Raw genomic sequence first — 45,268 nt, 5'->3', positions numbered from 1 at the left:
GAAAGACATGGCCCTGCGGGCCGAAAGGCAAGGGGCGCCGCCCCTGCTTTCAGGGGCGCGGGGAACTGCGCGACCAGCCCCCACACACCCGCACCCGAAAGATCGCCGCGGGGGGAGGGGCACGGCCCCTGGATGCGGGCCCCGCTCGAGCGAAGCCGAGAGTGGGGAGGGACGGGCAGGGGCGAGGGAAAATGATCAGCCACGCAGCCGGGCCCCACAATGCGGCCAAGGGCTCGCCCCCCGCTGCGCGTACAGCTTCTTCGCCCGAAGCGTCTGTTCGGCGGCGGAGGCGTCCTGGGGACGACCACTGCCACCGAGGCTCTGCCAGGTCTGCGTGTCGAACTGATAGAGACCGCCGTACGTCCCGGAGGGATCGACCGCGTCGGGCCGCCCCCCGGACTCACACGCGGCCAACCCCGCCCAGTTCAACCCCTCCGCCCCCGCCACGGACGTCGGCATCGCCTTCGTCCCCACCTTCACGATCTGGTCCTGCGGCTCACTCACGAGTTCCGTGCGGAGCAGCCTGGGCCGCTGCTTGACCCCGTTGACGGTGCGGAACGCGTACGTGGCCCGGCGGGTGCCCGGGTGCCCGGCCCGCTCCACGACCTCGGTGCCCTGGAAGAGGGAAGGGTCCTCGGCGCGGAGCACCCGGAAGGGGATCGGAACCTCGCGCACCTCCTGGGACCTGGTCACCCGCAGCACGGTCACGGTCTGCCCGTCCCGGGGGAAACTCGACCGCTCGACCGAGGTGGTGTCCTCCCCGCGCAGGGTGACCCCGGCCTGCTCCACGGCCTCCCCCACGGTCGCCGAGTTCGTTCGGATCGTCCGCGTCCGCCCGTCCGCCATGATCGTGACGGTGCGCTCGGTACGGACGTCCAGCTCCAGCCCCGCACGCCCGATGCGCTGGGAGCGCGAGGTCGAGACGTACGCGCCCTCCGCACGCACCCTGAGCTGCTGAAGCGCCCCGTCCACCGTGCGGGCGGTCGTCCAGACCTTGCGCCGATGGCCGTCCAGGGTGAGGGCGACGGGCCGCCCGTAGCGCACGGCGACGTCGTCACCGCTGCTCAGGGCGGTACCGGGGGCGGGGGCGATGACATCGTGGGCGCCGAAGGCGACACCTTCGTCGGCGAGGAGCTCGGTGACGTCGTCGGCGAAGGTGTGCAGCGTGCGCGGCCGCCCGTCGACGGTCAGCTCGATCGCCTTGTCCTTCGCCACGAACGCGGAGGTCCCGCCCGCGAGGAACGCCACCACCAGCGCCTGCGGCACCAGCCGCCGCAACGAACCGGGCCGGCCTGCGGCCCGTCTGCGCCGCACGGCCCGCCGGGAGCCACCCCGGCCACCGCCGACCGGCACGGCCGACTCGAGTGTCAGTTCTTCCAGCTCTTCCAGCTCTTCCAGCTCTTCAGGGGCGGGCCGCACCTCATAGGCGGGCCGGTACGTGTCCGCGTAGACCCCGCACGGCACCGTCTCAGCCCCGCACGGCACGGTCTCGGCCTCGTACGGCAGCGTCTCGGCCTCGTACGGCAGCGTCTCCGCCTCGTACGGCAGCGTCTCGGCCTCGTACGCCGTCGGCTGCCAGCTGCTCGTACCGTCCGGGTCATGGCTCTCGTAGGTCTTGTACGACGATGACGACTGCACGTTGCTCACGACGACACGCTCCAGAGGGGATCCGGGTCCGGGTCGGGCGACGTGAACCTAGCGGACTCCGGTCACCCTCCAAAGCAACGTGGTCACGCAGTGTCGCGACACGGGCCGCTGATCATCTTTTTGGATCCCTCGGACGGCTGACGAACGTGACCCCGTCAGTAATCGAACGCCCTCGCCGTGTTCGCCGCGACCGCCGTCGCCAGCGCGTCCTCGTCGATGCCCCGCACCTCGGCCATCGCCCGAACCGTGACCGGAATGAGATACGGCGCGTTGGGCCGTCCGCGGTACGGCGCGGGCGTCAGGAAGGGCGCGTCGGTCTCGACGAGGACGAGTTCGAGAGGCGCGACGGTGAGGGCGTCGCGCAGCGGCTGGGCGTTCTTGAAGGTCATGTTCCCGGCGAATGACATGAAGTAGCCGTGCTCGGCGCACACGGTGGCCATGTCGGCGTCGCCGGAGTAGCAGTGGAAGACGGTGCGCTCGGGCGCGCCCTCCTCCTTCAGGATCCGCAACACGTCGTCGTGGGCGTCGCGGTCGTGGATGACCAGCGCCTTGCCGTGCCGCTTGGCGATCTCGATGTGCGCGCGGAACGACCGCTCCTGGGCGGCCTTGCCCTCCGGCCCGGTCCGGAAGTAGTCGAGCCCCGTCTCCCCGACCCCTTTGACCTGCGGCAACGCGGCCAGCCGGTCGATCTCGGCGAGGGCCTCGTCGAGTGCCGCGTCCCCACCGGGCGTACGCGCGCCCTGCCGGGACCAGCCGTCCGGGTCACCGTGGACGATGCGCGGCGCCTCGTTCGGGTGCAGGGCGACCGTCGCGTGCACGGCCTCGTACCGCGCGGCTGTCTCGGCGGCCCAGCGCGAGCCCTTGATGTCGCAGCCGACCTGGACGACCGTCGTCACCCCCACGGAGGCGGCCTTCGCCAGGCCCTCCTCGACCGTGCCGGACTGCATGTCCAGATGGGTGTGCGAATCCGCGACCGGCACCCGGAGGGGTTCGGGGAGCGGGGGCGCGGCGTTCTTGTCGTTCTTGCCGGACGCGTTGCCGGAGTCGTTCGAAGGCATGCCCCGATCCTACGAATCGCACGATCGGGGCATGCCCTCCAGGCTCGCTGGGGGAGGATCAGCTCGCCTTGCGGTGGAACGGGTGCAGCAGATCGGACAGGTGCCAGTGGTGGTGCTCCTCGGGCTCCGCCGCGTCCGACGTCTCCGCGTCCGACGCGTCCGTCGGCACCGGGCGGGGCTTCGGCACGTGGCGACGCCGCTCGGCGTCCCGCACCGACGACACCTGGCCCGCCCGCATGATCCGTACGACATGACCGTCGCAGTTCTGGCACGCGGGCCTGGACAGCGGGGACGGCACGACCTTGTCGTCGGCCACGTACATCACGAAGTCGCGCCCCTCGGCGTCGTTGTGGTGCTCTATCTCGTACGACTGTTCCCAGCCGTGCCCGCAGCGCATGCAGGCGAACGAATACGACTCGTGAACGACGGCGGTGGCGGTGTCCCGCAGTACGGTCCGCTCTGCGATCTCGGTCATTGCCAGCTCCTCTGGTCCGCTGGACGGTGAGGACGTGTACGTCCTCACCACCCAGTTGACGCCTCGGCGGACCTGGAGTGCACCCCACCTGCCGACTGTTGAAGCGCATTTGGCCTCCCCTTGTGGGAAGGCCGTCGATACAAGAGTCGTGCTTTGCGCGGCTTTACCTGGGCATGGACTTTGAGGCGCCGTACGCGTTCGGGGTGCGCTGTCGGGTGCGTCCGGAAAAGCACGGGGCGCAGCCCCTGCTTTTCGGGGGGGCGGGGAACTGCGCGACCAGCCCCCACCGGACCCGCACCCGACCACGCACTCCAAACCCCTACGGCACCGAACGCTTCGCAGCCACCACCGCGTCAAAAACTTCCCTCTTCGGCAACCCGGCCTCCACAGCCACCGCGGCGATCGCCTCCTTGCGCCGCTCCCCCGCCTCCTCCCGCACCCGAACCCGCCGCACCAACTCCACCGCGTCCAGTTCCTCGGGTCCCTTCTCCGGCGCCCCCTCGACCACGACGGTGATCTCCCCGCGCACACCGGCCGCCGCCCACTCGGCCAACTCCCCGAGAGGCCCGCGCTTGACCTCCTCGTACGTCTTGGTCAGCTCACGACAGACCGCGGCCCGCCGCCCGGCCCCGAAAGCCTCGGCCATCGCGGCGAGCGTCGCGTCCAGGCGGTGGGGCGCCTCGAAGTACACGAGCGTGCGCCGCTCCTCCGCGACCTCGCGCAGCCGCCCCAGCCGCTCCCCGGCCTTGCGCGGCAGGAACCCCTCGAAGCAGAACCGGTCGACGGGCAGCCCGGACAGCGCGAGGGCCGTGAGGACGGCCGAAGGCCCCGGTACGGCCGTGACGCGGATGTCCTTCTCCACGGCCGCGGCGACGAGCCGGTACCCGGGGTCGGAGACCGACGGCATCCCCGCGTCCGTGACCAACAACACCCGGGCGCCGCCCACCAGCGCCTCGACGAGTTCCGGCGTACGCGCGGCCTCGTTGCCCTCGAAGTAGGAGACGATCCGCCCACCCGGCTGGACACCCAGCGCCTGGGTGAGCCGACGGAGCCGCCGCGTGTCCTCGGCGGCCACCACGTCCGCGCCGGTCAACTCCTCGGCGAGCCGGGGCGGCGCGTCCGCGACATCGCCGATGGGGGTGCCTGCCAACACAAGGATTCCTGTCACACCCCCATCCTCCCAGCCCCCACGTCACGGGGACGAAGCCTGGCTGGGGCGGAGCCCCGTCAGGGGCGCGGGACCGTGCCGATGTGCGGCTCCGCCGCGTGGGCGCGACCAACCACGCTCCACCCGCGGTCGCCGTACCGCAGGCGCCCCCGAGCTTTTGGGCGCCCCCACATCCCCGTCCCGCAGGACTCCCACAGCCGTGTTCCCTACGATGGCGCGGTGACCAGTACCGCGTCCTCCACGGACACCCGGCAGGACCAGGCCACCGAAGAGCAGCGGCCGTCGTGGCAGCACCGCCTGCGCCGATTCGGCTACGCGGCGCCGCCGAGAGGCGACGTCCGCACCCGGCTGGTGCCCCCGTACACCCGGCCGAGCCCGCGCGTCTGGGCCGTGCTCGGGCTGCGCGAGGAGGTCGCGTCGCGCCTGGTCCGCTGGTCGGCGTGGGGCGGTCCGCTGCTGGTGACGCTGGTCGCGGGGCTGACGCGGTTCTACAACCTGGGCAGCCCCAAGGCGGTGATATTCGACGAGACGTACTACGCCAAGGACGCGTGGGCGATCGTCCATCGCGGGTACGAGGTCAACTGGGCCAAGAACGCCAACGAGCTGATCCTGCAGAACAACGGGAACGTGCCGATCCCGACGGACCCCGCGTACGTGGTCCACCCACCGGTCGGCAAGTACGTCATCGGGCTGGGCGAGCTGATGTTCGGGTTCAACCCGTTCGGCTGGCGCTTCATGACGGCCCTGCTCGGCACGCTCTCCGTGCTGATGCTCTGCCGGATCGGCCGCCGTATCTTCCGCTCGACGTTCCTCGGCTGCCTCGCGGGCGCGCTGATGGCGGTGGACGGCCTGCACTTCGTGATGAGCCGCACGGCGCTGCTCGACCAGGTGCTGATGTTCTTCGTGCTGGCCGTGTTCGGCTGCCTGGTCATCGACCGCGACAAGGCACGACAACGCCTGGCCGCGGCACTCCCACCGGACGGCGACGGAGTCGTACGCCCCAACTCCCTCATCGCCGAGACGACCCGCCTGGGCTGGCGCCCGTACCGGTGGCTGGCCGGCCTCTGCCTGGGCCTGGCCCTCGGCACCAAGTGGAACGCCCTGTACTTCCTGGTGTTCTTCGGGATCATGACGGTCCTCTGGGACTACGCGGCCCGCAAGGTCGCCGGCGCCCGCCAGCCGCTGATCGCCATGCTCCAGCGCGACCTGGGCCTCGCGTTCCTGTCCACGGTCCCGGTCATGATCGCCACGTATCTGGTCTCCTGGACGGGCTGGATCCTCTCCCCGGACGACGGCACCGGCGGCTACTACCGCAACTGGGCCGCGACCGAGGGCAAGGGCGGCTGGTTCAGCTGGCTGCCGGACTGGCTGCGCAGCCTGTGGCACTACGAGCACGCGGTCTACGAGTTCCACATCGGCCTGTCGTCCCCGCACACGTACCAGTCGAACCCGTGGAGCTGGATCGTCGTCGGCCGCCCGGTCTCGTACTTCTACGAGTCGCCGTCGCCCGGCAACGACGGCTGCGCCACCGACACCGCCGACAAGTGCGCCCGCGAGGTCCTGGCCATCGGCACGCCTCTCCTCTGGTGGGCCGCCGGCTTCGCGGTCCTCTACGTCCTGTGGCGCTGGTTCTTCCGCCGCGACTGGCGCGCCGGCGCGATCGCCTGCGGCATCGCCGCCGGCTACCTCCCCTGGTTCTTCTACCAGGAACGCACGATCTTCTTCTTCTACGCCGTCGTCTTCCTCCCCTTCCTCTGCCTGGCCGTCACGATGATGATCGGCGCCATCCTCGGCCCCCCGGGCGCCCCCGAACGCCGCCGCGTGGCCGGCGCCGCCGGCGCCGGCGTCCTCGTCCTCCTCATCACCTGGAACTTCATCTACTTCTGGCCCATCTACACCGGCCAGCCGATCCCGATCGACAGCTGGCGGTCGCGGATGTGGCTGGATACCTGGGTGTGATGGCCTGAATCCGGTTCGCCGGGCTCCCTGGGCTAACAATCAGGGAACACACAGGAAGCGTTTTCCCCACGCGTTACTCCGGCGTGTTTACAGTGAGCCTCGGCAAGCGGTTTCTGAACGTGTTCAAAAGCAACGGGGAGGGGTCGCGTCATGCGCAGGGGGGTCAAGGTCGCCATAGTCGGCGGGGTGTTCGCGGCGATGGTGGGAGGTGCCGGGTACGGCGGGTACAACTTCGTGACGGCGCTCAACGGGGACGGTGGGAGCCCGGAGAAACGGACCGGGCCGCCGAGTGCGGACGAGGTCCAGGAGGCGTCGGAGAAGTTCTTCGCGGCCTGGGAGAAGGGCGACTCGGCCACGGCGTCGTCGTACACGAACAACGCGGTGGACGCGGGGAAGGTGCTCGGCAGCTTCGTCGGCACCGCGCGGATCGACGACGTGAAGATCGAGCCGGGGAAGCCGACCGGGACCGGCGGCCGGACCGTCCCGTTCTCCGTCGAGGCGACGGTGTCGTACGAGGGGAAGAGCAAGGACCTCGCGTACAAGAGCCGACTGACCGTCGTGCGGGGGAAGACGACCGGACGGGCCCTGGTCGACTGGCAGCCGTCTGTCGTGCACCCCGAGCTGAAGGCCGGCGACACGCTGATCGCCGGCGAGGCGACGGCGCCTCCCATCGAGGCCGTGGACCGGGACGGCAAGGTGCTGACCAAGGAGAAGTACCCCTCCCTCGGGCCGATCCTCGACACCCTGCGCGAACGCTACGGCGCGGACGCGGGCGGCACACCCGGTATCGAGCTGGGTATCCGGCACACCGCCACGGAGGCGGGCGACACCACCCTGCTGACCCTCGCCGAGGGCAAGGCGGGCAAGTTGCAGACCACGATCAGCGCGCGGACGCAGGCGGCGGCCGAGAAGGCGGTCAAGAAGTACGCCGAGTCCTCCGTGGTCGCCCTGCAGCCCAGCACCGGTCAGGTGCTGGCGGTCGCCAACAACCGCGAGGACGGTTTCAACGCGGCCTTCCAGGGTGAACTCCCGCCCGGCTCCACGATGAAGATCGTCACCGCCGCGATGCTCATCGACAACGGTGTGACCTCCATGAACGGCCCCGCCCCCTGCCCCGACACGGCCACCTGGATGAGCCAGACCTTCAAGAACCTGCCGGGCATGAAGGCGAACGAGACGCCGGGCGCCACGCTCGCCAACAGCTTCGAGCGGTCCTGCAACACGGCCTTCATCAAGCTGATCGACGAGAAGCCGCTCACCGACGCGTCGTTGACCGAGGAGGCCCAGCAGCGGTTCGGGATCGGCAGGGACGACTGGAAGACGGGCATCGTCTCCATGGACGGCAAGGTGCCGCCGTCCGGCGGGCCGAACCGGGCCGCCAACGCCATCGGGCAGGGTGACGTCCTGATGAACCCGTTGAACATGGCGTCGGTGACGTCCACGGCGATCACGGGGTCGTTCCGGCAGCCGTATCTGGTGTCGCCGAAGCTGGACGAACGGGAGTTGGCCACGGCGAAGGGGTTGTCGGCCAGTACCTCGTCGCAGTTGAAGCAGATGATGAGGCTGACCGCGACGCAGGGGACGGCCGCGACCGTCATGTCCGGGCTCAGCGGGGACATCGGGGCGAAGACCGGGTCCGCGGAGATCGACGGGCAGGCTGTGGCGGACAGTTGGTTCACCGGGTTCCGGGGAGATGTGGCTGCCGCGGCGATGTCGGAGGGTGGTGGCCGTGGGGGTGAGGCGGCCGGGCCGATCGTGGTGGATGTGCTGGGAGCCAGTGGGTGAGTTTTCGGGTGGCGCCGTAGGGGTGCGGATTCGTTGCGGGGTGCGGGGTGCGGGGTGCGGGTGGTGTGTGGTTGCTCGCGTAGTTCCCCGCGCCCCTGAGCAGACAACGGCCCTGCGGCCGAAAAGCGAAAGCGGGGCGCAGCCCCCTGCTTTCGCTTTTCAGGGGCGCGGGGAACTGCGCGACCAGCCACATACGGCCCGCACATATCCCCGGCCGAACCCACGGAGTGATCCGCGGGACTCTAGTGTGGTGGTTCTCGTTGAGGGACGAGAGGCAGCCGGGGGCAGCGGAAGGTCGGAGCGTGGGTAAGAGAAGGCGTGTCGACGAGCGGAAGACCGCGAAGTCGGGCAGGTCACGGCGGCACCTCGTGCTGGGCGGTGTGGCCATCGTGGCCCTCGGTGGCGGAGCTTTCGCCGTGTACACGGTGTTCGGCGGCGGCGCGGCGGCCAAGGACGGTTCGGCCGACGCCAAGGCCGTGAAGAGCGGGCCCCTGTCCGCCGGCGAGGTCCGTACGGCCACGACCGCGTTCCTCACCGCCTGGCAGAAGGGCACCGTCGCGAAGGCCGCCGCCACCACGGACGACTCGGCGGCCGCGAAGACCGCGTTGACCGGCTTCACCAAGGACGCCCACGTCAAGGACGTCACCCTCACCCGCGGCAAGCGCTCGGGCGACAAGGTGCCGTTCACGGTGAAGGGCACGGTCTCCTACAAGGGCACGGACAAGCCGCTGACCTACGAGTCCGCCCTCACCGTCGTACGGGCGGAGAAGGACGGCGAACCCGTCGTCGACTGGCAGCCGTCCGTCGTCCACCCCGACCTCGACGAGGGCGACCGCCTGGTGACCGGCGAGGCGGGCACACCCCCAGTGAAGGCCCTCGACCGGGACGGCGGCGAGCTGACGACGAAGAAGTACCCGTCGCTTGGCTCGGTGCTGGACGGCCTGCGGGAGAAGTACGGCAAGAAGGCGGGCGGCAAGGCGGGCGTCGAGCTGCGGATCGTCCGGGCGGACCCGGCGGAGAGTGAGTCGGACGAGGAATCCGGGACGTCCGGCACATCCGAGAATTCCACGAATTCTCGGAATTCCACGAAGTCCACGAATTCCACGAAGGAGAAGGCGGCCGACAAGACGCTGCTGGAGCTGAGCGAGGGCACGCCGGGGGAGCTGAAGACGACGCTCAGCCCGTCGCTGCAGGCCGCCGCCGAGGAGAAGGTGGCGGCCACGAAGCGGGCGTCGGTGGTCGTGATGCGTCCCTCGACCGGCGAGATCCTGGCCGCGGCGAACTCGAGCAGCTTCAACGTGGCCTTCCAGGGCTCGCTCGCCCCCGGCTCCACGATGAAGGTCGTGTCGTCGGCGCTGCTCATCGACAAGGGTCTGGCCTCGGCGGACAAGGTCCACCCGTGCCCCAAGTTCTCGTCGTACGGCGGCTGGAAGTTCCAGAACGACGACAAGTTCGAGATCAAGGACGGCACGTTCAAGGCGAGTTTCGCGCGCTCCTGCAACACCGCCTTCATCTCCCAGGCGAAGGAGCTGGACGACAACTCCCTGACCCTGGAGGCCCAGCAGGTCTTCGGCCTCGGCCTGAACAACTGGGCCATCGGCGTGTCCAGCTTCGACGGCGCGGTGCCGGTGCAGAGCGATGCCCCGATGGCGGCCTCGCTGATCGGCCAGGGCGGGGTGCGGATGAACCCGCTGAACATGGCGTCGGTGGTCGCCACGGCCAAGACGGGCGTCTTCAAGCAGCCCTACCTGGTCGCGCCGTCCGTCGACGGCCGCACCCTCGCGACCGCCTCCCGGCCCATGTCCGACACCGTCCGCTCCCAGCTGCGCGAACTCCTCCAGTACACCGCCGCGGCCGGTACGGCGGCCGAGGCGATGTCGGGCCTCGGCCCCGACTACGGTGCCAAGACCGGCTCCGCCGAGGTCGACGGCCAGAAGGAGCCCAACGGCTGGTTCACCGCCTGGAAGGGCGACCTGGCCTCCGCCGGAGTCGTCCAACAGGGCGGCCACGGCAGCGAGTCGGCGGGCCCGATCGTGGCAGCGCTCCTCAAGGCGGGCAGCGGGGGCTGAGCGCCGCGCGCAGGGCCGTCGGCCGGCCTCAGCCGTGTCACGTACGGCCGTGGACGGGCTTCTTCTCGTACGTCTCGGGTGACGGGTCCAGGCACCAGTCGAACATCGACGGCCAGGAACCGTAGCCCGCGTCCAGGTCCAGGTGAGCCTCGCCCGGCAGCACGTCGGCGGGCAGGCCCAGCGGTTCGGCGTACAACGTGGCCGCGCCCCCGGGGCAGTACGGGTCGTTGTCGCTGCCGACGACCCGGGTGTACGAGGCGGTCGCGGCCAGCCGCTCGGGGCTCAGCTCCGGCGGGGCGAACTCGGCGATCTCCGAGTGCTCCAGGGCGACTTCCGGGGCGGGCGGGGCGACGAGAAGTACGCGGTCGACGGGGCCGGACAGGACGTCGTCCCGCGCGACCGCGTGCAGCCACAGCAGGCAGGCCAGGCTGTGGCAGACCACCGTGATCCGCCGGCCTGCCAACTCCGCCAGCAGCGCGTCCAGTTCGGCCAGCCACCGTTCCAGGTCCGGGTCGTCCGCCTCCGGGAGCTGCGGGTACGCCACCTCGTGGCCCAGGTCGGTGAGGCGGTCGGCCAGCCAGTGCTGCCAGTGGGCGGCCGGACGGTGGTTCTGCCAGCCGTGCAGGATCAGGAACGCGCGGCCGTCGTTGCCGGTCGGAGTCGACGGCCCAGGCGAAGCAACCGGAGTAGGCGAAGTAGGCGAAGTAGGCGAAGTAGGCGAAGTCTCTGTCATCCCCCGATCGTCAGCGAAACGGATCAGTCGGTCCAGTGCCGTCTCTGTGACTGGATGGGCTGAACAACCCGGTCGCGTGGCCGGCACACGCACCGCTAGCGTGCCCGACATGACCAACGTCGCGCAGGAAACCGAAGGCTCCGGAGCCCACCCCCGTTTCGCCGAGGCGCTCACCGCGCTGGGTCTGGGCGGACTGCACGCCGAGATCCGCCGGTTCCCGGAGGCCACGAGGACCGCGGCGGAAGCGGCCGCGGCGCTCGGCTGCGAGTTGAGCGAGATCTGCAAGTCACTGATCTTCGCGGCGGACGGCGTCCCGGTGCTGGTGCTCATGGACGGCGCGTCGCGGGTCGACGTGGAGCTGGTCCGGCGGCAACTCGGCGCCACGAAGGTCACCCGGGCCCGCGCCGACCTCGTACGGGAGACGACCGGGTACGCGATCGGCGGGGTCCCGCCCTTCGGGCACCGGACGCGGACCCGCGTCCTCGCGGACCGCTCGCTCCTCGGCCACGCCACGGTGTGGGCCGCGGCCGGCACCCCGTACACCGTTTTCCCCATGGCCCCCGAGACGCTGATCGCGCACGCGGGCGCCACCCTGGTGGACGTCCGCGAGCGGAACGCGTGACGCCGGCCGCGCACGGGGTGCCGGACGGCTGGGCCAAGCGGCTGTATGAGGCACTCCCGTCCGCCCCGGTCTCGTCGCGCGCCATGAGAGCGTGTCGAGATCTGCCGTTTCGCTGGGGTCGGTTGACGACGTTCTCAACCCAGCGTGAGCCATCGGATGCCCTGGCGGCTGACGTTCAATGCTTCCTCCCTGGTGATCGCCTCGCGCCCCGTCGCCTTGCGCAGGAAGCGAAGCTGACCCCACCCCAGCCTCTCCAGTGCCGCTGCTCCATCCGGGCCGAGCAGAAGTTCTTGCACCAAATCTGCGGCCTGGGAAGTCAGCCACGGTTCGCGCCCCAGGGCGTCGGCCAGGTCCAGGCCGTGCACGGCGACTTCAACCACGCGCGTCAGCAGGAACTCCGACAAAAGCATCGGATCGCCGTGCCGGGTGCGAACCACGCGCCCTTCGGGCTCGGCCCGGCACAGTCGGTCCACCTGTTGCCAAGTGGCGTTGAAATCGTCGGCGAGCGCGGCACCGCTGAGCTGTTCGGCCGCATGTTCTTGGGCCAGAGCGATCCGAGCCGCGTTGGTGTCCGGAGCGAAACGGCCGTCGGGCCGGTAGTACTCCACTGCAGAGACCTCGGCAGTGGTCGGCGCCGGCGCGGCCAGCATGCCCGGCAACCAGGCAATCACCACCCGGACATGAGCCAGCAAGTCGCTCACCGTCCACGGCGCACACCGCGTCGGCAGACGCCACTCGGCCGCCGAGACCCCAGTCATCGCCCGCGCGAGTTCTCCGGTCTCGAGACGAAGCGCTTCGCCTACCCGCCCCTGATCCATGCCGATCAAGCTACCGTGGCCGGCGCACGTCGGGGCTGGTCACATCCATAGCCTGTCGTTGGGACATGCCGGGCTCCGGGGCCTGGCACGTATCCGCCTTGCAGCTGCACGCACCAGGCCCCACTCCCCGATTCGGTCAAATCCGAACTACAGGCCCTCTAGCCGTCGACCTCGTACTGGCCGACCTCAAGGAAGTAGCGCAGCGCTTCTGGGGTGTTGTCGTCCAGGGCCGCGTTCGCCGCGGTGCGCAGGGCGTCGCTGATGTCGGGATCGGCCAGCGGGCAGGGCTTGCCTTACTCGAATGACATCGCACGTCAACGGTCAATGAAGCTGGCATTCCCACGGCTCGATGTCCGGCTCCCCCGGGGGCAACTCCCCGGTGCAGTATCGGTAGAGCCAGGCTGCAGCCCGGCGCTCCGCGTGCTTCTCGTTGACCGGTTCTCCCTGCTCATCCAGTTCGAGGACGTTGGCGAAGATTGCGATGCAGATCTCCATCTGGGAGGGCGACTCACGCAACTCCTCCCAGTAGTCGATCCCTTCCAGCATCGGGTGGCCTACCGATCCCCGGGCGAGCCATCCAGCAAAGCGTCGGAGGGCTCCGGAAGCACCATGACTGAGATGCGAAAGCATGCGAAGAATCTAGCCCCAGCCTTGCCAGGTTGATCGTCGACCTCCCGCCGCAGGAGGCGACGAACTCTCAGGGGGTGGTGCCGATGGTTACGGGACACCCCTTAGCCTCGATTGATGCGGCCGACCTGGCGGCCTGCTCGATCTTCGCGCAGTAGGCTGCACGGGCTTCCTCGTCGATCTGCTTCTCGAGTTCGGCGCGCAACCCGGTCCGGCCGTCGAGGCCCTCGCGCAGGATATCGGCGTGCCCGGCATGCCGGATGGACTCGCCGAGGACATGGACCATGATGGCGAACAGGTTCGTGTCGGCATAAGGCTCCGGCCACCACGGCACGTGGCCGGGGGCGTCGAGGGGAAGCTCGTTGATCGTCGCGTCCGAGTGTTCCCACGTGCGCCGGTAGAACCCGATGATCTGATCGCGGGTCTCGTCCTCGGTCGCCCACAGATCGCTGCCGTTGGAGTCCTGCCACCGGGGCAGCGGTTCCGGGGAAGGGCGGTCGAAGACCTCGCCGAAGTACCTGGCCTCGACGGTGGCCACGTGTTTGACCAGGCCGAGGAGGTTGGTCCCGGTCGCTGTCAAAGGTCGGCGGGCGTCGTATTCGGACAAGCCGTCGAGTTTCCAGAGCAGCGCCTTGCTGTCCCTCCGCAGTCTCCCGTGCAGGTTGTCTTTCGCGAATTCATCGATCATGCGGCATGAGCCTGCCATGGGCTGCTCGTGGTCTCAAGATCCCGTACGCGGTCCGCAACGACTGGCAGAGCCGAGGCCTGGCCATGGCCGCCGCTGGCCGGGGCCGGCGTATTGGCAGTAGTTATCTTCGGCATCGTCCAAGCCCACACCGGGACATGACGTTTGGCCGACTGCATAAGTGCTGCGACGACGGCACGAGGGCAGCCGCCGATGGGCGATCATGTGCTCTCGGCAGCCTGAACCGCTCCGCCACCGATCCCGGAGCGGTTCAGGCTGCCGGCCTGGCACCAGGGGGTTCAGCCGTGGTAGTTGACGTAGCCGTTGCCGTCCGGGTCGTCAGCGGACTTGGTGTAGGAGTGGAAGTCGGCCTTCGCACCGGAGGGCTTGTACAGGTAGATGGTGTCCTTGTCGTTGTTCCAGATGAAGTTGCAGTTCTGGCGGTAGACGACATTGCCCGCGTCGAAGTCGGTGCCGCCGCGCAGCTCCCGTAGCCACGGTGCTGTCGCTCGCCCTTTGAGGGTTACGGGACAGCCCTTAGCCGTGCGCGCGGGTTTGATCACCACGGCCGGATGTGCTGCTAGGACCCGTCCGGTGGCAGACTGCTCAGATCCAGGACATCGGCCGCAGGCGGGGGCTGAATGTCCACAGGGTCACCGAAACCGCTGAACCTCGTGATTCGGCGGTAGTGGGAGTCCCTGTAGTCGATCCGCAGAAGGTACGGCTTGCCCTCGGCTGCGACGTAGTAGGTGTGGAAGGTGCCCTCGAACTCGGCGTCCGTCACTTTCACCGGGATGACCGGCTCGCCGTCGACCTCGGTCGGGTTGTCCTTCCTCGCTCTGCCCAACGAGGAGGAGGAGAACGGCCACACGCAGTCGGCCAGGCCGTCAGCCCCCTTCGCCGCGCTCACGGGGCTCCTGAGCCAGGGTTTCTGTCGCATCGCGGGGACCGTCTTCCGGCTCCACATCTCCAGGTAGACGTCGTTGGGATGGATGTAGTCCATCCCACCGATCCGGATCTGCTCCATCTCGGACATCCCGGAGCCATAGGACGAGGTCGCTTTCAAGGTGCATCTGCTCTTGAGATCGGTCGTCAGGCGGCCGGAATAGAGGTTGGCACCGCCCGAGGCCGCGGTGACATCCGTGACGATGGTCACCGACGTGAGCGCCTTCATGGCGCGGTCGGCCTCGCCGAGCAATTGGTCGGCGGAGCGCGTGTCAGCCGCCTCGGCCGTATCACTGCCGTCGGCACAACCGACCGCGATGGCGCACATGAGCAGGCACAGCGCAGCGGTGATCGTCCTCGTTCGCACAATCCCCCTGGTGTGTATGGCGGCACAGAGTACCGGAACGGATCGCTCCGCATCCAAGCGGGTGTGCCACCCGGTCCGGCGGCCACTCACGCTCCTGAACGGGAAGTACGGCAGTCCGTCCGGCAGGGGTCCCGGCGGCTGCCGAGCGGAGCATCCGGTCAAGCAGGCGGGGTGCGTGCCGGGCAGGCCGTGCATCCGCGGGCGCTGAGGAGCACTCTGGAAAGAGCGATTCCGGAGGTGATCGTCATGATGAAAACCGCTGTCGGATGGCACATCGAGCTGGAGTTCCAGGAGGACGAACAGCGCACACGGGCGGCGGCCCTCGTGCGTCTCCCCGACGGGAAGGAAGTACGCGCCAACGGCTACGCCAGCCGCCACCAGACCGACTCCAATCAGCCCCGGGTCGGCGAGGAGATCGCCGGGGCGAGGGCCTTGAACGAGCTCGCCATGAGGCTCCTCACCAAGGCCCACGACGAAATAGACGAGGCATCGGGCCGGACGTCACACCCGATAGCGCTCTGAGCACCCAATAGCGCGCTGAGCACGCGACAGCGCTCGAGTACGCGGTACGACTGCCCGCAGTACGCCTACGCCACCCGGTCGTGGGCAGTCGTGCCGCTGGAGGTTCCCGCGTGCCGGGTGATGGAGAGTGGACGCGTTGGCAAGTGACAGTGGACCGTCAGCCAACGACATTGGCCGGAGTTCCGCGCATCCTGGTGATCGCCGCCGCGGAGAGCGGCCGTCCGGAACTCCGGGATCGGGCCAGGACACCAGCGGGGGAGCCCTGGGCCGGTCCGGCCGCTCGTCCGTGACGGTCGCTCCGCGGTGCGCGCAGCGGTGCGCTCAGCGGGGTGGAGCCGCCGCCTCATAGCTCGGGGTTGGCTCGGGGTCGGTTCGGGGTCGACTGTCGTTCGGCGGCCGCGGGTCGTTCGTGGCTGGCCGCGCGGTTCCCCGCGCCTCTGCAGGGGTTGCGCCCCTTCAGGCCTTCAGCGCTTCCCTCACCGCCCTCACCAGCGCCTGGGCCCTCGGGTCCGCCGTCACCGTTTTGCGGTAGCCGTTCGTGATGTAGCCGAAGGCGATGCCGGAGTCGGGGTCGGCGAAACCGAGGGGGCCGCCTCGGCCGGGGTGGCCGAAGGAACCCGCGGCCAGCAGCGGGGAGGCGGTGCCGTGGAGCATGTAGCCGAGGCCGAAGCGGGTGTTGATGACGAGGACGCGGTCGGGGCCGGAGGATTCCTCGGCGCGGGCCGCTTCCCTGGTCGCCGGGCTGAACAGCCGTACGCCGCCGACCTCGCCGATGAGCGCCGCGTAGAAGCGGGCCAGGCCGTCCGCCGTGGCGATGCCGTTCGTCGCGGGGAGCGCGGACGCGCGGTACGCGGGGTCGTTCTGGTCGGGGAACGGGGTGATCGCGGCGAAGGCGCGGCGGGTGAGGGAGTCCGGGTCGTCGTAGGCCTCGGTGACCGAGCGCTTGGCGCGGACCCGTAGGCCGCCGGAGGGCTCGGGGGACGTTTCGAGGCGGCCCGCGCGGCCCACCCGGCCCGCCACCGACTCCGGCAGTCCCAGCCACAGGTCCGCGTCCAGGCCCAGCGGCGCGGCGATGTCCGACGCGATCCACTCGCCCGTCCCCCGGCCGGTCACACGCCGGACCAGTTCGTCGAGCATCCAGCCGTACGTCAGGGGGTGGTAGCCGTGGTCGGTGCCGGGCTCCCAGGCGGGGGCCTGCGCGGCCACGGCCGCCGGGCCCCGGCGCGGGTCCAGCGCCTCTGCGGGGGTGAGCGGACGGTCCAGGACGGGGAGCCCGGCCCGGTGGTTGAGCACATGCCTCACCAGCACGAGGTCCTTGCCGTGCGCCTTGAACTCCGGCCAGTACCGGCCCAGTGGCGCGTCGAGGTCCAGCTCGCCGCGCTCGGCCAGCATCAGCGGTACGGCGGCGGCGACGCCCTTCGTCGCCGAGCGCATGATCTGGGCGGTGCCGTGCCGCCAAGGCTCGGTGCCGTCGACGTCCCGGGTGCCGGCCCACAGGTCGACGACCTTGCGCCCGTGCCGGTACACGACGACCGCCGCGCCCCGCTCGCCGAGCGCCTCGAAGTTGCGTACGAACGCGGCCCTGACCGGCTCGAAGCCCTCGGCGGCTGTGCCGTTCACGTCCACGTCGGCGCTCCCTGTCCGTTCACTCGCCACGACCACTCGCCACGACGACGGATGCAACGTACAGGCACGGCCCTGGATTCCCCCGCCCGGGGCCGCCTCAGCCCTTCAGCCCCTCAGCCCCTCAGCCCAGCACGATCGTGACGTCGATGTTGTCGCGGGTCGCGTTCGAATACGGGCAGACCTGGTGGGCCGCGTCGACCAGCTTGGCCGCGATGCCCTGGTCGATGACCGGGAGGGAGACGCTGAGGGCGACGGCGAGGCCGTAACCGCGCTGCTTGTTGGGGCCGATGCCGACCTTCGCGGCGACGGTGGAGCCGGTCAGGTCGTAGCCCTCGCGGCGGCCGACGAGGACCAGCGCGTTGTGGAAGCAGGAGCTGTATCCGGCGGCGAACAGCTGCTCGGGGTTGGTGCCGTCACCGTCGCCGCCCATCGCCGGCGGCATCGCGACCTTGAGGTCGATCTGGCCGTCCTGGCTGCTGATGTAGCCGTCCCTGCCGCCGTGCGCGGTGGCCTCGGCGACATACATGATCTTCGTCGGGCGAGTATCCGGACGGGTAGCGGGACTGGTATCGGGATGGGTATCGGGACGGGTCTCCACCGCGGCGTCGTCAGTCATTCCCTTGGCCTCCCCCAGGGCGAGCGCGTGGCCTCCCCAGGACAGGCGCGCACGAATACATCGTGCACAAGGTACCGGCCGGTAGGGCGTGCGCGGTTACCAGGGGGTAGTAACCATGGGTAACACAAGGTCACCGCCGACCCACGAGCGGCCGACCGGAAGCCCTCGCCTTCGCCCTCGCCCTCGCCTTCGCCCTCGCCCTCTCAGCGGCCCGCCGCCTTCGTCGCCCGTGTCGTCAGCTGCCACAGTTCCTCGCGCAGCCGGGCCACCTCGGGGCCGTGGAGTCCGGTGGCGGCAGCCAGGGTGGCGGGTACGGCCGCCGCGCGGTCGCGGAGCTGTTCGCCACGTCCGGTGAGCGCGATCCGCACCGAGCGCTCGTCCCGGATGGACCGCTCCCGGCGCAGCAGCCCGGCCGACTCCAGCCGCTTCAGCAGCGGCGAGACCGTGCCGTAGTCGAGCCGCAGGGCGCCAGCCAGATCCTTGACGGTGCTCTCGCCGCGCTCCCAGAGGGAGAGCATGACCAGGTACTGCGGGTAGGTGAGGCCGAGTTCGTCGAGCAGCGGGCGGTACGCGGCGGTGACCGCACGCTGGGCCGCGTACAGCGCGAAGCACAACTGCTCGTCGAGGAGCAGCGAACCGTGCCGTTCGGCATCCTCTTGATTCGTCACGGGGCCCATTGTCACGGACGTCCGCGAAGCCCTGCCGGGGGACCGTGGTTGTCCGCGGGTGAGTGGGGGTTGCTCGCACAGTTCCCCGCGCCCCTGAAAAGCACGGGGTGCCCCCGAGCCCTTTAGGGGCGCGGGGAACTGCGCGAGCACCCACACACCACCCGCGCCCGGGAACAACCCGCACCCCCGAGCTCTAACCCGCCCTCACCGACCGGGGGTCGAACCCGAACGGCAGTTCAAGCCGGTGGGCCCGCATCAACTCGTCGTCGTCGAGCAGCTCGCCGGTCGGACCGTCCGCCGCGATGACCCCCTCGCTGAGGATCAGCGAGCGAGGGCACAGTTCCAGGGCGTACGGCAGATCGTGCGTGACCATGAGGACGGTGACGTCCAACGACCGCAGGATGTCGGCGAGTTCGCGGCGCGAGGCGGGGTCGAGGTTGGAGGACGGCTCGTCGAGGACGAGGATCTCGGGCTCCATGGCGAGGACGGTGGCGACGGCCACCCGGCGCCGCTGCCCGAAGGAGAGGTGGTGCGGCGGCCGTTCCTTGAACTCCGCCATGCCGACCTGTTCGAGGGCCCGGTCGACGCGGGCCTCCAGCTCGGGGCCGTTCATTCCCGCCGCGGCGGGCCCGAAGGCCACGTCCTCCCGCACGGTCGGCATGAAGAGCTGGTCGTCGGGGTCCTGGAAGACGATCCCGACCTTCCGCCGGATCTCGGCCATGTGCCGCTTGCCGACGGGCATCCCGGCGACGGTCACCGTGCCCGCGCCCCCGGTGAGGATGCCGTTGAGGTGCAGGACGAGGGTGGTCTTGCCGGCCCCGTTCGGCCCGAGCAGCGCGACCCTCTCCCCTTGCCCGACGGTGAAGTCGACGCCGAAGAGGGCCTGATGGCCGTCGGGGTAGGCGAAGGCCAGCCCGGAGACTTCGAGCGAGAAGGTCACAGATCCCTCCGGATTCCACTGCGTGATCGGGTGCCGTCGTCGCCGAACGGTGCATTGCGGGAACCAAGCATGCGCATCCCCTTTGGCGTTCGCATTGTCCGGGCTGGTCTCGACCCGGCTGGTGTTGCTCGCGTGAGACTCGATCATCCGCTGGGTGACCGAGCAGCGTGAGCCAGGAATCCCCCTTGTCCGCAAGAGGGAGGAGTCAAAGGGTCCATCCCAGCAGACACACGACAAGGGCCGCCCCCGGGAGGGCGAAGGCGTACGACCACTGCGCCCGGGACGCGGTCACCTCGTCGATGACGGGCATGGTGCCCGCGTACCCCCGGCTGATCATGGCCAGATGGACCCGCTCGCCACGCTCGTACGAGCGGATGAACAGTGCCCCGGCCGTTTTGGCGAGCACACCCCAGTGCCGTACGCCGCTCGCCTCGAAGCCACGTGACTCGCGCGCGATCCGCATCCGCCGCATTTCATCAGTGATCACATCCCCGTAGCGGATCATGAAGGACGCGATCTGGACGAGCAGCGGGGGCAGTTTGAGGCGCTGGAGTCCGAGGAGGAGTTCGCGGAGTTCGGTGGTGGACGCGAGGAGGACGGAGGCGGCGACGCCCAGCGTCCCCTTGGCGAGGACGTTCCAGGCGCCCCAGAGCCCGCTGACGCTCAGCGACATCCCCAGGACCTCGACACGCTCGCCCTGCGCCACGAACGGCATGAGCACGGCGAACGCGACGAACGGGATCTCGATCAGCAGCCGCCGGAGCAGGAACCCGGCGGGTACGCGGGCCGCGTACCCGACCACGCCGAGCAGCACGGCGTACAGACCGAACGCCCACACCACCTCCCGTGGCGTCGACACCACGACGATCACGAAGGCGAAGACGGCCGCGAGTTTGGTGTGCGGCGGCAGGGCGTGCACGGGTGAGTGCGCGTGCCGGTAGAGCTTGTGGGCGTGGCCGGCGCCCATGTCAGGCGTTCTCGGGCACGGAGGTGGGGGACGCGGCGTCGCCCTCACCGGTACGCCGCTTGCGTACGGCCCAGAAGATCCCCGTCCCGGCGACGACCGTGACGCCGACGCCGATCACGCCCGCGAGACCGCCCGCGATCCGGGCGTTGGTGAGGCCCTCGACGCCGTAGTCGGCGAGCGGGGAGTCGGCGGCGGCGTGGTCCTCGACCTTGGCGTCGATGCCCTTGTCGGCGGCGACCTTCTCCAGACCGTCCGGGTCGGCGGAGGCGTAGAAGCTGACGACACCGGCGAGGAGGAGGGAGGTACCGAGGCCGGCGAGGAGGAGCTTGCGGGTCGAGCGTGCGGCGACGGGTACGGGGATGGGCTCGGCGTTCGGCGCGTCGACGAGTTCGCCGTTGACGCGCAGCTTGAGCGGGGCGGTCAGGCCGCGGGCGCCGTACACGAGGTCTGGGCGTACGGCGATGACGGCGCCGACCGTGGCGGCGGTGATCGCGGCCTCGCCGATGCCGATGAGGGTGTGGACGCCGACCATGGCGGTGAGGACCGAGCCGATCGGCACGTCCGTGGTGCCGCCGATCGCGTAGACGAGAGTGAAGGCTGCGGCCGCGGCGGGCACGGAGATCAGGGCGGCGACGAAGGCGGAGACGGTGATCGAGCGGCGCTTCTTGGGCAGCACCTTCACGAGCCCGCGGAAGACGGCGTACGCGACGACGGACGTGACGACCGCCATGACGGTGATGTTCACGCCGAGGGCGGTGAGGCCGCCGTCGGCGAAGAGGATGCCCTGCATGAGGAGCACCACGGACACGCACAGGACCCCTGTATAGGGGCCCACGAGTATCGCGGCCAGGGCACCGCCGAGCAGATGTCCGCTGGTCCCGGCCGCGACGGGGAAGTTCAGCATCTGCACGGCGAAGATGAACGCGGCGACGAGCCCGGCGAGGGGCGCCGCCCGCTCGTCCAGCTCACGCCGGGCGCCACGCAGGCTCACGGCGACCGCACCGGCGGCGACGACTCCGGCGACCGCCGAGACGGGGGCGTTGATGAATCCGTCGGGGACGTGCATACGAGGGCTCGCTCTCCTGGTACGGGGGCCGGGCCACCGGGTGGGGACGCGCTGGCTGGGGGCTGGGGGCGGTCTGCGGATGGCTGGAGTGGCTGGAACCTTACGATGATAGAGCCCTATTGCGACTCTCTTGCAAGAGCGCTTCAGAGTCGATTAGCGAACGGCTCGCTGAATGCCGGACGGGCCCCCTCGCCGTGCGGGCCTCTTGCAGCGGCCTTCCAGCGCTCTTACAGGGCTTCCGGGGGCGCGGGGCGGAAAATATGCGACATTGGAGAGGCAGTGGACAGCGGATTCACAGCTTCTGCTTGCGTCACTCAGCGTGAGGAGCCGCCCGATGTCTGTCACCGTCGAGCAGTACGCCCGGGCCCACGTCGTCACGGACTCCCCCGAGGACCGGGACACCGTGCCGGTCGTCCTCCACTACGACCCCGACACCGACGCCTCCGCCGTCCGCGTACGCCTTCCCGGCTCCGACGAGTGGACCTTCCCCCGCGACCTCCTCGAACGCGGCCTCCGCACCCCCACCACCTCCGGCCCTGTGAGCATCTGGCCCTGCGGTCGGGTCCAGGCCGTCATGGAGTTCCATTCCGCCCAGGGGGTGGCGGTGATGCAGTTCGACACGAAGGCGCTGATCCGGTTCTTGCGGCGGACGTACACGGCGACGCCGGTGGCGCGCTGAGCGGAGTGTGCGGGGGCCCGGGGGATGCATGACGGCGCAGATGGACGGCACCGCCGCCGCTGACGACAGGGCGACCGAGACCGCGCCCGTACCCGTACCCGTACCCGCGCCCGCGCCCGCTCCCGACGAGGGGCTGGCGCTGCCGTACACGCTCGCCTCGCTGTGGGCGATCCGGCACGGGCAGAGCACCGCGAACGTGGCGTACGCCGAGGCCGAGCGGACCGGTTCGGCCGTGCCGTTGCCGGGCCGGGGCGCGGAAGTTCCGCTGTCCGAGCTGGGCCGTGGGCAGGCCGGGGCGCTGGGTGACTGGCTGGCTGGGATCGCCCGTGGCGGTGATGGTGAGGCCGGTGACAGCGCCCGGTCGGGGCCGGACCTGGTGGTCTGTTCGCCGTACGTACGGGCCCGGCAGACCTGGGAGTTGATGGCCGGGCATCCTCGTGTGGTCCCTCCTCCGCTCCTCGTCGACGAGCGCCTGCGGGACCGGGAGATGGGGATCTTCGAGATGCACCCGCCGGGCGCGCAGCGGGCCCGCGCGCCCGCAGAGACGGCACGGCGGGCCCTGGTCGGCGACTGGTTCTACCGGCCGCCGGGCGGGGAGGCGTTGACCGATGTGGTGCTGCGGGTACGGGACTTCGTCACCGAGCTGGACCGGGCCGCCCCCGGCCGCCGGGTGCTGCTGGTCGCCCATGACGCGATCGCCGTCGCCGTACGCCTCGTGTGCGCGGGGCTCGGCGCGACGTCCCCCGGCCGGCTGCCGCCCGTCCCCAACGCGTCGGTCTCGCAGTGGGAGACCGACGACGAGGGACGGTTGCGGCTGGCGCGGTGGGGGGACACGGCGCACCTCGACCTCGGCTGAGCGAGGGGCAGGCCGGCTCCGCCTGCTGAGCTACACCGGCACGGTGAGGGTGGCCGTGTAGCCCTTGTCGGTGCTGCCCTCGAGGGTGGCCAGCTGCTGGTCGTAGCCGTCGCTGAAGATGTTGTCGGTCTCCAGGGAGAGCTGGCTGAGGGTCTGGACGCTCTGGCTGTACCCGTCCGTCGCGTACACGGTGTCGCAGACGTCCTTGGGGAAGGCCAGCTGCGAGGTGGCGGCGATGTTCTGGGCGGCGGTGGCGTCGTCCAGGCTGCCGTACACCTCGAAGTGGATGTGCGGCCAGCGGCCCGTGTAGCAGGCGGGGAAGATCGACGTGAAGGTGACCTGGCCCTTGTCGTCGGTCTCCTGGACGCCGCGCAAATAGTTCTCCTCGGTGACACCGTCGGAGTAGAGGGAGTACCGGCCCTCCCGGTCGCAGTGCCACAGGTAGACGGCCGCGCCCTCCTTCGGCGTGTCGCAGCCGGAGGACTGGTCGACGACCGTCAGCGTGATCGTCAGCGGGATGCCTTCGGCGACACCGCTGGACGAGCCGAAGCTCTTCGTGATGTCACGCCGGACGACACCGCTCTCCTTGAGGACGTTCGGGCCGTTCGAGCCGTCACCCGGGTACGGACCGGCCGTCTCGCTCGGGATGACCTCGCAGTCCGAGCCTGAGGTGCCGGACGAGGAGGAGCCGGAGGAAGAGCCGGAGGAGGACGAGTCCGACGCGGCGCTGCTGCCGGAGTCGTCCGTGGAACAGGCCGCCACCAGCGGGACCATGCTCGCGCCGGCCAGCAGTCTGATCATGCGGCGGCGGGCGAACACGGGGAGGTCGTAGGAGAGTCCTCTGTCGAACTCGTCGTCGTGGTGGTGGTCGTGCCCGTGGCTGTGCCCGTTGCTGCTGCCGTTGTTGCTGTTGCCTGCTGTGCTCATGATGCCGAACCGCGCTTTCCGGATGTTCCCGTCATGGAATGGTCGGATACTATGAGCGATTGCTGTGTGATTCCCAGGTGTCTGCCATGGACACCTTGTCAGGCTGCGCGGCTTTCGGTCACCGTGCGGCCGACAGCATCACGAGGGCGAAAAGCGCGACGGGCGCCACGATCATCGTGGTCAGGTGGACGACCAGCGTCCGCGTCATCCCCAGCACCGGGAACAGGGCCAGCCCGCCCACGAGCCAGTAACCGTAGATCCGGCCCGCGAGGTGCCAGGCCTCGTTTTCCTGCTCTCGGGTGGTGGGCTCCACGAACAGCGCGCCGACGGCAGCCCCCGCGTCTTTGGCGGCTCCTGTCCAGCGGGTGCCCGACGGCACCCGGACGCTCACGCCCCGACCGTCCCGTCCACACCCTCCCGCAAGAAGTCCGCGTGGCCGTTGTGGCGGCCGTACTCCAGCAGGACGTGGATCATGACCAGCCGGAGCGAGACCTCCTCGTTCCAGCGTGGCTGGTAGCCGGCGAGGTCCAGGGACTCCGCCTCCCGTTCGATACGGCGCGAGGTCTCCACCTCCGCCTCCCACGCCGCGAACGCCTCCGCCCGCGTCGAGGCGCTCGCGTCGTACGCCGCCTGGAAGTCGATCTCCTTCGACCACACCATGGGGGCGTCGTGGTCCTCGAAGGCCCGGCGGAACCATGCGCGTTCCACCTCCGCCATGTGTCGTACGAGGCCCAACAGCGAGAGCGTCGACGGGGGCATCGACCGGCTGCGCAGTTCCTCGTCCGTGAGTCCCTCGCACTTCATGGCGAGGGTCGCGCGGTGGTAGTCGAGAAAGGCGCGGAGCGTGTCGCGTTCGGTGCCGAAGTGGGGCGGACCTATGCGCTTGTCGTCGGTCACGGGTCATGGCCTCACATTCGAAGAATCCGGCGGTCAGAGAATTCTGTCGAAGATGACGCCCAGCCGTCGATCTCGGTCACCCGGGAACGCAGAAGCCGGTGAGGGCGCCCGTCCCCACGGGCCCTCACCGGCGGTCCTGCGCGGCAGCCGATCCAGCCCGGCGGCCGTCCGGCGCGTCAGGCGCGGACCAGCTCCCTGTCCTCGTCGTCCTCGGCCGAGCTCTTCGCGTCGTCGTCGTGCGCCCGCAGGCCCTCACCCTCGACGTCGACGTTCGGCAGCGCGCGGTCGAGCCACTTCGGCAGCCACCAGGCCTTGTCGCCCAGAAGGGCGAGGACGGCCGGGACGATGGCCATGCGGACGACGAACGCGTCGAAGAAGACGGCGATGGCGAGGCCGAAGCCGATCATCTTGATCATCGACTCGCCGGAGCCGATGAAGCCGGCGAAGACGGCCATCATGATCGCCGCGGCGGCCGCGACCACCCGGCCGCTGTACTTGAAGCCGGTCACCACGGCCTGGTTCGGCTTCTCGCCGTGGACGTACGCCTCACGTATGCGGGTCACGAGGAACACCTCGTAGTCCATCGCCAGGCCGAAGACCACACCCACCATGAAGATCGGCATCATCGACATGATCGGGCCGGTCTCCTCGACGCCGATGAGTCCCGCCAGCCAGCCCCACTGGAAGACCGCGACCACGGCGCCGAGCGCGGCCAGCACGCTGAGCAGGAAGCCGAGGGCCGCCTTCAGCGGAACCAGGATCGACCGGAAGATCACGATCAGCAGGAGGAAGGCGAGACCCACCACCAGCGCCAGGTACGGGAGCAGCGCGTCGGTGAGCTTCTGCGAGAAGTCGATGTTCATGGCCGTGGCGCCGGTGACCAGCACCTTCGCGTCCGTGTCCGCCGTCACGCCGGTGCCCGCGTCACGGATGGCGTGCACCAGGTCCTCGGTCTGCGTCGAGGACGGCTTGGAATTCGGGATCACCGTGATCATCGCGGTGTCGCCGGCCTTGTTGAACGTCGCGGGGGTCACCGTCACGACGTCCTTGAGGCCCTTGATCTCGTCGGTCACCGCGGTGGCGGCTTCCTGCGGGGACGCACTGTCCTTGGCGTCGACGACGACCATCAAGGGGCCGTTGAAGCCGGGCCCGAAGCCTTCGGACAGCAGGTCGTACCCCCGGCGCTGCGTGGTGGACGTCGGCTGCGAACCGTCGTCGGGCAGGCCCAGCTCGAGCTGGGTGGCCGGGACGGCGATCACGCCCAGGCCGACCACGCCGAACAGCAGCACGGCGACCGGACGACGGACGACGAAGCTCGCCCAGCGGGTGCCCATGCTGGGCTTGACCACGGCGGATTCCTTGGTGGACTCCTTGGTGGATTCCGTGGAGTCCTTCGCCTTGCCGCGTCCGAGCAGCCTGCCCTTCTCGCCGGCCGGCCGGACCTTACGGCCCGCGTAGCCGAGCAGCGCCGGGACCATGGTGAGGGCGATGAGGACCGCGATGACGACCGTGCCCGCCGCCGCGAGACCCATCTTGGTCAGCATCGGGACGTTGACGACCGCGAGACCGGCCAGCGCGATCACGACCGTGAGCCCCGCGAAGACCACCGCCGAGCCCGCGGTGCCGACGGCCCGGCCGACCGCTTCCTCGCGTTCCCGGCCCTCGGCCAGTTCGGACCGGTAGCGGGAGACGATGAACAGCGCGTAGTCGATACCGACCGCGAGACCGATCATCAGGGCGAGGGTGGAGGTGGTGTCGCCGAGGTCGAGCGCGCTGGCGAGGGCGGTGATGGTGGCGACGCCGATGCCGACGCCGATGATCGCCGTCAGCAGCGGCAGCCCGGCCGCGACGACCGAGCCCAGGGTGACGACGAGAACGACCGCGGCGAGGGCGAGGCCGATGATCTCGCCGGTGGCCGCCGTCTCGGGCTCGGCCTGCAGGGCGTCACCGCCCATCTCGACAGTCAGCCCGCCGCCCTGCGCCTTGTGCGCGGTGGCCTCCAGAGCCTCCTTGGAGGAGTCCTTCAGCTCCATGGCCGGGACCTTGTACGTCACCGAGGCATAGGCGACCGTCCCGTCCTTACTGACCGCGTTGGTGGTGAACGGGTCGCTGACGGAGACGACTTCGGAGCCGTCGCCCAGTTCCTTGACGGTCTTCTCGACGGCCGCCTTGTTGGCGGCGTCGGCCATCTTCTCGCCCTCGGGCGCCTTGAAGACGACCCGGGCGGTGGCGCCGTCGGCGCTCATGCCGGGGTAGCGCTGTTCCAGCAGGTCGAAGGCCTTCTGGGCCTCGGTGCCGGGGATGGAGAAGGAGGACGAGCCCGCAGCGGGCGCGGAGGCGGCGCCGACGCCCGCGAGCGTCAGCAGTGCCACCCAGATCAGGGCTACGAAATGTCGTCGCCGAAAGGCGAGTCGACCCAGTTTGTAAAGGAATGTGGCCACGGGGGTGGTACTCCCGTTCAGGTCGTGGACGTGCGGAGGGCAGGCAGGACGGATCAGCCCGTGCCGCGGGGAGGAAAAAGGCAGGGCGAGGCAAGGCAGGGGTGATCAGCCCGACGACATGAGCGGGTGGCGTCAGGTGGGGCTCAGCCGCGCATCAGGCGGCTGTCGGCACAGGGGTGTCAGTGGTGTCAGTCGATCGGTACACCGAGGGCAGGGAGGACCACGGCGTCGATGTACGAAACGAGAAAGGCCTGAGTCGGCGGCAGCTCTTCGAGCAGCGTCCGGGTGACGAAGGCACCGAGCATCATGTGCATCACGAACTCGAGCGCGGGGTTGTCCGGCCGGACCTCACCGCGGTCGACGGCGCGCTGCAGCACCCGCCGGAACTCCTCCATCTCCGGTTCGACGAGGAACTCCCGGAACGCCCCGAGCAGTTCGGGGTTGGTGTGCACCGCCATGGCCAGGCCACGCATCAGCGCGGAGCTCTGCTCCATGGCACAGTCGTTTTCGCGCCGCACCAGGGCGTGGAAGTCGCCGCGCAGGGATCCGGTGTCGACACCGGACCAGGCCATCGACTTGTCCTGCCGGATCGCCTTCGCGACCAGCTCGGCCTTGCCGCCCCACTGGCGGTAGAGGGTGGCCTTGCTGGACCGGGTGCGGGTGGCCACGGCGTCCATGGTGAGGGCGTCGTAGCCGACCTCCCGGAGCAGGTCGAGGACGGCCGCGTAGAGCTCGGCCTCGCGCTCGGGCGTGATCCGACTGCGGCGCACCGTCGCGGTCTCAGTCATCCCACTCCCCTTACTCCGGCTGCACGTTCGAGACGACAAGGCTACCGGCCGTAGGGCATGGCACGGGCCGGACACCCCGCCTCTCGAACGAAACGGTTTCGTACGCTTACGAAGATACCCTGCGGGCCGAAGAAAACGAAACGGTTTCGTTCGTGTTGTGGGTCACGCCGTCACCAGTCGGCTGTTTTCACAAGTTGCCGGGGCCTCCCGAGCGGAAAAGCATGGGTAGGTGAGCGACACCCACGAGCAAGGGACAGGCCGGGAGCAAGAGACCGGCCAGGAGCAAGAGACCGGCCGGGAGCAAGAGACCGGCCGGGAGCAAGAGACCGGCCGGAACACCGGCTACCTCCGCCACCCCCACCTCAGCGGCGACCGCCTCTGCTTCGTCGCCGAGGACGACCTGTGGCTGGCCCCCCTCGACGGCTCGGACCGCGCCTGGCGGCTCACCGTCGACCGTACGAAGGTCACCGGCCCGCGTTTCTCGCCCGACGGCCGGCACATCGCGTACACGAGCTGGCGGAACATCACCCCGGAGATCCATCTGACCCCGGTGGACGGCGGGGCCCCCGCACGCCGGCTCACCCACTGGGGCAGCCCCGACACCGAGGTCTGCGGCTGGACGCCCCCCACCGCCGACACGGAGGGCCGCTCGGACATCCTGGCCGTCGCCTCCCACGGCGAGCCGTTCTCGCACTTCACCTGGGCCTACAAGGTCCGCACGGACGGCGACCCCGGCCGCAAACTCCCCTGGGGCCCGGTTGCCGACATCCAGTCCGCCGAGATCGACGGCGAGCGCCGCACCCTGCTGCTCACCGGTACGCCCCCGCACGAACCGGCCTCCTGGAAGCGCTACCGGGGCGGTGCCATGGGCCGCCTCTGGCTGCACGGCGAGCGGCTGCTGGCCGACCTCGACGGGCACCTCCACTCCCCCATGTTCGTCGGCGGCCGCATCGCCTTCCTCTCCGACCACGAGGGCATCGGCAACCTCTACTCCTGCGCGTACGACGGCTCCGACCTGCGCCGCCACACCGACCACGACTCCTTCTACGCCCGGTACGCGGCCAGCGACGGCGCCCGGGTGGTGTACCAGTGCGCGGGCGACCTGTGGATCGTCGACGACCTCGCCGCCGACGCCGTCCCGCGCCGTCTCGACGTACGGCTCGGCGGTTCGCTCACCGGGCGGCGGCCGTACCAGGTGCCGGCCGCCCAGCACGTCGACGGCATCTCCGTCGACGACACGGGCCGGGCGAGCGCGGTCGTCGTACGCGGCAGCCTGTACTGGCTGACGCACCGCGACGGCCCCGCCCGGACCATCGCCGACACCCCCGGCGTACGCGTCCGGCTGCCCGAGATGCTCGGCTCCGGCGGGCAGGTGGCGTACGTGACGGACGCGGACGGCGAGGACGCGATCGAGATCGCCCACCTCCCCCGGGCCACCGGCGACCGCGAGCCCCGCCGCCTCGCCTCCGGCGACCTGGGCCGCGTCCTGGAACTGGTGTCCGACCCACGGGGCGAACGCCTCGCCATCGCCGCGAACGACGGCCGGCTGCTGCTGCTCGACGCGACTGAGGAGTCGAACGGCGAGGTCACCGAGCTGATCACCTCCCTCAACGGGCCCGTTCGCGACCTCGCCTTCTCCCCCGACGGCGCCTGGCTGACCTGGTCCCACCCGGGCATCGGCCGCACCCTCCGCCAGATCAAGATGGCCCGCATGAAGGACCGGCTCATCGTCGACGTCACGAACGGCCGCTTCGAGGACGAGAACCCGGTGTTCACTCGCGACGGCCGCTACCTGGCCTTCCTGTCCTGGCGCGGCTTCGACCCGGTGTACGACGTCCACACCGGCGACCTGTCCTTCCCGCTCGGCTGCCGCCCCTACCTGGTCCCGCTCTCCTCCGCCACGCCCTCCCCCTTCGCCCTGAACCCCGACGGCCGCCCGGTCGCCGGGGGCATGGACCCGACCGAGGACGAGGGCACCGACGGGACGGTGACCGTGGAGACCGAGGGCCTGGAGAACCGCGTCACGCCGTTCCCGGTCACCGCCTCCAAGTACTCGGCGCTGTACCCGGTCGCGGGCGGCGGCCTGGTCTGGCTGCGCTGGCCGATCTCGGGCGCCCTGGGCGAGACCTTCGCCAACCCGGACGACATGACGGGCCGCCCGACCCTCGAACACTTCAACATCAGCAAGGCGAAGAAGTCCGAACTGGTCGAGCACCTGGACTGGTTCGCGGTCAGCGGTGACGGTTCACGGCTGGTCGTGGTGGACGAGGGCGATCTCCGGGCCGTCCCCTCCACCGAGTCCGGCGACAGCGACTCGACCGTCTGGATCGACCTCCGGCGCGTCCTGCACGAGGTCGACCCGGCCGCCGAGTGGCGCCAGTCGTACGCGGAGGCCGGCCGCCTGATCCGCGCGTACTTCTGGGACCCGAGGATGAGCGGCATCGACTGGGACGGCGTCCTCGACCAGTACCGCCCGCTGGTCGAACGGGTCGCGTCCCCCGACGAGTTCGCGGACCTGCTGAGGGAGGTTCTGGGCGAACTGGGCACCTCCCACGCGTACGTCTCCCCCGCGCGCCGCAACGAAGGCCCGCCCCACTATCAGCGCCGCCAGGGCCTTCTGGGCGCCAACCTCGTCCGCCGGAACGACGACTGGACGATCCGCCGCATCCTCCCCGGCGACTCGTCCGACTCCAAGGCCCGCTCCCCGCTGGCCGGCACGGGCATCAGGGAAGGTGCCGCGCTGACCCACGTCGACGGCCGCCCGGTGGACCCGACGACGGGCCCGTACCCCCTGCTGGCGGGCGCGGGCGGTACGACCGTCGAACTGACCTTCACCCCGGCCGAGGGCGAGGGCCGCGCCCGCCGCGTCGCCGTGGTCCCCCTGCTCGACGAGCGCCCCCTCCGCTACCAGGACTGGGTCGCCAAACGCCGCGAGGTCGTACGGGAGTTGAGCGGCGGCCACTGCGGCTACCTCCACATCCCGGACATGGGCGGCTCCGGCTGGGCCCAGTTCAACCGCGACCTGCGCATGGAGGTCTCCCGGCCCGCCCTGATCGTCGACGTACGCGGCAACGCGGGCGGCCACATCAGCGAACTGGTGGTGGAGAAACTGACCCGCACGATCCTGGGCTGGGACCTGACACGAAACGCCCAGCCCGTGTCGTACGCGTCGAGCGCCCCGCGCGGCCCGGTGGTGGCCCTGGCCGACGAAGCGACCTCATCGGACGGCGACATGATCACCGCCGCCTTCAAACTCCTCAAGCTCGGCCCGGTCGTCGGCCTCCGCACCTGGGGCGGCGTCGTCGGCATGACCGGCCGCCACCAACTCGGCGACGGCACCGTCATCACCGTCCCCATGAACGCGGCCTGGTTCGACGCGTACGGCTGGACCATCGAGAACCGAGGCGTCACCCCGGACCTGGAAACCCTCCGCACCCCCCTCGACTGGGCCGAAGGCCGCAACACCCAACTCGACGCGGCGGTAACCCTGGCCCTGGACCTCCTGAAAACCCGCCCCCCGGCGGACCCCCCGGACTACACGAACACCCCGAACAGGGCCCGCCCGAAGCTACCGCCCAGGGCCACCTCCTGACGCGAAGCGTCAAAGGGGCGACGCGAAGCGTCAGTCGACAGGGGCCCGGGGAACTGCGCGACCAGCCACAACGAGCCCGCAGCCGACAACGCACCCCACAGACAGACAAAAACGCAGGGCACCCTCCACAAGGGAGGGCGCCCCACGCATCCCGACCGAAGCCGAGCCGGCAACTACACGTCGTAGTCCTGCCGGAACCGGTCTTCCTCGTCCCGCATCAGCCGCTCGGACTCCTCGTCCCGCCGCTTCGCACCACGCTCCGGCTGCCCATGCTGCGGCTGACGCTCACGCTGCGGCTGCCCGTGCTCACGCCCGTGCTGCTCGCGCTCGCGCTCACGCTCACCAGGCCGCTGAGCCCGCTGGTGCTCCTCCGGCGACTGGCCGGCCTTGCGCTTGGCCTGCTGCTTCAGCTGCTCAGCCTTGTCCTGGAACTGGTCCTTCATGCCCATGTGGATTCACTCCCGTAGTGGGTGAGGGGATCGGGCCTCGACCAGACAAACACGCGCGGACATTCAACGCATTTCGATCAGTAACACTCGGTAACGCCGGGTTATTCAGGACCCGGCGCCCCAACCCCCCGCGTCCGCTCGTCCGCAGCCCCACCGGCCCCCACCAACCCCTTGGACACCCCACGAAGCCGCGGCTCCATCCGCCGCACCTCCCGCGGCGCGAACGTCCCTATGAGCCCGGGGAGATAGCCGCGCACGCCCTGCATCCCCCGCAGCCACCACTGCCCGTACACATGACTGGACCGCCGCTCGATCCCGGCGACGAGCCGGTCCACGGCCGGCCCCAGCGGATACGTCTTCCCGGCCGGCCACGGCAGCCGCTCCCGCAACTCCCGCAGCGCCTCGTCCTTGTCGGCGCCGCGCACCATGTCCGTGTCGGTCCAGGACAGATACCCGACCCCGACGCCCACTCCCTGGTGGGACACCTCGGCACGCAGACAGTGCGCGTACGCCTCGACACCCGACTTGGACGCGCAGTACGCCGTCATCATCGGCGCCGGAGTGATCGCCGCGAGGGAGGCGATCTGCAGCAGATACCCCCGGCTCTCGATCAGCGCCGGCAGGAACGCCCGCCCGGTGACGGCCGATCCGACGAGGTTGACCTCGATGACACGCCGCCAGGAGTCCGGGTCGGAGTCGACGAAGGGCCCACTGTTCGCGACACCCGCGTTGGCGACGACGATGTCGACCCGCCCGAACCGCTCCTTGACCTCCTCGGCGACCCGCGCCATGGCCTCGTGGTCGGTGACGTCGGCGTGCCAGTACGCTCCCCCACTCTCGGCTTCGCTCGAGCGGGAGGTACCCCCACCGCCGTACAGCCGCTCCGACACCCGCTTCAGCTCGTCCGGTTCGAGCCCGACGAGCGCGACCTTCACCCCGCGCACCGAGAGCTTGCGCGCGAGGAGTTCCCCGACGCCCCGCGCGGCCCCGGTGACGACCGCGACCCGCCCCTCCAGGGTGCTGCCGTTGCTCATGCGCCCGCCTCCTCCAACTCGTCCCGCTCGGCACGTACGTACGTCGTCACGAGCCCGCGTATCCGGGCGGTGACCGCTTCCGGCGCCTCCACCGGCGACATGTGTCCGACCCCGGTCAGCTCGCTCACGCCCACGCAGTCGGGCAGCGCGGCGGCCAGCGCCCGCGCGTGGACGGGCGGGGTCATCCGGTCCGCCGTGCCCACGACGACAGCCGTCGGCACCGTCAACTCCCTTACACCGTGGTCGAGATCGAGCGAGTCGAGGACGTGCGACCAGGCGTGGCGCACCCTGGCGGGGCACGCGTGCACGATCCGCGCGCACGCCTCCACCATCACCGGCGACGAACCGGGGCCCATCGTCGCGTACTTGAGGATCCGCCGGGCGATGGGTGTGACCGGCCCGAGCGGCGCCCGCGAGCCGAGGACCTTCCGGGTGAGCCAGGTGCGCGCCCGCCCGGCCCGCAGGGGGACGACGAGCGACTCGGTGACCAGCTTCGAACTGCCCGTACTGCACAGCAGGACCGCCGCCGCGTGCTCCCGGAAGCCCGGCCTTCCGGCGGCCGCCATCAGCGTCATCCCGCCCATGGAGTGCCCGGCCAGCACCGCCTTCTCGCCCGGCGCGAGCGTCGCCGCGAGCACCGCCTCCAGATCGTCGGCGAGGGCGTCCGCGCTGCACGCGGCGGAGGCGGGACTACGGCCGTGGCCGCGCTGGTCGTAGACGACGACCCGGTGGTCGACGGAGAGTTCCCGGATCTGCGCCGCCCAGTACGCCGTCGAGCAGGTCCAGCCGTGCACGAGCACCACCACGGGGGCAGCTGTGTTTTCGAGGGGTCCATGCACCTCGACGTGCAGCCGGGCCCCGTCGGCGGACACGGCCGCCAACTCCCTTACGGCGACGGGCGGCGCGTAGGGCCCGTGCTTCACCTGGGTCAGTCGGGTCACGCTCCGGCCTCCACCTTCGCCGTGTCGCCCTTTCCGGGCGTCTCCTCGTTCTCCGTACCCGGCCGAGCCGCCCGCAGCACCGCGTACTCGCTCAGATCGACCCGCCGGGTCGCGCCCCGGAACTCGGTCGTCGTCCCCGGCCAGACGGTCGTGTTGCGGCCGTTCGCGTCGAGGTACCAGCTGGTGCAGCCGCCCGTGTTCCAGACCGTGCGCTCCATGCGTTCCTGGATTCGCTGGTTCCAGGCCGCCACGGCCGTGGGCCGGGCGTCGAGGGCGACCCGGCCACCCAGTACGTCCAACTGCCGTACGAAGTCCGCCATGTAGTTGAGCTGGGACTCGATCATCAGGATCATGCTGGAGTTTCCGAGGCCCGTGTTGGGCCCGATGATCGTCATCCAGTTCGGGAACCCGGCTGCCGACGCCCCGCGCAGCGACCGCATACCGCCGTCCGCCCAGGCCTCGGCGAGGGTCCGCCCATCGGCGCCCACGACCCGGTCGGCGATGGGCATGTCGGTGACATGGAACCCGGTGCCGAAGACGATCGCGTCGACCTCGGCGGCGGACCCGTCGGTGGCGACGAGCGTGGAGCCGTCGACCTTGGCCAGCCCGGAGGCGACCACGTCGACGTTCGGCCGCGTGAGCGCCGGATAGTAGGTGTTGGACAGCAGGATGCGCTTGCAGCCGATGCGGTAGTCGGGGGTGAGCCGGGCGCGCAGGTCCGGGTCCTTGACCGTCCGGGCCAGGTTCCGCTTCGCCAGTTGCTCCACCACCCCCAGCGCCTTGGGGCGCTTGGTGAAGGCCTGCACCTGCAACTCCCGGATGCCCCACAGCAGTCCACGCCGGGCCTGCGCGGTGAAGGGCAGCTGCCGGTGCAGCCACCGCTCGACGCCGCCGATGCCCCGGTCGACCCGCGGCAGCACCCACGGCGGGGTCCGCTGGAAGAGGGTCAGCCGGCCGACCTCGGGCTGGATCGCCGGCACGATCTGGGCCGCGGAGGCCCCCGTACCGATCATCGCGACCCGCTTGCCGCGCAGGTCGTAGCCGTGGTCCCAGCGGGCCGAGTGGAAGACCTTGCCGGGGAAGGAGTCGAGCCCCGGCAGCTCGGCCTCGGTCGGTATCTTCGGATCGGAGAGCGGCCCGGTCGCGGAGACGACGACATCGGCGGACAGCCGCCCGCTGCCGGTCTCGATCTCCCAGCACAACCGCTCCCCGTCCCAGGCCATTCTCATCACCTCGGAGTCGAAGCGGATGTGCGGCCGCAGCCCGAACACATCCGTCACATGCTCCAGATAGGCCCGGATGTGTTCCTGCCCGGAGAAGGCGCGCGGCCACTCGTAGTTGGGCGCGAACGAGAACGAGTACAGATGGGACGGCACGTCACAGGCACACCCCGGGTAGTCGTTGTCCCGCCAGGTGCCGCCGACGGAACCGGCCCGTTCCAGGACGACGAAGTCGGTGATCCCCTCACGCCGCAGCCGCACGGCCGCCCCGAGCCCGCCGAATCCGGACCCGACCACCGCCACCCGCACATGAGGCCCTTGCGGCCCTTGCGGCCCTCGCGCCCGCCGCCCCTGCTCCGGCTCCGGCTCCCGCTCCCGCTCGGCCATCGGTACCTCCACGCCTCATCGCGTGCGCGCACACCGCGTTCGCACCTCATGTCCGCGCCAGTAATCACTGGCGCAGTGGGAGCGTAGGGCAGGACCGTACCGATGGGTAGGGGTCGGGCGCTCTGGAGTTACCAGCGGTACGACATAGGCTGCGCGCGTGGCAGAAGACGGCGAGCGACGCGAGTACCGCATGGAGGAGCTGGCCGGGGAGGCCGGCATCACCGTACGCACCCTGCGCTTCTACCGGGAGCGCAAACTGATTCCGCCGCCCCGCCGCGAGGGCCGTATCGCCTGGTACGACGACACACACCTGGCCCGGCTGCGCACGATCTCGGCGCTGCTGGAGCGCGGCCACACACTCAGCGGCATAGCCGAACTGGCCGAGGCCTTCGACCAGGGACGCGACGTGGGCGAACTGCTCGGCCTCGGAGCCCCGACCGAGGAGGTCCCGGTCCGCCTCTCCCCCGAGGAACTCGCCGACCACTTCGGCGACCAGGCCACCTCGGAGAACCTCGCCGCCGCCCTCGAACTCGGCTACCTCGGCACCGACGGCGGCGAGATCGTCCACATAAGCCGCCGTCTCCTCGACGTCTCGGCCGCCCTGGTCCGCGAGGGCGTCCCCCTCGCCGACATCCTCACCGCCGGCCGCCGCGTACGCGAACACGCCGAGGCCCTCGCCACCCTCTTCACCGACCTCATCCTCACCCAGCCCGGACGCACCCCCGAGGACCTCAGCCGCCTACGCCCCCTGGCGAAGAGCGTCGCGGAGGCGGAACTGTCACTGGCACTGGACAGGCGGTTGCGGCAGCAGGGCTAGCGTCCGAGAACACCCGATTTCCTTACGCATCCGGTATTTCATGCGCGTTCACTCCATCGAGGTACTTCCCGGGCATCGGCGGACGAAATCGGGTTCGCTGCTCCGAGCGCGAGATCGAAAAGGCCCCGGCGGCTGTGCTACCAGCCCCGGGGTAGGGCCGACACTTTCGAGGAGCGTCGACGTGCCCAAGCCTAGCCCTCAACCGTCACAACCGGCTTCGACTCCGACCGCACACCCGCGAGGCCCCGACACCTCCCGGCCGACCTGCACCATCAGGTCACGCCCTTGATCTGCCGTACGGCCTGTGTGGGCGTGTACCAGATGCCGGCGCCCCCACACAGGCCGTGTGATCAGCCGAAGACGACCGTCACGGGAGCGTGATCCGACCACCGCTCGTCATGGCTGGCAGCTCGCTCCACGAACGCCTTGACCGCCGTCCGCGCAAGACCCGGGGTCGCAACGGCGAGGTCGATCCTCCAACCTGAATCCGCGTCGAAGGCGCGCCCCCGGTACGACCACCAGGTGTAGGGCCCCTCGACATCGGGGTGCAGGGCGCGCACCACATCGACGTACGCCCCGTCGCTCTCGTCGAAGACCTGCCCGAGCCAAGCCCGCTCCTCCGGCAGGAAACCGGAGCTCTTCTGGTTCCCCCGCCAGTTCTTGAGGTCGGCCTGCTGGTGGGCGATGTTCCAGTCGCCGCACACGACGACCTCACGCCCGTCCGCGGCGGCCCGCTCCCGGAGCTCCTTCAGATAGGCGAGGAACTCCCCCATGAACCGGACCTTCTCGTCCTGCCGCTCGGTCCCGACCTCGCCGGAGGGAAGGTAGAGGCTGGCCACGGTGACGCCGGGCAGGTCGGCCTCGACGTACCGCCCGCTCCCGTCGAACTCGGCCGATCCGAAGCCGACCTGGACCCGGTCGGGCTCACGCCGGCTGTAGAGCGACACCCCCGCGCGCCCCTTGGCGGCCGCCGGGGCGTGCACGACGTGCCACCCCTCGGGCTGCCGCACCCCCTCCGGCAGCTGCTCCGGCTCGGCCCGCACCTCCTGCAGGCACACCACGTCCGCCGAGGTCCCGGCGAGCCACTCCACGAAGCCCTTCTTCGCGGCGGCCCGCAGCCCGTTCACATTCACAGAGGTCACAGTCAGCACCCGGGCACGATACCCGCACCCTGGACGGAGTCCAGATTCCGACGAAGATCACACGGATGAACCGACTCCGGAGGACGGTCACGCATGGATGAACCGTCACGCATAGATGTACGATATTCTGCATGCTTATCCGCCGCGTAGCCTTCGACCACCCCGACGCCGTCAAGCTGAACGACGAGGTCCAGGCCGAGTACAGCGTCCGCTACGGCGACGACGGCGACGCCACGCACATGGACCCGGCGCACTTCGTACCGCCGGCGGGGCTGTATCTGATCGCCTACGACGAGCACGGCAGCCCCCTGGCCACGGGCGGCTGGCGCACCCAGGACGCCAACCCCGAGGACTACCAGGACGGGGACGCCGAGATCAAGCGGATGTACGTCACCCCCGCGGCCCGCGGCCTGGGCCTGGCCCGCCGCATACTCGCCGAACTGGAGTCCGACGCCCGCGCCGGCGGCCGCACCCGCATGGTCCTCGAAACCGGCGCCAAGCAGCCCGAGGCCGTGGCCCTCTACACCTCCAGCGGCTACGAACCCTGCGCGAAGTTCGGCTACTACCGCTTCCACGAACTGAGCCTGTGCTTCGCGAAGCCCCTCTGACCGCACCCCGCGCCAGGCGCCTCGTGCCCCGGGGCACGTAAATCCTCGTGCCCGCGACGGCGTTGGCCGCCTACGGTGTCCCGGTGACGAAGAACAACCGTCTACGCCGTCTCGTCGTGGGCGACACCACTTGGCACTGGACCATCCGCCAGCGATCCCGCGTGGCCTACGACCACTGCCATCTCAAGCTGTCCCTCTACCCGGAGGGCCCCCGGCGCCGCCGTCTGGTCCTGCTCTTCGGCCCGTCGGAGGACCGCGTCGTCTCGAACTGCTACTTCGACTCAGGCGCCCTGTTCCGCCGTTCCGACCACACCTACCTCAACCTCCACGAGCCTGGCACGGTCCGCCGTCTCCTGGACGCCGCCGCCCCGATCCTGGACCTCAACCCGTCCGCCCAGACGGTCGAGGTGGACGGCTGGCCGTACTTCGACGCGATCACGGAGCCGACGACCACCGCCGCCACCCCGTCCTGACAACACGTCAGAGCCCCCAGTGGTGATCACCACTGGGGGCTCTGAGCTGCGTGGACCTGTGGGGATTTGAACCCCAGACCCCCTCGATGCGAACGAGGTGCGCTACCAGACTGCGCCACAGGCCCTTGCAACGAGTGAAACTCTAGCATCCCGATCGCGGTGCTCGGAAATCCGTATCCGAGGGGCCTGCGAGCGGCTCGCGGACGGCTCGTGGCTGGTCAGCGGAGTGGGAGATCAGGCACGCGAGGATCACTCGTTGGCCGCTCGGGGGCGGTCGCCGTCCTCGTACTGGTCGAAGAGCGGCGTACGCCCCCGCTCGCGGGAGCGTCGCGCGGACGCGGCCCGGCGGGCGTCGGAACGACCGCCGTCGGGAGCGTCACCCGCGTCGCCCGCGCCGTCGTCCTCGGCCCGCTCCTCGCCGCCACGCTCCCCCTCCGGCTCACGCCCGGAGGCGTGCGCGGAGTTCGAGGGGGCGCCCGACGAGCCGTGCGGGTCGGCCGCGCTGGAGCGCGCGGAACTCCACGCGTCGGGGGCACCGAGGTCGACCCCGGACGTCGCCCGGGGCGCGACCGGCGCGGTGACGTACGTCGGAAGCGGCACGGGGACCGGGTCCCAGCTGTCTCCCTGGCCGGGCCGCCGCTGGCGCTCGCGCTGCTGGTCGACCCACTCGGCGTGGTCGGTCTGCTCCACGAGGGCACGGCGGTCGGCCGCGAGCCCGGTCAGCTCGGCCCGGGACTCCTCGTTCTCAGGTCCGTCCTCCGGCTCGTCGGTGTCCACCGGGTCCGGCGCCGGACGCCGCCGCTGTGGCTGCCGCTCCCGCAGTCGCTGCGCAGCCGCCTCGGCCTGCTGCCGGTCCATCGTGAACGCGAACCGCTTCCGCTCCTGGCGGCGCAGATGCGCGATGTATGTGCTCAGCAGCACCGCCGGTACGGTCGGCGCCCACAGCAAGGCGAGTCCGCCGACCGCCGCGACGACCGCGCCGAGCGTGAAGGCGAGGAAGAGCATCACCGTCGTACGCCGCCGGCGCGCGAGCACCTTCAAGCGCTGGGCCCGCGCCTTGGCCTCCGCCGAGTCGCCCCGGCGTGCGCCCGCCGCCTGCTTGCCCGGACGCTTCACACGAGCGGGAGCGGGCACTTGGGCCGCCCCTTGCTTGGCCGACGACCCGCCGCCCTGCTGCGCCACCGGCTTCGCCTGTGCGTGCGCCTGTGCCTGTGCGTGTACCTGTGACGCCGGTTTCGCCGACTGCGGCTGCGCGTGCTGCTGTTGCGCGTGCTGGGGTGACTCACCCCGCTCCACCGGCAGTTGTGCCCTCGTGTGCTCCCGGTGCGGGGGCACGGCGAAGGCCCGGACGTCCACCGAGTCGGTGACGCCGTCCGGTTCGGCGCTGGGCTCCCCCTCTTCGGTGGAGCGCGCCTGCAGGTCCTTGGCGTATCGGCGCTCCATCCCCGCCCGGCCGGAAAGCAGCCGGATGGCGGTGCTGAAGCGTTCCGTCGGACGGGCTTCGTTCAGCTCGTCCTGCCTACGGAGCCACATCGGCACCAAGTAGGCGGCCCAGGCCCCGACGATGACTGCGTAGATGAGGCCGCTGCTGCTCACGCCTCACACGGTAGAGGGGTTTGCGTGAGGCCATCCGCCAATTGAGCCGGTGTGTCGCACGATCCGGCTGATATTTCGAGCTTTTTTTGTGACCGATCCGATCAGCGGGCCGCCGAGAGCGCGAAATTAACGTGCCGAGAACGTCTCGACCCGTTCAAGCCGATCGCCATCCGATCGCCGTTCGAGGATGCTTATTCGAACACAGATTTCATTATTGGGGTTGTCCGGGCTTGCCCACGTCGGAGCCCGCGTTCCGCGCCCGTTCCCGCTGCCAGCGGCCGAGCAGCCCCTCCGGGACCTCTTCGGCGGTGAGCGCGAAGACGAGATGGTCGCGCCAGGCGCCGTCGATGTGAAGATAACGTGGACGAAGGCCTTCCTCGCGGAATCCGAGTTTCTCCACGACCCGTCGGCTGGGCCGATTCTCGGGACGAATGCAGACCTCGATGCGGTGCAGTCCGACGGTCCGGAAGCAGTGGTCCACGACGAGCGCGACCGCTGTCGGCATCACCCCGCGCCCGGCGACCGACTCGTCGACCCAGTAGCCGACATGCCCGGAGCACATGGAGCCCCAGGTGATCCCGGCGACCGTCAACTGCCCGACCAGCCGCCCCTGGTACTCGATCACGAACGGCAGCATCCGGCCCGCGTTCGCCTCCGCCCGCAGATGGCGGACCATCTGACGGTACGTCGGCCGGTGCGCGATGGGCCCGCTCGGTGTGGGCGGCGGAATGGTCGCCTCCCAGGGCCGCAGCCAGTCCCGGTTGCGCCGGTTGACCTCGCGCCAGGCCCGCTGGTCGCGCATCCTTATGGGCCGGAGGACGACCTCGCCGTCCACCAGCGCTACGGGCCAGGATGAGCCGTTCAGCTCGCACCCCCACGGGGTCTGGAGGGGTCCTCCTCGGCCGGGGAGCTCTCGCCGCCGCCATGCGTCGGCCTCGGGCTGCCACCGTCGGTCGTCGGTCTCGGATTGCCACCGCCGGTCGTCGGCCTCGGGTGGTCGCCGCCGCGGATCTGGTCGACGGCGTGGGTCAGCAGGGGTTCCAGTACGGCCAGGCCGTCCCGTACGCCCCCGGTCGAGCCCGGCAGGTTGACGATCAGCGTGCCTCGCGCGACTCCTGCGAGGCCCCGGGAGAGCGCCGCCGTCGGCACCTTGCCCCGGCCGTACGCCCTGATCGCCTCGGGGATGCCGGGCACCTCGTGGTCGAGGACCGCGCGGGTGGCCTCCGGGGTGCGGTCGGTGGGCGAGAGGCCTGTTCCGCCGGTCGTCACGATCACGTCGTACCCGGCGTCGACGCCCGCCCGCAGCGCGGCCTCCACGGGGTCGCCGTCGGGCACGACCTGCGGGCCGTCGACAGCGAGGCCGAGCGTCCTGAGTCGCTCGGCGATCAGCGGTCCGCCCCTGTCCTCGTACACACCGGCGGCGGCCCGGTTGGAGGCGGTCACGACCAGGGCGGCGTACGGCCCGGTGAGGGTGCCCCCGGGCGGCGGTTCCACGGGCGGCGTCATGCCCGGCTCCAGTCGCCCGACTTGCCGCCCGTCTTCTCCTCGACGCGGACGTCCGTGATGACCGCGCCCTTGTCGACCGCCTTGACCATGTCGATCACGGTGAGGGCGGCGACGGAGACCGCCGTCAGGGCCTCCATCTCGACGCCCGTACGGTCCGTGGTCTTCACGGTGGCGAGGATCTCGACGGCGTCGTCCGCGACCGACAGATCGAGCTTGACGCCCGACACCGACAGCGGGTGGCAGAGCGGGATGAGGTCGGGGGTGCGTTTGGCGCCCATGATCCCGGCGATGCGCGCGGTGGCGAGGGCGTCGCCCTTGGGCACCCCCTCGCCGCGCAGCAGTTCGACCACCTTGGGCGAGACCAGGACCCGGCCGCTGGCGCGGGCGGTGCGCGCGGTCACGTCCTTCCCGGAGACGTCGACCATGCGGGCGGCGCCCGCCTCGTCGATGTGGGTCAGTCGGTCGTGCGGCGTACTCATGGTGGTGTGGCGCTCCCGGTCGGGGCCCGTCGCGGTGCGGCGCGCGGTCTGTTGTGCGCGACACGGTACGCCACCCTCGATGGTTCAGCCGAGCAGGACGACCTCGACTTCCGTACCGGGCTCGACCGACTCCGTTCCCTCGGGGATCACGATCAGCGCGTCGGCGTGTGCGAGGGCCGCCACGAGGTGCGATCCGGCACCCCCCACGGGGGCGACCTCGCCGTCGGCGTACGTCCCGCGCAGGTACTGCCGGCGCCCGGCGGGTGAGGTCAGCGCCTTGGGCGCCCGGAGGGTCGCCGTGGTCGTCGGCCGGTGGATGTCGGTCAGGCCCATCAGCGTGCGGATGGCGGGCCGGACGAAGAGTTCGAAGGAGACGTACGACGACACCGGGTTGCCCGGGAGGGCGAGCAGCGGGGTGTGGTCGGGACCGATGGTGCCGAAGCCCTGGGGCTTGCCGGGCTGCATGGCGAGCTTGCGGAAGTCGATGCCGGCGCCCTCCTCGTCCTCGTCGCCGACGGACTCCAGGGCCTCCTTGACGACGTCGTACGCCCCCACGCTGACCCCACCGGTGGTGACGACCAGGTCGGCGCGGACCAGCTGGTCCTCGATGGTGGAGCGGAGGGTCTCGGCGTCGTCGGCGACGGCGCCGACGCGGTAGGCGATCGCGCCCGCGTCCCGGGCGGCGGCGGTGAGGGCGAAGCTGTTGGAGTCGTAGATCTGGCCGGTGGCCAGCGTCTCGCCCGGCGGGATCAGTTCGCTGCCGGTGGAGAGCACGACCACGCGCGGGCGCGGTCGCACGCGTACCGAGGCGCGGCCGATGGCGGCGAGGAGCCCGAGCTGCGGCGGGCCGAGGATCGTGCCGGCGGGCAGGGCGTGTTCGCCGGCTTTCACGTCGCTGCCCTTCGCGCGCACGTGCGCGCGTGCCTCGGCGGCGCGGTGGACGGCGACCTGGCCGGTGGCGCCCTCGGGGCTCGCGCTGCGGGCACGCATCCCGGAGACGGGTCCCTCGCCGAGGCCGCCGTCGGTCCACTCCACCGGGACGACCGCCTCCGCGCCGGGCGGCAGGGGGGCGCCGGTCATGATGCGGGCGGCCTCGCCGGGGCCCACCTGGGGCTGCTCGGCCTGGCCCGCCGCCACGTCCCCGATCACCGTGAGCACGGCCGGGAACTCCTCGCTCGCGCCCGCGACGTCCGCGACCCGCACCGCGTACCCGTCCATCGAGCTGTTGTCGAACGGTGGCAGTGACACCGGCACCGTGACGTCCTCGACCAGGACGCAGCCCTGGGCGTCGAGGAGTTGCAGCTCGATGGGTTCCAGGGGGCGGACGGTGGCGAGGATGTCCTCCAGGTGCTCGGTCACCGACCAGAGGTGGCCTGGGCCGGTGGTGCGGGTCGCGGCGGTGCTCAATGTGGCTACATCTCCTCGGCTACGTAACTGCGAAGCCAGGTCCGGAAGTCCGGGCCCAGGTCCTCACGTTCGCATGCGAGTCTGACAATGGCACGCAGGTAGTCGCCGCGGTCACCGGTGTCATAGCGGCGGCCCTTGAAGACGACGCCGTGCACGGGGCCGCCGACCTTCTCGTCCGCGGCGAGCTGCTGGAGGGCGTCGGTCAGCTGGATCTCGCCGCCGCGGCCCGGCTCGGTCCGGCGCAGTACGTCGAAGATCTGCGGGGCGAGGACGTAGCGGCCGATGATCGCGTAGTTCGACGGGGCGTCGGCCGGGTCCGGCTTCTCGACCATGCCCGTCACCTTGACGACGTCACCGTCCTCCGTGGCCTCGACGGCCGCGCACCCGTAGAGGTGGATCTGCTCCGGCGCGACCTCCATGAGCGCGATGACGCTGCCGCCGTTCTGCTCCTGGACCTCGACCATGCGCTTCAGGAGCGGGTCGCGGGGGTCGATCAGGTCGTCGCCGAGGAGGACCGCGAAGGGCTCGTCGCCCACGTGCGGGGCGGCGCACAGGACGGCGTGGCCGAGGCCCTTGGGGTCGCCCTGGCGGACGTAGTGCATGGTCGCGAGGTCGCTGGACTCCTGGACCTTGGCCAGCCGGTGGGCGTCGCCCTTCTTCTGGAGGGCGGACTCCAACTCGTAGTTCCGGTCGAAGTGGTCCTCAAGGGGGCGCTTGTTCCGGCCGGTGATCATCAGGACGTCGTCGAGACCCGCCGAGGCGGCCTCTTCGACCACGTACTGGATCGCCGGCTTGTCCACGACCGGCAGCATCTCCTTGGGAGTCGCTTTGGTCGCCGGCAGGAACCGGGTGCCTAGACCCGCCGCGGGGATGACAGCCTTGCTGATCCTGGGGTTCGCCTCACTCATGGGCCGAACCCTATCGGGTGCCTTTGTGAGGAATCTGTGGCTCCGATGAATTCGCTCTCATATGAGCCGATTACGAATCGTACTGGAGCAACTTGTGAGCCGGATGGGACCTGAACCGAAGCTTTCCAAGCGAATGTTGCGTCGAGAGCTCCTTCTGATGAGGAACGGGTTGACGCCGGATGACGTCCGGAAAACGACGGGCGCCCTTGCGGGCCGTGCCCTCGATCTGCCCGAGCTGGCGCACGCGCGCACGGTCGCGGCGTACGTCTCCGTGGGGAGCGAGCCCGGCACTCTCGCGCTCCTCGACGCACTCCGGGCGCAGGGCGTCCGCGTCCTGCTCCCGGTCCTGCTGCCCGACAACGACCTCGACTGGGGCGCCTACGAGGGGGAGGCCGCCCTCGCGCGCGTGCGGCACGGCGGCGGCCGTATGGCGCTCCTCGAACCCGTCGGCGAGCGGCTCGGCCCGGAGGCCGTGACCACCGCCGACGTCGTCCTGCTGCCGGGCCTGGCCGTCGACGCGCGCGGGATGCGCCTGGGGCGGGGCGGCGGCTCGTACGACCGCGTCCTGGCCCGCCTGGAAAGCTCGGGTGCCGATCCGGCGCTGGTGGTGCTCCTGTACGACACGGAGGTCGTGGACCGGGTACCGGAGGAGCCGCACGACCGCCCGGTGCACGCGGTGGTGACCCCCTCGGGAGTACGACGGTTCCGGTGACCTGAACACAGAACACGGAAAGCGGCCTCCACGCGTGCGTGGAGGC

The 45,268-nt window shown here is 70.5% G+C and carries 43 protein-coding genes, 1 tRNA gene and 2 pseudogenes; 12 read left to right on the top strand and 34 right to left on the bottom strand.

Annotated features, from left to right (window positions below; translation table 11 throughout):
• Window positions 1-195 precede the first annotated feature (195 nt).
• The 4 genes from ACFU53_RS18345 to rsmI all read right to left on the bottom strand — a co-directional run bounded on the left by ACFU53_RS18345 (window position 196) and on the right by rsmI (window position 4,348).
• Window positions 196-1,647 carry a ubiquitin-like domain-containing protein gene (locus tag ACFU53_RS18345; protein ID WP_383992907.1) on the bottom strand — a complete coding sequence of 484 codons (1,452 nt, stop codon included), beginning with the start codon at window positions 1,645-1,647 and terminating at the stop codon, window positions 196-198.
• Between the two features lie 155 nt (window positions 1,648-1,802).
• Window positions 1,803-2,705, bottom strand: a complete 903-nt coding sequence (locus ACFU53_RS18340) for a TatD family hydrolase (RefSeq protein ID WP_383992904.1) — start codon at window positions 2,703-2,705, stop codon at window positions 1,803-1,805.
• 58 nt (window positions 2,706-2,763) lie between these two features.
• Window positions 2,764-3,180, bottom strand: coding sequence for a hypothetical protein (locus tag ACFU53_RS18335; RefSeq protein ID WP_383992901.1), 417 nt, complete (start codon window positions 3,178-3,180; stop codon window positions 2,764-2,766).
• Window positions 3,181-3,499: 319 nt separating this feature from the next.
• Entirely contained in the window at window positions 3,500-4,348 is an 849-nt protein-coding gene (gene rsmI / locus ACFU53_RS18330) for a 16S rRNA (cytidine(1402)-2'-O)-methyltransferase (RefSeq protein WP_383992898.1), read from the bottom strand.
• A gap of 219 nt (window positions 4,349-4,567) precedes the next feature.
• On the opposite strand from rsmI, the gene ACFU53_RS18325 reads away from it, so the two are divergent.
• The 3 genes from ACFU53_RS18325 to ACFU53_RS18315 all read left to right on the top strand — a co-directional run bounded on the left by ACFU53_RS18325 (window position 4,568) and on the right by ACFU53_RS18315 (window position 10,161).
• Entirely contained in the window at window positions 4,568-6,307 is a 1,740-nt protein-coding gene (locus tag ACFU53_RS18325) for a dolichyl-phosphate-mannose--protein mannosyltransferase (RefSeq protein ID WP_383992895.1), read from the top strand.
• Between the two features lie 150 nt (window positions 6,308-6,457).
• Window positions 6,458-8,092 carry a penicillin-binding transpeptidase domain-containing protein gene (locus ACFU53_RS18320; protein WP_383992892.1) on the top strand — a complete coding sequence of 545 codons (1,635 nt, stop codon included), beginning with the start codon at window positions 6,458-6,460 and terminating at the stop codon, window positions 8,090-8,092.
• 302 nt (window positions 8,093-8,394) lie between these two features.
• Entirely contained in the window at window positions 8,395-10,161 is a 1,767-nt protein-coding gene (locus ACFU53_RS18315) for a penicillin-binding transpeptidase domain-containing protein (protein ID WP_383992889.1), read from the top strand.
• Between the two features lie 37 nt (window positions 10,162-10,198).
• Here the strand turns inward: ACFU53_RS18315 and ACFU53_RS18310 are convergent, their stop codons facing one another.
• Window positions 10,199-10,894 (bottom strand): RBBP9/YdeN family alpha/beta hydrolase, encoded by a 696-nt coding sequence (locus ACFU53_RS18310; RefSeq protein WP_383992886.1) that lies wholly within the window; start codon window positions 10,892-10,894, stop codon window positions 10,199-10,201.
• 109 nt (window positions 10,895-11,003) lie between these two features.
• Between ACFU53_RS18310 and ACFU53_RS18305 the strand changes: the two genes are divergently transcribed.
• Window positions 11,004-11,516 (top strand): YbaK/EbsC family protein, encoded by a 513-nt coding sequence (locus ACFU53_RS18305; RefSeq protein ID WP_383992883.1) that lies wholly within the window; start codon window positions 11,004-11,006, stop codon window positions 11,514-11,516.
• A 134-nt stretch (window positions 11,517-11,650) separates the two neighbouring features.
• Here the strand turns inward: ACFU53_RS18305 and ACFU53_RS18300 are convergent, their stop codons facing one another.
• The 6 genes and pseudogenes from ACFU53_RS18300 to ACFU53_RS18275 form a co-directional block, all read right to left on the bottom strand.
• The gene (locus ACFU53_RS18300; protein WP_383992881.1) at window positions 11,651-12,334 is read right to left on the bottom strand and encodes a maleylpyruvate isomerase N-terminal domain-containing protein; all 684 of its coding nucleotides are present in this window, start codon (window positions 12,332-12,334) and stop codon (window positions 11,651-11,653) included.
• Window positions 12,335-12,492: 158 nt separating this feature from the next.
• A pseudogene (locus ACFU53_RS18295) lies at window positions 12,493-12,612 on the bottom strand (ALF repeat-containing protein); the annotation flags it as partial.
• A gap of 43 nt (window positions 12,613-12,655) precedes the next feature.
• Window positions 12,656-12,964: a hypothetical protein gene (locus tag ACFU53_RS18290; RefSeq protein ID WP_383992878.1), complete on the bottom strand. Its 309-nt coding sequence runs from the start codon at window positions 12,962-12,964 to the stop codon at window positions 12,656-12,658.
• 67 nt (window positions 12,965-13,031) lie between these two features.
• A complete protein-coding gene (locus ACFU53_RS18285; protein WP_383992875.1) occupies window positions 13,032-13,649 on the bottom strand; it encodes a DinB family protein in 618 nt (205 codons plus the stop codon).
• Window positions 13,650-13,945: 296 nt separating this feature from the next.
• Window positions 13,946-14,134, bottom strand: a pseudogene (locus ACFU53_RS18280) (lamin tail domain-containing protein); the annotation flags it as partial.
• A 92-nt stretch (window positions 14,135-14,226) separates the two neighbouring features.
• A complete protein-coding gene (locus ACFU53_RS18275; RefSeq protein ID WP_383992872.1) occupies window positions 14,227-15,015 on the bottom strand; it encodes a hypothetical protein in 789 nt (262 codons plus the stop codon).
• 189 nt (window positions 15,016-15,204) lie between these two features.
• On the opposite strand from ACFU53_RS18275, the gene ACFU53_RS18270 reads away from it, so the two are divergent.
• On the top strand, window positions 15,205-15,480 hold the full coding sequence (locus tag ACFU53_RS18270; protein ID WP_383992869.1) for a DUF1876 domain-containing protein: 276 nt from the start codon (window positions 15,205-15,207) through the stop codon (window positions 15,478-15,480).
• A 456-nt stretch (window positions 15,481-15,936) separates the two neighbouring features.
• On the opposite strand, the gene ACFU53_RS18265 is transcribed toward ACFU53_RS18270, so the two are convergent.
• The 6 genes from ACFU53_RS18265 to ACFU53_RS18240 form a co-directional block, all read right to left on the bottom strand.
• Window positions 15,937-17,106: a serine hydrolase domain-containing protein gene (locus ACFU53_RS18265; protein WP_383992866.1), complete on the bottom strand. Its 1,170-nt coding sequence runs from the start codon at window positions 17,104-17,106 to the stop codon at window positions 15,937-15,939.
• Between the two features lie 121 nt (window positions 17,107-17,227).
• Window positions 17,228-17,722, bottom strand: coding sequence for an organic hydroperoxide resistance protein (locus ACFU53_RS18260; protein ID WP_383992863.1), 495 nt, complete (start codon window positions 17,720-17,722; stop codon window positions 17,228-17,230).
• Between the two features lie 203 nt (window positions 17,723-17,925).
• Window positions 17,926-18,399: a MarR family winged helix-turn-helix transcriptional regulator gene (locus tag ACFU53_RS18255; protein ID WP_383992860.1), complete on the bottom strand. Its 474-nt coding sequence runs from the start codon at window positions 18,397-18,399 to the stop codon at window positions 17,926-17,928.
• Between the two features lie 184 nt (window positions 18,400-18,583).
• Window positions 18,584-19,330: an energy-coupling factor ABC transporter ATP-binding protein gene (locus ACFU53_RS18250; protein ID WP_383992857.1), complete on the bottom strand. Its 747-nt coding sequence runs from the start codon at window positions 19,328-19,330 to the stop codon at window positions 18,584-18,586.
• 205 nt (window positions 19,331-19,535) lie between these two features.
• Window positions 19,536-20,297, bottom strand: a complete 762-nt coding sequence (cbiQ, locus tag ACFU53_RS18245) for a cobalt ECF transporter T component CbiQ (RefSeq protein ID WP_383992854.1) — start codon at window positions 20,295-20,297, stop codon at window positions 19,536-19,538.
• A 1-nt stretch (window position 20,298) separates the two neighbouring features.
• Window positions 20,299-21,363, bottom strand: coding sequence for an energy-coupling factor ABC transporter permease (locus ACFU53_RS18240; RefSeq protein WP_383992851.1), 1,065 nt, complete (start codon window positions 21,361-21,363; stop codon window positions 20,299-20,301).
• A gap of 334 nt (window positions 21,364-21,697) precedes the next feature.
• Between ACFU53_RS18240 and ACFU53_RS18235 the strand changes: the two genes are divergently transcribed.
• Window positions 21,698-22,042 (top strand): SsgA family sporulation/cell division regulator, encoded by a 345-nt coding sequence (locus ACFU53_RS18235; protein ID WP_383992849.1) that lies wholly within the window; start codon window positions 21,698-21,700, stop codon window positions 22,040-22,042.
• Window positions 22,043-22,070: 28 nt separating this feature from the next.
• Window positions 22,071-22,898: a histidine phosphatase family protein gene (locus ACFU53_RS18230; RefSeq protein ID WP_383992846.1), complete on the top strand. Its 828-nt coding sequence runs from the start codon at window positions 22,071-22,073 to the stop codon at window positions 22,896-22,898.
• 30 nt (window positions 22,899-22,928) lie between these two features.
• Here the strand turns inward: ACFU53_RS18230 and ACFU53_RS18225 are convergent, their stop codons facing one another.
• The 5 genes from ACFU53_RS18225 to ACFU53_RS18205 all read right to left on the bottom strand — a co-directional run bounded on the left by ACFU53_RS18225 (window position 22,929) and on the right by ACFU53_RS18205 (window position 27,951).
• Window positions 22,929-23,825, bottom strand: a complete 897-nt coding sequence (locus ACFU53_RS18225) for an intradiol ring-cleavage dioxygenase (protein ID WP_383992843.1) — start codon at window positions 23,823-23,825, stop codon at window positions 22,929-22,931.
• Between the two features lie 118 nt (window positions 23,826-23,943).
• The gene (locus tag ACFU53_RS18220; protein WP_383992841.1) at window positions 23,944-24,216 is read right to left on the bottom strand and encodes a hypothetical protein; all 273 of its coding nucleotides are present in this window, start codon (window positions 24,214-24,216) and stop codon (window positions 23,944-23,946) included.
• A complete protein-coding gene (locus ACFU53_RS18215; RefSeq protein WP_383992838.1) occupies window positions 24,213-24,722 on the bottom strand; it encodes a DinB family protein in 510 nt (169 codons plus the stop codon). The genes ACFU53_RS18220 and ACFU53_RS18215 overlap by 4 nt, the downstream gene beginning before the upstream one ends.
• Window positions 24,723-24,898: 176 nt before the next feature.
• Window positions 24,899-27,163 carry an MMPL family transporter gene (locus tag ACFU53_RS18210; RefSeq protein ID WP_383992835.1) on the bottom strand — a complete coding sequence of 755 codons (2,265 nt, stop codon included), beginning with the start codon at window positions 27,161-27,163 and terminating at the stop codon, window positions 24,899-24,901.
• A 188-nt stretch (window positions 27,164-27,351) separates the two neighbouring features.
• Window positions 27,352-27,951: a TetR/AcrR family transcriptional regulator gene (locus tag ACFU53_RS18205; RefSeq protein WP_383992832.1), complete on the bottom strand. Its 600-nt coding sequence runs from the start codon at window positions 27,949-27,951 to the stop codon at window positions 27,352-27,354.
• A 400-nt stretch (window positions 27,952-28,351) separates the two neighbouring features.
• On the opposite strand from ACFU53_RS18205, the gene ACFU53_RS18200 reads away from it, so the two are divergent.
• Window positions 28,352-31,543 carry a S41 family peptidase gene (locus ACFU53_RS18200; RefSeq protein ID WP_383992910.1) on the top strand — a complete coding sequence of 1,064 codons (3,192 nt, stop codon included), beginning with the start codon at window positions 28,352-28,354 and terminating at the stop codon, window positions 31,541-31,543.
• A 173-nt stretch (window positions 31,544-31,716) separates the two neighbouring features.
• Here ACFU53_RS18200 and ACFU53_RS18195 read toward each other — a convergent pair whose 3' ends face one another.
• The 4 genes from ACFU53_RS18195 to ACFU53_RS18180 form a co-directional block, all read right to left on the bottom strand.
• On the bottom strand, window positions 31,717-31,992 hold the full coding sequence (locus tag ACFU53_RS18195) for a hypothetical protein (protein WP_383992829.1): 276 nt from the start codon (window positions 31,990-31,992) through the stop codon (window positions 31,717-31,719).
• Window positions 31,993-32,093: 101 nt separating this feature from the next.
• Window positions 32,094-33,026, bottom strand: a complete 933-nt coding sequence (locus ACFU53_RS18190; protein ID WP_383992826.1) for an SDR family oxidoreductase — start codon at window positions 33,024-33,026, stop codon at window positions 32,094-32,096.
• Window positions 33,023-33,967, bottom strand: a complete 945-nt coding sequence (locus tag ACFU53_RS18185; RefSeq protein WP_383992823.1) for an alpha/beta fold hydrolase — start codon at window positions 33,965-33,967, stop codon at window positions 33,023-33,025. The genes ACFU53_RS18190 and ACFU53_RS18185 overlap by 4 nt, the downstream gene beginning before the upstream one ends.
• Window positions 33,964-35,574, bottom strand: coding sequence for a flavin-containing monooxygenase (locus ACFU53_RS18180; protein WP_383992820.1), 1,611 nt, complete (start codon window positions 35,572-35,574; stop codon window positions 33,964-33,966). Before ACFU53_RS18180 ends, ACFU53_RS18185 begins: the two co-directional genes overlap by 4 nt.
• 157 nt (window positions 35,575-35,731) lie before the next feature.
• Here ACFU53_RS18180 and ACFU53_RS18175 point away from each other — a divergent pair, with 157 nt between their 5' ends.
• Window positions 35,732-36,391 carry a MerR family transcriptional regulator gene (locus ACFU53_RS18175; RefSeq protein ID WP_383992817.1) on the top strand — a complete coding sequence of 220 codons (660 nt, stop codon included), beginning with the start codon at window positions 35,732-35,734 and terminating at the stop codon, window positions 36,389-36,391.
• Window positions 36,392-36,741: 350 nt separating this feature from the next.
• Here the strand turns inward: ACFU53_RS18175 and ACFU53_RS18170 are convergent, their stop codons facing one another.
• Window positions 36,742-37,542 carry an exodeoxyribonuclease III gene (locus tag ACFU53_RS18170; RefSeq protein ID WP_383992814.1) on the bottom strand — a complete coding sequence of 267 codons (801 nt, stop codon included), beginning with the start codon at window positions 37,540-37,542 and terminating at the stop codon, window positions 36,742-36,744.
• Window positions 37,543-37,664: 122 nt separating this feature from the next.
• Between ACFU53_RS18170 and ACFU53_RS18165 the strand changes: the two genes are divergently transcribed.
• A complete protein-coding gene (locus ACFU53_RS18165; RefSeq protein WP_383992811.1) occupies window positions 37,665-38,141 on the top strand; it encodes a GNAT family N-acetyltransferase in 477 nt (158 codons plus the stop codon).
• Window positions 38,142-38,224: 83 nt separating this feature from the next.
• Entirely contained in the window at window positions 38,225-38,614 is a 390-nt protein-coding gene (locus ACFU53_RS18160) for a hypothetical protein (RefSeq protein ID WP_383992808.1), read from the top strand.
• A 51-nt stretch (window positions 38,615-38,665) separates the two neighbouring features.
• Here ACFU53_RS18160 and ACFU53_RS18155 read toward each other — a convergent pair.
• The 7 genes from ACFU53_RS18155 to galU form a co-directional block, all read right to left on the bottom strand.
• Window positions 38,666-38,739: transfer RNA gene (locus ACFU53_RS18155), tRNA-Ala, on the bottom strand.
• Window positions 38,740-38,863: 124 nt separating this feature from the next.
• Window positions 38,864-40,210 carry a gephyrin-like molybdotransferase receptor GlpR gene (gene glpR, locus ACFU53_RS18150; RefSeq protein ID WP_383992805.1) on the bottom strand — a complete coding sequence of 449 codons (1,347 nt, stop codon included), beginning with the start codon at window positions 40,208-40,210 and terminating at the stop codon, window positions 38,864-38,866.
• 211 nt (window positions 40,211-40,421) lie between these two features.
• Window positions 40,422-41,045: a GNAT family N-acetyltransferase gene (locus tag ACFU53_RS18145; RefSeq protein ID WP_383992802.1), complete on the bottom strand. Its 624-nt coding sequence runs from the start codon at window positions 41,043-41,045 to the stop codon at window positions 40,422-40,424.
• Between the two features lie 26 nt (window positions 41,046-41,071).
• Window positions 41,072-41,716, bottom strand: a complete 645-nt coding sequence (locus tag ACFU53_RS18140; RefSeq protein WP_383992800.1) for a molybdenum cofactor biosynthesis protein B — start codon at window positions 41,714-41,716, stop codon at window positions 41,072-41,074.
• Window positions 41,713-42,195 (bottom strand): cyclic pyranopterin monophosphate synthase MoaC, encoded by a 483-nt coding sequence (moaC, locus tag ACFU53_RS18135; RefSeq protein ID WP_383992797.1) that lies wholly within the window; start codon window positions 42,193-42,195, stop codon window positions 41,713-41,715. The genes ACFU53_RS18140 and moaC overlap by 4 nt, the downstream gene beginning before the upstream one ends.
• 84 nt (window positions 42,196-42,279) lie before the next feature.
• Window positions 42,280-43,602: a gephyrin-like molybdotransferase Glp gene (glp, locus tag ACFU53_RS18130; RefSeq protein WP_383992794.1), complete on the bottom strand. Its 1,323-nt coding sequence runs from the start codon at window positions 43,600-43,602 to the stop codon at window positions 42,280-42,282.
• 5 nt (window positions 43,603-43,607) lie between these two features.
• A complete protein-coding gene (gene galU / locus ACFU53_RS18125; protein ID WP_383992791.1) occupies window positions 43,608-44,510 on the bottom strand; it encodes a UTP--glucose-1-phosphate uridylyltransferase GalU in 903 nt (300 codons plus the stop codon).
• Between the two features lie 133 nt (window positions 44,511-44,643).
• Here galU and ACFU53_RS18120 point away from each other — a divergent pair, with 133 nt between their 5' ends.
• Window positions 44,644-45,222, top strand: a complete 579-nt coding sequence (locus tag ACFU53_RS18120; protein ID WP_383992789.1) for a 5-formyltetrahydrofolate cyclo-ligase — start codon at window positions 44,644-44,646, stop codon at window positions 45,220-45,222.
• Window positions 45,223-45,268: the final 46 nt, after the last annotated feature.

Source organism: Streptomyces sp. NPDC057474 (assembly GCF_042802555.1).
In the GTDB taxonomy this organism is placed as follows: Bacteria; Actinomycetota; Actinomycetes; order Streptomycetales; family Streptomycetaceae; genus Streptomyces.
The sequence above is the reverse complement of the archived record's forward strand: the minus strand, read 5'-3'. Positions and strand labels throughout refer to the sequence as shown.

Coding starts and splice junctions, on each gene's coding strand:
- ACFU53_RS18340 (WP_383992904.1), bottom strand. CDS start 2,705: ATGCCTTCGAACGACTCCGGCAACGCGTCCGGCAAGAACGACAAGAAC.
- ACFU53_RS18335 (WP_383992901.1), bottom strand. CDS start 3,180: ATGACCGAGATCGCAGAGCGGACCGTACTGCGGGACACCGCCACCGCC.
- ACFU53_RS18320 (WP_383992892.1), top strand. CDS start 6,458: ATGCGCAGGGGGGTCAAGGTCGCCATAGTCGGCGGGGTGTTCGCGGCG.
- ACFU53_RS18310 (WP_383992886.1), bottom strand. CDS start 10,894: ATGACAGAGACTTCGCCTACTTCGCCTACTTCGCCTACTTCGCCTACT.
- ACFU53_RS18305 (WP_383992883.1), top strand. CDS start 11,004: ATGACCAACGTCGCGCAGGAAACCGAAGGCTCCGGAGCCCACCCCCGT.
- ACFU53_RS18300 (WP_383992881.1), bottom strand. CDS start 12,334: ATGGATCAGGGGCGGGTAGGCGAAGCGCTTCGTCTCGAGACCGGAGAA.
- ACFU53_RS18290 (WP_383992878.1), bottom strand. CDS start 12,964: ATGCTTTCGCATCTCAGTCATGGTGCTTCCGGAGCCCTCCGACGCTTT.
- ACFU53_RS18285 (WP_383992875.1), bottom strand. CDS start 13,649: ATGATCGATGAATTCGCGAAAGACAACCTGCACGGGAGACTGCGGAGG.
- ACFU53_RS18270 (WP_383992869.1), top strand. CDS start 15,205: ATGATGAAAACCGCTGTCGGATGGCACATCGAGCTGGAGTTCCAGGAG.
- ACFU53_RS18260 (WP_383992863.1), bottom strand. CDS start 17,722: ATGACTGACGACGCCGCGGTGGAGACCCGTCCCGATACCCATCCCGAT.
- ACFU53_RS18255 (WP_383992860.1), bottom strand. CDS start 18,399: ATGGGCCCCGTGACGAATCAAGAGGATGCCGAACGGCACGGTTCGCTG.
- cbiQ (WP_383992854.1), bottom strand. CDS start 20,297: ATGGGCGCCGGCCACGCCCACAAGCTCTACCGGCACGCGCACTCACCC.
- ACFU53_RS18240 (WP_383992851.1), bottom strand. CDS start 21,363: ATGCACGTCCCCGACGGATTCATCAACGCCCCCGTCTCGGCGGTCGCC.
- ACFU53_RS18235 (WP_383992849.1), top strand. CDS start 21,698: ATGTCTGTCACCGTCGAGCAGTACGCCCGGGCCCACGTCGTCACGGAC.
- ACFU53_RS18230 (WP_383992846.1), top strand. CDS start 22,071: ATGACGGCGCAGATGGACGGCACCGCCGCCGCTGACGACAGGGCGACC.
- ACFU53_RS18225 (WP_383992843.1), bottom strand. CDS start 23,825: ATGAGCACAGCAGGCAACAGCAACAACGGCAGCAGCAACGGGCACAGC.
- ACFU53_RS18205 (WP_383992832.1), bottom strand. CDS start 27,951: ATGACTGAGACCGCGACGGTGCGCCGCAGTCGGATCACGCCCGAGCGC.
- ACFU53_RS18195 (WP_383992829.1), bottom strand. CDS start 31,992: ATGGGCATGAAGGACCAGTTCCAGGACAAGGCTGAGCAGCTGAAGCAG.
- ACFU53_RS18190 (WP_383992826.1), bottom strand. CDS start 33,026: ATGAGCAACGGCAGCACCCTGGAGGGGCGGGTCGCGGTCGTCACCGGG.
- ACFU53_RS18180 (WP_383992820.1), bottom strand. CDS start 35,574: ATGGCCGAGCGGGAGCGGGAGCCGGAGCCGGAGCAGGGGCGGCGGGCG.
- ACFU53_RS18165 (WP_383992811.1), top strand. CDS start 37,665: ATGCTTATCCGCCGCGTAGCCTTCGACCACCCCGACGCCGTCAAGCTG.
- ACFU53_RS18140 (WP_383992800.1), bottom strand. CDS start 41,716: ATGACGCCGCCCGTGGAACCGCCGCCCGGGGGCACCCTCACCGGGCCG.
- moaC (WP_383992797.1), bottom strand. CDS start 42,195: ATGAGTACGCCGCACGACCGACTGACCCACATCGACGAGGCGGGCGCC.
- galU (WP_383992791.1), bottom strand. CDS start 44,510: ATGAGTGAGGCGAACCCCAGGATCAGCAAGGCTGTCATCCCCGCGGCG.
- ACFU53_RS18120 (WP_383992789.1), top strand. CDS start 44,644: ATGTTGCGTCGAGAGCTCCTTCTGATGAGGAACGGGTTGACGCCGGAT.